The sequence below is a fragment of the Bradyrhizobium canariense genome (assembly GCF_018130465.1).
Lineage (GTDB): Bacteria > Pseudomonadota > Alphaproteobacteria > Rhizobiales > Xanthobacteraceae > Bradyrhizobium > Bradyrhizobium canariense_C.
Genome location: NZ_JAFCKJ010000005.1, coordinates 229217 through 285560, shown reverse-complemented (window position 1 = coordinate 285560; position 56344 = coordinate 229217). Strand labels below are relative to the sequence as shown.

The window sequence follows — 56344 nt, the reverse complement described above, 5'->3', positions numbered from 1 at the left end:
GCGATCCTCTCGGCGGCATCGTGCCTGGCCTGGATCGCGCGGCTGTTGGGAACCACCGAGGTCGACCTGCTGGCGCCGCTCGGGTTGCGCCCGAGGGCGCCGTCGCCGGTCAGCTTCCTGCCGTACCTCTCCGGCGAACGTACCCCGCACGATGACCCGGATGTGCGCGGCATGCTCGACGGGCTCAGTCACGCCACCGATCGTGACGCCATCGCGCAAAGCGTGCTCGAAGGCGTCGCCTTCGCGCTCGCCGATTGCCGGGACGTGCTTGCCGAGACCGGACTGGTGATCGTAGAGGCGGATGTCATCGGCGGTGGCTCGCGGTCGCGGTTCTGGCTTGCGGTGCTGGCCAATGTCCTGAACGTCCCCGTGCATCGCTTTGCCGACGGCGAGACGGGCGCCGCGTTTGGTGCGGCGCGGCTCGGCCGCCTCGCCGTCACCGGTGAGGCGATCGAGGCCGTCTGCACCGCGCCACAGCGCGTCGAGATGTTCGAGCCCGACCGCGCGCTTGCGGAGGCCTATGCCGAGCGGCTTCCGGAATGGCGCCGCCTGTATCGGCCGCGGCGCTGATCGCGAAGCATCGCATCGCGCACAGGAATGGTGCGCGATGATGTGGCAAAGAAAAGGCATCACGTCCGAGATCGGTTCCGTCCGGAAAAGATAAAAGCGGCGCCGGACCGTTCGCGAGTGCGCGGGAGCTATTGCCCTGCGCCGCAGCCTTTTGTTTAATGCGCGCATTCGCGCCAGGGACCAACGAGACGCGGGTGAGATTGCGATGCCGCCGTCGGCGCGTCGGGGAGGTGTGATGAGCGAGCCCATCCTCGAGATGCGCCGGGTCTCCAAATCTTTCTTCAGCATCAAGGCGCTGCGCGACGTCGACCTCACCGTCTACGCGGGCGAGATCCATGCCTTGATGGGCGAGAACGGCGCCGGCAAATCCACCCTGATGAAGATCTTGTCGGGCGCCTACCGGCCGGACCCGGGCAGCGAAATCCGTATCGACGGCCAGCCGGTGCAGATCAGCGGTCCGCTCGGCGGCCGCGCGGCCGGCATCGCGATCATCTATCAGGAACTCTCGCTCGCCCCCAATCTGAGCGTTGCGGAGAACATCTATCTCGGCCGCGAGGTTTCCCGCGGCGGCTTGCTGGCGCGGGAGGTGATGCAGGCCGCCGTCGGTCCGATCCTGGCGCGGCTCGGCGCGGATTTCACGCCGCAGACGCAGGTCGCCAATCTCTCGATGGGCCAGCGCCAACTGGTCGAGATCGCGCGCGCGCTGCACGCCCGCTCCAGGATCCTGATCATGGACGAGCCGACCACGGCGCTGTCGGCCGGCGAGAGCGAAAGGCTGTTCGCGCTGATCCGACAGCTGCGTGCCGAAGGGCTTGCCATCATCTACATCTCGCATCGCATGGACGAGGTCTATGCGCTCGGCGATCGCGTCACGGTGCTGCGCGACGGCACGCTGGTCGGTTCGCTCGACAAGGACGAGATCCGCGCCGACACCATCGTCCGGATGATGGTGGGACGCGACGTCTCGTCGTTCTACAAGAAGGAGCATGATCCCAAAAACGATCCCGAGGCGCGGTCGGGCGCGCCCGTGCTCGCGGCCGTCGACATCGCCGACAACAGGCGCGTCAAGGGATGTTCGCTGACGGTGCATGCGGGCGAGGTCGTCGGCCTTGCCGGCCTGGTCGGCGCCGGCCGCACCGAACTTGCGCATCTCATCATCGGTGCCGCGCCCATGATCTCCGGCCATGTCGAGATCGAGGGACGCCCGGTCGCCATCCGCACCCCCGGCGAGGCGCTGGACGCGGGCATTGCCTACCTCACCGAGGACAGGAAGGCGCTCGGCCTGTTCCTCGACATGTCCTGCCTCGACAACATCAATCTCGCGGTGCTCGGCCGGGATGCGAAATTCGGCGGCATCCTCGATCGCGACAAGGCCCGCGACCGCGCCAAGCGCGCGTTCGTGGGGCTCGGCATCCGCGCCGCCAATGTCGGCGTTCCCGCCGGTGGGCTCTCCGGCGGCAACCAGCAGAAAGTGCTGCTGTCGCGGCTGCTCGCGATCGGCCCGAAAATCCTGATCCTGGACGAGCCGACGCGCGGCGTCGACGTCGGCGCCAAGTCCGAGATTTATTCGATCATCGACAATCTCGCGAAGGCGGGCACCGCGGTTCTCGTCATCTCGTCCGACCTGCCCGAGATCATCGGCATCTGCGACCGCGTCGTCGTGATGCGCGCAGGACATATAGCCGGCCAGATGCGGCGGGGCGCGACGTCGCCGCTCAGTCAGGAGGAGATCATGGCACTCGCCACCGGAACGGAGCAGATCGATGCCTGAGAACGGCGCTTCCGCAAAGGCCGCCCCCGCCGCGTCCGGTCTTGCCGCCGCGCAGGAGACGAAGCGGCAGCGTACGCGGATGATCATTCGCGCGGTCGGCATGCTGCCGGTGCTGCTGTTGCTGTCCATCGGCTTTCACGTGCTGTCGGACGGCCGCTTCTTCACCGGCCAGAACATCGGCATCGTGGTGCAGCAGTCCGCGGTCAATACCGTGCTGGCCGCAGGCATGACCTTCGTCATCCTCACCGGCGGCATCGACCTTTCGGTCGGCTCCATTCTGGCGGCGGCGGCGATGGCCGGGCTGATCATCTCCAAATTCCCCGATCTCGGGGCGCTGTGGCTGCCGGCCGCGGTGCTCACCGGTGCCGTCTTCGGCATTCTCAACGGCGCCTTGATCGCGCTGTTGCGGCTGCCGCCCTTCATCGTCACGCTGGGGTCGTTGACCGCCGTGCGCGGAGCGGCGCGCCTGCTCGGCGCCGACACCACGGTGTTCAATCCGTCAATCCCCTATGCCTTCATCGGCAACGGCGCTTTGACCCTCATTCCCGGCGTATTGTCGATTCCCTGGCTCTGGGTGATCGCGCTATTGGTCATCCTGGTGTCGTGGCTGGTGCTCAAGCGCACCGTGCTCGGGGTGCACATCTACGCGGTCGGCGGCAATGAGAGCGCGGCGCGGCTCGCCGGCATCAAGGTCTGGGCCGTACTGATCTTCGTCTATGGCGTGTCCGGCCTGCTCGCGGGCCTCGGCGGGGCGATGCAGGCGGCGCGCCTGTACGCAGCCAACGGCCTGCAACTCGGCCAGTCCTACGAGCTCGACGCCATCACCGCCGTGATCCTGGGCGGCACCTCGTTTGTCGGCGGCATCGGCTCGATCTGGGGAACGCTGGTCGGCGCGCTGATCATTGCGGTGTTGTCGAACGGCCTGATCCTGATCGGCGTATCCGACGTCTGGCAATATGTGATCAAGGGCCTGGTGATCATCGGCGCGGTGGCGCTGGACCGCTATCGGCTGCAGGGCTCGGCGCGCACGTAAAACCATGGATCCGTTACGACAACTGGTCGTCGTGGCGGAAATTCAAACAGACCAGGGAGGAAGCCAATGTTGAAGACGATGTCGTTTGCCGGCGCCGCGATGGCGCTCGTCCTGAGCTCCGCGCCGTCCTTCGCCAAGGAGCTCAAGTCGATCGGCATTTCGCTGGGCTCGCTCGGCAATCCGTTCTTCGTCGCGTTGTCGAAGGGCGCCGAGTTCGAGGCCAAGAAGACCAACCCCAATGTGAAGATCACCACCGTCGGCTTCGAATATGATCTCGGCAAGCAGGTGACCCAGATCGACAATTTCATCGCAGCCGGCGTCGACCTGATCCTGCTCAATCCCGGCGATCCCAAGGCGGTCGGCCCTGCGATCAAGAAGGCGCAGGCCGCCGGCATCGTCGTCGTTGCCGTCGACACCGCGGCCGACGGCGCCGACGCCACGGTGACCACCAACAACGTCCAGGCCGGCGAGATCTCCTGCCAGTACATCGTCGACAAGCTGGGGGGCAAAGGCGACGTCATCATCGAGAACGGCCCGCAGGTTTCCGCGGTGATCGACCGGGTCGTCGGCTGCAAGAACGTGCTCGGCAAGAATCCCGGCATCAAGGTCCTGTCCAACGACCAGGACGGCAAGGGCTCGCGCGAAGGCGGCCTCACGGTGGCGCAGGGCTATCTGACCCGCTTCGCCAAGATCGACGCCATCTTCGCCATCAACGATCCGCAGGCGATCGGCACCGACCTCGCCGCGCGCCAGCAGCAGCGCACCGGTATCGTCATCACCGCGGTCGACGGCGCGCCCGACATCGAAGCCGCCCTCAAGGACCCGCAGGCGGCGCAGATCCAGGCCTCCGCCTCGCAGGACCCGTTCTTCATGGCCCGCCGCGCCGTGCAGGTCGGCGTCGGCATCCTCAACGGCCAGAAGCCGGCTTCCCCAGTCGAACTGCTGCCATCGAAACTCGTGACGCGCGACAATGTCGGCGAGTACAAGGGCTGGACCTCGGATAGGGCGCAGTAGCGGGCGGCAGACGGCCGGCGCCGGATATGGCGCCGGCCGTCTTGCGCAGTGCCGCCCCGGCACCGTACTTACGGAGGTTCCATTCCGTTCGGGAATGGCTTCGCAGCCAATCGTTAGCTGGCGCCCAAAAGCGCACCGGTGCTAAGTTTGGCTGACCGTCGGAAAAGTTCCGCCGTTCGGGAGAAGCCATGAGCGCGATCGAACGAAACAACGTGCACCTTGGCGGATCGGGCGGGCGTAGCATGATCTTTGCCCATGGCTTCGGCTGTGACCAGAACATGTGGCGGTTCGTGGAGCCTGCCTTCGCAAGCGAGTTCAAGACGGTCCTCTTCGACCACGTCGGGGCGGGCGGTTCAGACCTGAAAGCTTACGACAAGGAGAAATACTCGTCATTGACGGGCTATGCCGACGATGTCGTCGAGATCGGGCGCGAGCTTGGTCTGGCTGATGCTGTATTTGTGGGCCATTCGGTCAGCAGCATGATCGGCGTGCTGGCGGCGCAGAAGGCGCCGGGCATGTTCGGCAAGCTCGTGCTGGTCGGTCCTTCGCCGCGGTACATCGACGACGGCGACTATTTTGGCGGCTTCACCGAGAAACAAATCGACGAACTTCTTCAGTTCCTCGACTCCAATCACATGGGCTGGTCGGTACAGATGGCACCCGCGATCATGGGCAATCCCGATCGGCCCGAGCTTGGCCAGGAATTGACCAACAGTTTCTGCCGAACTGATCCGGACATCGCCAAGGCATTCGCCCGGGTCACGTTCAAGTCCGACAACCGCGCGGACCTCGGTAAAGTCGATGTCCCGACGCTGATCCTTCAGTGCAGCGACGACATTATCGCGTCGAGACCGGTTGGCGAATTCGTCAATCGCGCAATCCCGAACAGCGAGATCGTCTTCCTTGAGGCGACCGGCCATTGCCCCAATCTCAGCGCGCCCGATGAAGTCGTCGCGGCGATGCGAAGTTTTGTCTGAGGCTTCCGGTGGATGAAGCGCGGATCGACGATTTCGAGGACATGTTCGAGAACGCTCCGTGCGCGTACATCACTCTGCTGCCCAATGGGCGCATCCAACGCGTGAACAAGACGCTTCTCGGCTGGATCGGCCACACCGCGGAACATATGGGAGGCAAACGGTTCAGCGACTTCCTGAACATGGCAGGTCGCATCTATTTTGAAACCCACATAGCGCCGCTGCTGCGGATGCAGGGCTCCTACGACGAGTTTGCGATCGATATGGTCACGGCCGCGGGCGAGCCGCTCCAGATGATTGCGAACGCTCGCGAGGGGCGGGATGCCGCCGGCAAGGCGCTGTTCACCCGCCTGGCGTTGATCAAGGCCACCGATCGGCGACGCTACGAGCGTGAGCTTCTGCAGGCGCGCGACGTCGCAAAGACCAATCTGGAAAGCGAACGCGAGACTTCGGAATTGCGCGAGCAGTTCATCGCGGTGCTCGGCCATGACCTCCGAAATCCTCTGGCTTCGATAAGTGCCGGGGCCCGCATCCTCGGTCGCGAGGCAAAGAGCGACAAGGAGCATCAGGTCATCGCGATGTTGGAGACGACCGTTCTGCGGATGGCGGGACTGATCGACAACGTGCTCGACTTCGCGCGGGGGCGTCTCGGTGGTGGCATCGCGCTCGATCGCAATGCAAGCAAACTGCTTGAGCCCGTGCTGCACCAGGTGATCGACGAGCTGCGGTTGGCTTCGCCCGGTCGCCTGATCGAAGCCGAATATGCGATCGACGTTCCCGTCGATTGCGACAGGAGCCGAATAGGTCAGCTGGTGTCCAACCTCGTCGGCAACGCGCTCAGCCATGGCTCGTCCAACGAGCCGGTTCGCGTGCGCGCCGTGACGGAAGACGGGTTGTTCAGGCTGTCAGTCGCGAACGACGGCGAACCCATACCTGAGGCAGCCATGGCCAAGCTGTTCGAGCCGTTCTTCCGGGGGGAGGTGCGCGCCAGTCGGCAAGGTCTTGGCCTGGGTCTTCACATTGCGGCGCAGATAGCTAAAGCCCATGAGGGTAGGCTGACCGTCAGCTCAACACGCGAGGAAACTTGCTTCACCTTCGTGATGCCCCTTCGACAACGCTCGCAGGACCACGTCCGGCATGAGCACCAAAGCTAGGAAGTGCGCTGAGGCAGTTGCAGAAGAGGCATCAGAATTGCAGGCGACTTCAGAACGGCGAACTTTTCCCGCTGAGTCAAATAGCCGACCGCGTCTTCGAATGACTCCGCATCCTCGATCTTGGCACGTGCAATCGCAAGATGGGCATCGACCTCGCCGCGGCCGCGCGGCCGCTGACCGCTCTGATTGATCAAATGCGCCTCGCGCAAGATTTCGTTGCGCCGAAGTTCGAGAAAGGGACAGGAGATGGTGGCTTCTGCGCCACTGGCGAGCTCGTTGGCCCGAATGATGACCGCTGGTGGCGCTATGTCTTCAGGCGTCCGGAACAGAGAAGAAGCGAGAGGGATACCGGACGAAGAGGAAAATGCGCCCATCGGAATCGCCAGCAGCAGACCCAGGATAACCGGCGTCATCCAGAGCAGAAGCGGTAGTGACACCGCGTACGCGCTCAGGGCCATGGCTATTCCGAAAAATGTCGGCGCCGAATATCTGCGCAGCAAATACCGGGCCGGCACGGCTCCATCATCTCGGCGTTGGACCTGCCATCCGGCATCGCGGCCCATCAAGTTCGCTCCGACGGCTGACGATTGAAAGATCATCATGACCGGCGCGGAAAGTGCCGAAAGAAAGGTTTCGGCGATGATACCGGCCAGCACCCGGAGAGAGCTGCCGAATTTCCTTCGTGCGCCGCCATGCGTTAACAAGACGATGTAGGCAAGCAGCTTGGGCGCGATCAGCATTGCCATCGTGCCGACGAACACCCATGCCGCCAGAATTGGATCTTGCGCGGGCCAGGTCGGAAACAGCGAAAACCCCTTCGGAAAATACTCCGGCCTGACGAACTGAGCCTGAAGCGAGACCAGAATTCCGACCACCAGAAACATCAGCCAGAGCGGGGCAGTGAGGTACGATCCTATTCCGGTCAAAAGGTGGAGCCGCGAAATCCAATGGAGGCCATGTGACGGAAGCACCGCCAGATGCTGCAGATTGCCTTGGCACCAGCGCCGGTCGCGCGCGGCAAACTCCAGCAGTGTGGGCGGACATTCCTCGAAACTGCCGCCAAGCGTGGCCGCCATATGGACGGCCCAGCCGCCGCGCCGCATCAGCGCGGCCTCGATGAAGTCGTGGCTTAGAATGTGTCCGCCGAACGGTTTGCGTCCCTTCAATTCGGGAAGTCCGGCATATTGGGCAAAGGCGCGGACCCGGATGATCGCGTTGTGCCCCCAGTAATTGCCTTCCGAACCGTGCCACCAGGCAATACCGGCTGCGATCAATGGCCCGTAAAGCCGCCCGGCAAATTGCTGAGATCGCGCAAACAAGGTCTTGGCGTTGACGACGATCGGGAGAGTCTGGATCAGCGCGACTTTTGGATGCTGATCCATGGCGGCGGCAAGCCGCACGATGGTGTCACCCGTCATCAAGCTGTCGGCGTCCAGAATCAGCATGCACTCGTAGTCGGCGCCGAAGCGCTTGACCCAATCCTCGATGTTGCCCGACTTGCGCGCGGTGTTCTCAGGGCGGTGACGGTAGAAGACGGTGGCGCAGGTCACTTCTTGCCGAAGTCGCAGGAAGCACATTTCTTCGGCGACCCAGATCGCCGGATCCGTGGTGTCGCTCAGGACGAACCAGTCAAACTTTTCGGCTTGGCCGGTTTCATCGACTGATTCGCAGATGGCCCGCAGCCTCGCGAAGATGTGATAGGGGTCTTCGTTATAGGTGGGCAGCAACATGGCGGTCCGGCCGCGGATCTCCGGCAAGGGCGCCTCGGGATCGATGCCGAGTGCGTCCCGAGTTCGAAGCATGAGCTGAAAGAATCCAGCGACGTTGGAAACAAACGAGAAGGCGATCCAGGCGAACAGCAGGACGAACAGAGCAAGGATGATGGACTCCAGGACGGTGACGCCGCCGACCCTAAGGACGTCGTACATTTCGTAGCAGCCGGCCATTGTCATCGCTCCGGTACCGGCGAAGATGAAGGCCCGTCGTAGTCCTGCTTTGGTGGAATTGCCCGCGAAGGCCCGCGGGGGCGACTGCCGCAACGGCTGGACCGGCATATCCAGCGGCGATTCCTGTGGAAGGAATCCGTGCAGGGCAACGCTCGCACCCGGTTCTTGGACCGTGTTCAGGGTGCCCATCTATAGACCCAGACCTCCGATACCGGTTCATTCTCCTGCATGAGCGATGCACGAATCTCGACCGGGTTCTTTTCCTTCGCAATCTCGAAACTCAAGCGCCATCCGCCCATCGCCGGGTTCGGCTGCGTGACGATGTTTTGGATTTTGGCCTTTTCCGCCGTCACCACGCCGCGAAGGGCCTTCGGATCGACTGTTTTCAGCCTGTCACCAGCCACATCGAGCACGAATATTGCGGCGCTATCACCTCTGGCGCCGATGCCGGTGCGGACGAATCTTGCCAAGGCTATTGGCTTCGGGGCGTCGGGTCCCCAGTGCAAGCGATAAGTGTAGGTATGCTCACCCTTGGCCTGCAGGCCTGCCTTGGGCTGCCAAAAGGCCGCGATGTTGTCGTGAACTTCTTCCTTGGTCGGGATCTCGAGCAACTGCACCGAACCTTCGCCCCAATCGCCGATCGGCTCCGCCCACAGGCTTGGACGTCGCTCGAACCTGGACTCCAGATCCTGATAAGCGGAAAAATCCCTTTGGCGCTGCATCAAGCCGAAGCCGCGGGGGTTGAGATCAGCGAATGAACTGATCTGCAGATCCTTGGGATTGTGCAGCGGCCGCCAGAGCTCCTCGGTCCTGCCGTTGAGCATTGCCAAACCGTCGGAATCATGAACCGACGGGCGAAAGTCGTCGACGTCCTTTCGATCGTTCGGCCCGAAGAAGAACATGCTCGTCATCGGTGCGAGGCCTGCATGGACCAGATCGACTCGTGGGTAGATGGCCATTTCGACGTCGAACACGGTCGTGTCACCCGGACGAATTGTAAACCGATAGGCTGCGGCGGCGCTTTCGCTGTCAAGCAGCGCGTGAACGACGATGGAGCCGGCGTTGGGCGCTGGCTTCTCGATCCAGAACGTCTTGAACTGCGGAAACTCCTCGCCCTTGGGCTCTCCGGTGTTGATGGACAGGCCACGCGCGGACAGGCCGTACAATTCGCCTTTGGCGACAGCCCGGAAGTAGCTCGCTCCCAGAAAGACGCATACCTCGTCGTAATAGTCTGGTTTGTTGAGGGGAGCATGGAGACGGAATCCCGCAAAGCCGAGGTCGGCCCCCGGGGCCGGTGGCTGAATCTCCCCGAATGAGAATTGGTCCGGCTGGTAGGCGATCCGTGTCGCCTGGCCGTCCTTGACTTCGTAAATGTCGACCCTGTTGGTGTAGAAAAATCCGCGATGGAAGAATTGCGCCTCGAACGGCAATTTCTCGCCATGCCAGAGCGCACGCTCCGGCGAAAAGCGGATCGATCGGTAGCGGTCGTAGTCAAGGTCCTTGAGATTGTCCGGAAGCTTGTTCTCGGGCGCCTTGTACGCTTTGCCGGCGAGGTCACGCGCCATCTGCCGAACGACTGACCTGTCGAACGGCGCCTGCTCCGCCCGACTAGAGTTGAAAAATCCGGGCGCCGCCATGGTGGCGAGCGGCACCGCGGAAGCAGCCAGAAAATGTCTACGATTCAAGTTGACGCCCCCGCAGTTACTGCCGGCGACGGTGCAACGCACTGCCCACAGGAGGGTTCCAAAGATTGGAACTGTTTTGCAGCTTTTTCCCTGTGGCCTTTTGCGATTCGGCACAGGTGCGGCTTGGCTACGATGTCAGATCACAAGACTTGGCCAGAACTCACCGGTGGCCTAGCGACGATCAGGTACATCGTCGCTCCTGCTGCCATTTCCCTCGCCGCGTCAACGAGATGATCCATAAATGGATCATTTTGCCTAACATGGTCCGTTAATAGTCATGGACGTCTGAAACTTGGCTTCGGCCGACCGATCCCTCAGTCAGCCACTGACTTCATCTCGACCAGCAGCTTCTCCGTCTCGCCCAGCAACGCCCGGATCGCCCGTCGTTCCGCAATCCCGTCCTGCGTGAATCCGCCGTGCGTCCGCGCATTCTGATTTCCCCTCGGCGCGCCTGATCTCCGTGCGCCGCCGTGCATGCGGCAGCGGGACTTGCCGTGCACCGCAGGTGCGCTGCAGGTGGTGCCGCTGCGCGTCCTGGCGCCACAGCGCGGGCTCGTCATCATCGCGCCCGTGTTGCGGATGTGATCGCCGCTCATGCGTGGGCGCCTTGCCAGGATTCGCCCTGTTCGCATTCACATGCCTCGCGCGGCGGGACCATTCCTGCAGCTGTCGCGGCGTTCGGCTCCGCGACGATCATGCTCGCGTGCTGGGTCACGTTGCCCACGATCGCCCTGCCGCCGTCCTGCACCGACAAATTCCGGACCGTGATCGCGCGCTCGCCGTTGTTGCGGTGGCGGCTGAGTGCCTCGACCTGGCTTGCGAAGGTGCGGGCCAGCCGGGTCAGTGCGCGTGTGAGGCTCTCCTGCTGCGGAATGTCGTCGGTGAGGGCGAGGCGGCAGGCGGAGCGCATCGCCGCCGCGTGAACGGACACCATCTGCACCGCCAGCATGGCTTCGATCGAATCCTTCGGCGCGATGCTCTTCACCATCGAGATCATGAAGGCGAGATTGGCTTCATCGGGCTTCCGTCCGGCCACGCTGGCCTTCACCAACTGCCTGAGGAGCCCATGCAGCGCGTCGCGGTCGGCGACGCCGAGCGCCTCGGCCAGCAGCCGTTCGCCGGCTTGCGGGTCGGCATGGCGGATCGCAATCCGCCGCTTGTAGAGCTTGATCCGCGGGCTCGCGGCGGGGCCGCTTCGATCGTTTGCCGCAACCGGCGGCGTGCTGTGGCGCTTCGCAGATGTCGTCATGTGCTGTGTCCTTTGCCCGCGCGGGCTCGTCGCGCGCGAAATCGATCGCTCGCTGCGCGCCTGTGCGATTTTCGAGATGTCGATGAAGGGCTTACGCGCAATCGCCGCGCGGCGCCCCGTGGTCGGGCGGCGTGGATGCTGGCGATCGTTGCGATGATGGCATTCTGCCGGTGTTTTGCCCGACGAGTCAAACGGCATTGCGAAGCGCGCAATTCCCGGTCGTGTAGATTCTTGTCCGTGTAAGCCCTTGTTCTGACAGCGGCCGGCTACTGTGCATGGGGTTGTTTTCGCGTTTTTCGTTTCGGACGTGCCCTGACCTGCCGCGCGACGGAATGCCAGCGTGCAAACGCGATTGCGAAATCCTGCGCGGCCGCTCATCATGATTCCGGAATGCGCCGCGTGATGCAAAGGCGCCGCGATTCGTCTGGGGAGAGAACGAATGCAACGAACGCTTCGCCTGCTGGCGATCGTCGCCGGATTGTGCGCGACGACAGAGGCCCTCGCGCAAAAATATCCGGTGCGGCCGGTCAAGATCATGGTCGGCTTCAGCGCGGGCGGCCCGGTCGACGTCGTCGCGCGCATCGTCGCCGATCGACTGGGCAACAAGCTCGGACAACCTTTCGTGGTCGAGAACCGCGCCGGCGCCAACGGCATGATCGCAGCCGAAGGCGTCGCGCATGCGGAAGGTGACGGCTACACGATGCTGGCCTGCAACTCGTCCACCATCACGCTCAACAGGACGCTGTTCAGGGATATCCGCTACGACCCGGAAAAAGACTTCGCTCCGCTGACCACCGTCGTGTCGGCGCCGCTCGTGCTCGTGGTCAATCCGGAGAATCCCAAGACGGCCCACATCAACACCGTCGCCGATCTCGTCGCCGCGGCAAAGGCTGCGCCCGGCGCGCTTGCCTACGGCTCGGGCGGCAACGGCAACCTCGCCCATCTTGCCATGGAGCTGCTCAGCCAGAAGGCCGGCATCAAGATGATCCACGTGCCCTATCGCGGAGGTGCGGCGTCCGAGGTCGGCATCCTCGCACAGGAGGTCCTGGCGGTGTTCGATCCCTTGTCCGCCGTGCCGCTGGTGAAGGCCGGCAAGCTGCGCGCGCTCGCGGTGTCGTCAGCCGAGCGGCTGCCGGCGCTGCCGGACGTGCCGACCGTCGCGGAAGCCGGCTATCCCGGCTTCGACATCTCGTTCTGGGTCGGCTTCTTCATGCCGAAGGCTGTGCCTGCGCCGATCCTGGAGACGCTGCACCGGGAGATCGTCGCCGCCGCCAAGGATCCGGTGTTGCAGGAGCGGCTGGAGACGCAGGGCGTCGTGAGCGTGCTGAGTCCGGCTGAGTATGCGGCCAAGATCGCGAAGGAGACGAAGGAGCTCGCCGAAGTGGTGGCGGCGGCGAACATCAAGGCGGAGTAGGGGCGCTAGAGCCACAGGATCTGCTTGCGATAGCCGAGATCGTTCAGCAGCGGCGCCGCCGGTCCCTGGTGGAACACGGCGCCACGCTCCAGCGCGAAGACGCGGTCGGCGAGCGCGAGCACGAGGTCGAGATTGTGCTCGACGATCACGTGCCGCCCTCAGCAGGTCATGGCCAAAGATGTAGTCGGCCGTGAGCGTGAAGAACTTCTTGCCCTTCACGATGCCCTTTTGGGACAGCGCGGTGCCGACTGCGTTGACCATCACGGTGTTGGGGATGTCGCAGTGGAAGGAATATTTGTTGCAGTTCTTGCCGCGCAGCGCGTCCGAGCGCGCGCCGGTCGAGAAGAACACCTTCTTGTTGCGCTCGGCGACCTGCATGATGGTGAGCGAGGAGGCCGACGAGATCTCGCCAAGCAGCACCACCGCGCCGTCCTGCTCCAGCATGCGCTGCGCCTTGGTCGCCGCGGTCGCGGGGTTGATCGAGTCTTCCGAGAGCAGGTCGATCGGCCTGCCCAGAATGCCGCCGGACTGGTTGATCTCTTCGGCGGCGAGCTTCACGCCGAACTGCGCGTAGCTGCCGATCACGCCGAGAAAGCCCGTGAGCGGCGTCAGGTGCCCGATCCGGATCTTCTCGGCCTGGGCCTTCACGATTGCCGGAAACCCAAGTGCGGTCGCGCCAACGAAGGCAGCGCCCGCCCGTAACAACGTCCGTCGCGGGTAGCGGATCATGTCTGTCTCCTCCCGGGTGCATCGCCTGCCTCCCTTCAAAACCGGATATCCGATAATGTGAGAGACCTTGTTCTAATGCTGGAGGATAACCCCGAACGCCATCACCGGTGTCAACCGGCAAAATCGCCGCCCTGCGTGCGGCTCAGGCTTTTTGCGTGAGCGCCTTGTGCGCCCGGTCCTTGGCGCCGAACTCGGCCGACAGGCGGTCCGCGGCCGCCTGCACGACCTGTGCGCCGGCGTGCAGCGCCTGGTTGGAGAGCCGCCAGATCGGCCCGGAAATACCGAGCGCACCGACCACCTGCCCGGTGAAATCGGTCACGGGCACGGCGACGCAGCGGACTTCCGGATTGAACTCGCCGTCGTCGAAGGCAACGCCGGTGCGCTGCACCTCGGCGATCTCGCGCATCAGCGCGGCGGGGTTGCTGATGGATTTTGGCGTCGAGGGTTTCAGCTCCACGCGATCGATGAACCGCTTGAGCTGCTCGGGGCGGAGCGACGCCAGGATGATCTTGCCGAGCGCGGTGCAATGGGCGGGCCGCACCACACCGACACGGTCGGTCAGCTGAAACGCACCGGGACCGCTGGTGCGGGCGATGACGATCACCGCGTCGCCCATTCGCACGGCAAAATGGCCGCTTTCGCCGGTCTGGCGCGACAGCTCCTCCAGCACCGGCGTTGCGACATTGACCATTTCGATCTCGTCCAGCGCGCTTGCCGCGAGCGCAAACAAGGGGCGCCCGATGCGGTAGCGCTTGCTGTCCTTCTCCTGGCGGAGGTAGCCGAGCGAGACCAGCGTCTTTGCGAGGTGAAAGGTCGTCGAGTTGTGCAGGCCGACCAGCTTGCTCAGCTCCGCAAGCCCGATTCCCTCGCGATGGCGCGCGACCTCTTCGAGGATCGAGAAGGCGCGGCCGAGCGACTGGACGCCGCCGCTCCGCTGCTTGTCGTCGATGTCTTCGCCGCCATCGGCTTGCGGCGCGGGGATCAGTTTGGTGATCGCGGATTTGCGTGCGCTTGCAGGCTTCTCGCCGGTCGTGGGCTTGGTACGCGATCTCAAGGAAGAGGTCCCCTCTGGTGAATCGGTCGTGACTCCATTCGTGCGACAGTAGCACGCAACCACGCAACCTTGGGGATCGAGCCCGCAACTCCTCAGGTCAACAGCCTATCACAATACAAATTGACGTACAGCATTATGAGAAATAGGCTGGTCGCGCCCCAACGTCGACCGCCATGTCCTCTGCATCGGTCCATAAGAAGTCGTGGGCCGCAGGGAGACGGGTTGATGTCGCGAAACATGCTCAATGGCGCTCAGGTCATCGTCGATTATCTGATCCAGGAGAAGGTGCCGCAGGTGTTCGGGCTCTGCGGCCACGGCAACATCCAGTTCATCGACGCGCTGTACGAGCGGTCCTCCGAGATCAAGACGATCTCCGTGCATCACGAGAGCGTCGCCGGCTTCATGGCCGACGTCTATTACCGCGTTTCGGGCCGGCCGACGGCGACCTTCACGTCCTGCGGGCCGGGTTCGGCCAATCTGCCGATCGCGCTTGCCAACGCCTTCCTGGACTCCGTGCCGTTCTTGGCGATCACCGGCAACGTGCCGACCAGCCAATTCAACCGCGGCGCGTTCCAGGAGATGTACCGGCACTATCAGGCCGACTTCCCCTCCACCGTGCGCACGATGTGCAAGAAGGTGTTTCAGCCGACGCGCGGCGAGATGGTGCCACTCGCAGTGCGGCAGGCCTGGAAGACGATGGTCACGGGGCGGCCGGGGCCTGTCGTGATCGACGTGCCCTTCGACGTCTTCATGGAAGCGGCAGCCGAGGAAGCGCCGAAGGCGAGCGAGTGGAGTGCCAATATCTCCAGCCGCTGCGGGGCCGACCCCGACGGCGTCGAGACGGCGGTCGACATGCTGCTCTCGGCCGAACGGCCGGTGATGCTGGTCGGGCAGGGCGTGCGCTATGGCGGTGCCGCGGACGAGCTGCGCAAGCTGGCCGAACGGCTGCAGATTCCCGTGGCGGCATCCGCGAGCGGTCTCGGCGCGCTCGACGTCAACCATCCGCTGGCGCTCGGCCTTGTCGCGCGCGCCGGGCATTACCAGGCCAATCACGCGACGCGGCAGGCCGATGTGCTGCTCGCGCTCGGTGTTCGCTTCGACGACCGTACCTCGAGCTCGTGGATCCCAGGCTATTCCTTCACGATCCCCCCGACCAAACTGATCCATGTCGATATCGACCCTGAAGAGATCGGCCGCAATTATCCCGTCGCGCTCGGCCTGATGGCCGACGTTCGCACCTTCCTGCGGCAAATACATGCCGAGCTCGATCGCCGCGACAACCTCTTCAAGAAGTCGGATGCCCGCAAGAAATGGCTGGCGCAGATCGACGGCTATCGCAAGGAATGGGACAAGTTCGTCGCGCCCGGCTTCTCCGACGACACCACGCCGATCAACCCGCAGCGTGCGGCGGTCGAGATCGACAAGGCGCTGCCCGAGGATGCGATCCTCGTCTCCGACATCGGCGTGCATCACAATTGGCTGCTCGGCTTCTGCAAGCCGAAGCGGCCGGACTCGCTGATCGGCTCGATGGGCTTTGGCCCGATGGGCTTTGGCGTCGCCGGTGTGATGGGCGCGAAATTCGCGGCGCCCGATCGGCCCTGCGTGTCCGTGTGCGGGGACGGCGCCTTCTTCATGCATGCCAACGTGCTGGGCACGGCAGTCGAGTACAATCTGCCCGTGGTCTGGGTGGTCTGGAACAACTACGCCTATGCTTCGATCCGCGGACTTCAGCGCGGCTATCTCGGCGGCCGCGAGCTCGCGACCGACTTCAAACACCCGGAGACCGGCGCACGTTACAATCCGGATTTCGCGGCGATGGCGCGCTCTTGTGGCGTCGAGGGCGTGCGGGTCGACCGCGCGGGCGATCTTGGCGAGGCGATCCGCAAGGGTATCGCCGCGAACAGGCCGTATCTGATCGACGTCGACATCGCTGCCGACGTCAATCCGGTCGGCGCCGGCGTCTGGGAATTGCCGGGCCTCGGCCAGAGCAAGGCCGGCATCGGTACACGCTTCCAGCCGGGCTGATCGCGCAGCGCGCAGACCGCCAATCAAAATATGAAATCGGGGAGATAGCAATGACGCTCGCAGGCAAGAAGGTCGTGGTGGTCGGCGGCTCCTCAGGCATCGGGCTTGCCACGGCAGAGCTCGCCAAGGGCCGGGGCGCGGACGTCGTGATCGCCTCGCGCAGCGCCGCGAAGCTCGATCCCGTAGCGGAGCGGCTGAAGGTGACGGCGATCCCCGCCGACGTTACCAGCGACCAGAGTGTCGCCGAACTGTTTCGCCGCACCGGTCCCGTCGACCACGTGGTGCTGACGGCCGCGCAGCTCCGCACCGGCCCGTTCAAGACGGTGGCGATGGACGACGTCCGCGCCACCATGGAAGGCAAGTTCTGGGGCGCCTGGCGCGTCGCGCGCGAGGCCGAGATCCGGCCGGGCGGTTCGCTGACGCTGGTCACCGGTTTCCTCAGTGTCCGGCCGCGGCCGAATTCGGCGATCATCAGCGCCGCGAACGGCGCGCTGGAATCGCTGGCCCGTGCGCTCGCGCTGGAGCTTGCACCGGTGCGCGTGAATGCGGTCTCGCCCGGTGTGATCGACACGCCGATCCGGGCCGCGATGCCGGAGGCGGCGCGCAAGGAGATGCTGGCCAGGACCGCGGCCGCGCTCCCGGTCGGCCGCGTCGGCATGGCCGAGGACATCGCCCAACAGATTCTGAGCTTGATGGCGAATGGGTTCGCCACCGGCTCGATCGTCTATGTCGACGGCGGCGCGCTGGTGAACTAGGGAGCACGATCATGGCCGAGGACAGCAACGGCGCCTTCATTCGCAACATTGCGGAGGTGCCCTGGCGCGAATTCCCCAATCACTTCGGCGGCGCGCTGTCAAAGCCGCTGGTGATGCCGGAAACGGCAGGCTCGCGCCGCATCGACTACCGCATCTCGATGTACCAGCCGATGGCCTATGTCGCGCGGCATCACCACAAGGTGCAGGAGCAGGTCTATCACGTCCTCGACGGCGAGGGCCTGATGGAAATCGCCGGCAAGAACCATGTCGTGCGCAAGCACGACGTGATTTTCCTGCCGCCCGGCGTCGAGCACGCGATCTCGAACTCCGGCCTGACCGATCTCGTGTTTCTTGTGGTGACGTCGCCGGTGACCGACGACGACAAGCCGGTGTGACCGGTTAGCGCTCGCTGGATGCGAGGCGGATGGCGCGGGCCTTCGCGCTCTTTCCCGCCGCGCGCGCCGCGATCATGCTGCGTGCCTTGCCGTGGGTGCTCTTTCGGATCAGGGACGCAAGCCGCTTGCGTGCGCGGTTGGCCGTCAATCGCGCCGCCAGTTGCTCCGCCTTGCGAATGATGGTCGTGACCGAGGACGTCAGGTTCACCGGAACCCAGGCAACGTCCTTCGTCTTGGAAAGGCTGCCGATGCCCTCGCAGGGCGCCTCGCGTGGCAGGTCGATCCGGATCGCGAGGGCTACCGCGCGTTCGGTCCAGTCCTCGGCCCTGGTGCCGGTGATGATGCGGACATAGTCGCGTGTCTCGCGCGGCAGTTCGCTCTCTTTGGCGAGCCATTTCTGGATCCGGCCGGGACCTGCGTTATAGGCGGCTGCGGCAAGGCCGAGGTTGCCGAAATCGTCGCGCAGCTTGCGCAGGAATTTGGCTGATGCCGGCAGCGCCTTCATCGGATCGAAGGGATCATCCAACCCCACCTCCGCTGCCGTTTCCGGCATGAACTGTGCGACGCCCTGGGCGCCGGCCTGGCTGACCTCGTTGGACTTGAAGCGGCTCTCCTGCCAGATCAGGCGCGCGAAGAACGGCACCGGAATGCCGCTGGCCTCGGCGGCTTCACGAAGCGCGTGGCAGAATCGTTCCGTCGGCGAAGCCGGCGCCTGCGCGACAGGTTCGACCGCATGCGGCGGCTCGGGTGTCTCCTCATAGGCCGCGCGTGCATTGGCGAGCTCGAGGGCCTGCACACTTGCGAGGAACAGCTCGACCACCGGAACAAGTGGCGAGGCTTGAGTGTTTTGAAGAACGGCGTGGTCGAAAGCCGATGTTTGGCGGGACGCCGACGGATCGAGGTCGCACATCAGAATCATGAACGCGGCGCAAGCCGCGATGACAAATCGCATTGCTGGAGCAACCTCGAACTGTGGGATGAACAGCCAGCGCTGCGCCGGCGATAACGAGTTCTTAACCGTGCGATTGCGGCAAAGCTGCGGTCTCGTCGGTTCCGCCGGTGTTACTACGGTGTTCCCGCCGCAAAACTCTCCGCGGTTTTGCGGGGCATTGGTGAATTGGGACGAGCGACATGATGCGGTGGATGCTTGGCGCGATGATTTCGTTGGTGGTGATCTGCCCGGCGCTCGCGAACAATCTCGACGCCGGCGCAGTGAACGACGCTGCGCGTCCCGCAAAACAGCCGGCGACCGACAAGATCAGCGCGTCCGTTGTGAAGCTGCAAATCATGCTGGACCGTGCCCAGTTCTCGCCCGGCGAAATCGACGGCAAGTTCGGCGAGAACGCGCAGAAGGCGTTGAAGGCATTTGCCGAGCAGAACGGTATCGCGTCCGACAAGACGATCGCGCCGGAACTTTGGGACAGGCTGAGTGCGGCGAGCGAAGGTCCCATGATCGTCGATTACAAGATCACCGACGTCGACGTGAAGGGACCGTTCCTGAAGGAGCTGCCGGGCAAGCTCGAGGACATGAAGTCGCTGAAGGCGCTGAGCTACACCAGCCCGCTCGAGGGGCTCGCCGAAAAATTCCACATGAGCGGGGAGCTGGTCCGGACGCTCAATCCCGGCAAGTCCTTCGACAAGGCCGGAGAGACGATTACGGTTGCGAACGTCTCTGCACGAAGGGAGCTGCCGCCCGTTGCACGCCTCGAGATCGACAAGAAGAACGAGACCCTGAAGGCGTTCGACGGAGCCGGCCGCTTGCTTGCATTCTATCCCGCGTCAATCGGCAGTCCGGATCGTCCGACGCCGAGCGGTACGCTCAAGGTCACCAGCACCAACGAGAAGCCAACCTATCACTACAATCCCGACTACAAGTTCAGCAGCGTCAAATCGAAACAGCCGTTCGACGTCCAGCCGGGCCCGAACAATCCGGTCGGCGCATTCTGGATCGGCTTGTCGGCGCAGGGTTACGGCATCCACGGCACGGCGGAGCCCGACAAGGTCAGCAAGTCCGCGTCGCACGGCTGCGTCAGGCTGACCAATTGGGACGTGCGCGCGTTGGGCGATCACGTCAAGCGCGGCACACCGGTGGTCTTCCTGGATGCGCCGACGGAATCCTCGTCCAAGCAGCAGGGGAAGTCCGGGGGCAGGCGCGTCTCGAACTAGTCTTTGGGAAAGTCCTTCCGCATCGCGATCTCGGCGGCATCGCCGGGCGACAGCACGGTCTGGTCGAACGCTGCTTGCGGCCTCGTCATGATGTCGTAGAGCGAGATGCCCTTGATGGGCTTGCCCATGAGCTCGCGGACGCAATCGGCGAGCGTACCGTTGTAGACGAGATAGGGCGGACCTCGGTCCTTCTGCCTCTCGCCCTTCAACGACGGCCATTTCTTCAGTTCGGCCGGCGCGTCATAGGCGATCGGCGATTTCTCTTTGAACATGCGCTTGGCCCTGAAGGCGTGGGAGCCCAGAAGCCTAAGGCCGCCCGGTAAACGCTTGTTAAAGAATTAGTTCAAATCAGCCCGCAACGAAGGCGAGCAGGGTGCCGTTGGCCTTGGCCGGCGGCACGCAGATCGCAGGCCCGCTGCGCACAGCTACCGAACCAAGCGCCTTTTCAGTGGCCGCAAGATCGCCGCTCACGAGCACGAGGGCCGCACCGCCACGTTCGGAAAGACCCGCGAGCGGCACGCCGGGATAGCGTTTGCCGAGCTGCTCCAGTGTCAAATAGACGAAGTCGGCACGATCGCCACCGGAGGGCACGGTCACCGCGCCGTCGGCCTCAGTCTTCGGCTCGCGGTCGATCAGCCGTCCCAGATGCGCGGCGTCCTTCGCGGGCTCGGGCGTCGCGATCAATGTCTGCTTGATCCGCTTGGCCGCATTGGCGTGCTTCATCAGCTCGGGAATCCACACCGTCTCGCGCGTCTTGTGCTGGCAGGCGAAGATGCGCACGCCGCCTGGCGCCTCCGCGGTCGGCCACATGAAGGTGCGGAATTTCGCCGCCGAGATCGTGCCGTTCGGCAGCGTCACGGGCCGTTCGAAATCGGTCGGGCCGATCGGCTCCAGGCCACGTGCGCGGATTTCCTCCGCGCCGGCGGTGGAATCGACCGCGGTGAAGGCGATGCGCTCGATGCCTTCGCCGCGCTTGTCGAGGAAGGCACGCGCCGGCGCGTTATGCTCGGTCGCGGCGAGCACGCCGAGCAGCTCCATATAGTCCGGGTCGAACATGATGGTGTAGTTGCCGGTGCCCATATGTGCGCTGTGGGTGCCGCGCGGCGAGATGGTGAAGCCGAGCTGCCGGTAGTTTTCGGCGGCTTTGTCGAGGTCCTGCACCATGACCACGGCGTGGTCGATACCGATGACGTTCTTGAGGGCCACTGTTCTTTCCCCGAATGCAAACTGACTTGAGGCCGCGCTGGCGGCCATTGGTCCTGTCTACGCCGGATAGGCGGGCAAGTCATTTTCAAATCGGTGGGAGATACGAAATTTCATTCCGCGAAATGCTCTATCGACGCGTGACGGCGTCAGCGAGCCTGCTCGATATAGGCGGCGAGGATGGCGCGCTCATCGCTGGTCATTTCGGTGATGTTGCCCGGCGGCATCGCATTGGACCAGGCGGCGACGCGGCCGATCAGGCGGATGTTGCGATGGATGTGCTCGGGCGCGTCGAGCAATATGCCCTTCGGCGCCGTCACGATTCCGGCCCAGGCCGGCTCGGCGGCGTGGCACATGCTGCAGCGGGACATCACGATCTCCTCGACATTGGCAAGCGTCGGCTGCGCCGACAGCGTGCTTGTCTTGACCTCGCGCGGGCCGGCGGCCGAGAGGAAGAGGATCGCTATCACGCCGACCGCTGCGACGCCCCACACCCACCATGGCGATCTGCGCCCGGCGTGCCGCTCGTTGAAGAAATGGCGGATCACGGGGCCGAGCGCCAGGATGATCGCGACGATGATCCAGTTGAAGCGCGTGGCGTAGAGCAGGGGATAATGGTTGCTGATCATCAGCACGACGACGGGCAGCGTCAGATAGTTGTTGTGGACCGAGCGCTCCTTGCTGGACTTGCCGAGCTTCGGATCGGGCGCCTGTCCCGCGATCAGGCTGGCTACGATCTTCTTCTGGTTCGGGATGATCAGCGCGAAGACGTTGGCGACCATGATGGTGCCGATGATCGCCCCGATCTGGTTGAAGGCGCCGCGCCCGCTCAGCACGTGGGTGAAGGCGTAGGTCAACGCGACCAGGAACAGGTAGCCGCCGATGGCGAAGGGCAGCTCGCGCTGCGCGAGCCCGGTACGGCAGGCGCCTTCATAAAGCAGCCAAGCCAGCGCGAGGCTCGAGAGGCTGAACAGGCCGGACTGGAATGGCGTGAGGTCGAGGATCGACTTGTCGACCAGGAACAAATCGGCCTCGAGATAATACACCACCACCATCAGGGCGAAGCCCGACAGCCAGGTGGTGTAGGCCTCCCATTTGAACCAGGTCAGCTCGTCCGGCATCTGGGCGGGCGCGACTAGATATTTCATGATCCGGTAGAAGCCGCCGCCATGGACCTGCCAGGCCTCTCCCTGCACGCCGTCCGGCAGATCGCGCTCAGGAGAGTCGGTTTTGGGCTTGAGGCTGAGGTCGAGGGCGATGAAATAGAAGGAACTGCCGATCCAGGCGATCGCCGCCACCACGTGCAGCCAGCGGAGCAGCAGGCTTGCCCATTCCGATATGATGGATCCCCACATGATCACCCCAACAGATGCGACCCCAATGCCGCAGCCTTGATGACCGCAACCGGCGGCCCCGCCCTTATAATGTGTCGCACCGATCAGCCGCATTTTCCAGTACGATGGGCTGCGGCTGATGCACATCGTGCGGGCATGAGCTGACGTGGGATTCGGCAGGCATTTGACCTGTCGCAGAACGTTTGCGCGTCGATCGGCGTTGATGCGCGAGACGTGAAGGCCGGGAGGAAACGACGTGAAGAACAGGATTTCGTTCGTGGCGATGTCCGCGGGGTGGCTGGTCGCGGTCGCGACCTGTGTGCAGGCCCAGCCGGTGCTGCAGGGCCAGGATGCCTACGGCGATTGGCAGGCCGACAAGCCCGGCACGGTCAGATTGATCCGGCCGCAGGATCTGGTGAGGCCCGGCGCCACGCGGTCGGTTGCGAGTTCGTCGCGTGTGGTGCCGCGTCCGCCGGAGGCTGTGCTTCAGGTGCCGGCCGGCTTCAAGATCGAGCTGTTCGCCGAGGGTCTGCGTGCCCCGCGCATCGTGCGCGTGGCGCCGAACGGCGATGTCTTCGTCGCGGAGACGCGGGGAGGGACCATCCGCGTGCTTCGCGCCGGCGAGGGCGGCAAGGTCGCCACCAACGAATTGTTCGCCAGCGGCCTGAGGCAGCCGTTCGGCATTGCCTTCTTCCCGAACGGCGACAATCCGCAATGGGTCTATGTCGCCAACACCGACAGCGTCGTCCGCTTTCCCTATCAGGCCGGCGATCTCAAGGCGCGTGGCAAGGCGGAGACGGTCGTGGCGAGCCTGCCGCATGACGGCGGCCATTCCACCCGCGACATCGTCTTCACGCCTGATAACAAGCGCATGCTGGTGTCCGTCGGCTCGCTCAGCAACGTCGCCGAGGGCATGGGCACGCCGCCGGGCGGGATGCAGGCGTGGTCGAAAGCGCAACCACTTGGCGCGGCCTGGGCCAGCGAGACCGAGCGCGCCACCGTGCTCGCCTTCAATCCCGACGGCAAGGAGCGGAAGATCTACGCCACCGGTATCCGCAACTGCGTCGGGCTCGCGGTCCAGCCGCAGACCGGACTGCCCTGGTGCTCGACCAACGAACGCGACGGCCTAGGCGACGATCTCGTGCCTGATTACGTCACCAGCGTGACGGAAGGCGCCTTCTATGGCTGGCCGTGGTTCTATATCGGCGGCAACGAAGACCCGCGCCACGCCGGCGCGCGGCCGGACCTCAAGGACAAGGTGACGGTGCCTGACGTGCTGGTGCAGCCGCACTCGGCCTCGCTCGGCATGACCTTCTATCAGGGCACGCAGTTTCCGTCCGAGTATCAGGGCGATGCTTTCGCGGCCGAGCACGGCTCCTGGAACAGGTCGAAGCGCACCGGCTACAAGGTGATCCGCATCCGGGTGAAGGACGGCAAGCCGACCGGCGAGTACGAGGATTTCGTCACGGGGTTCGTGGTGAGCGAGACCGAGGTGTGGGGGAGGCCGGTCGGAGTCGCGGTGGCGAAGGATGGGTCGCTGCTGGTCTCGGAGGATGGCAACGGGACGATCTGGCGGGTGACAGGCACGCCGCGATGAAGGTGTACCCTCGCCCCATGTGGGAGAGGGTGGCTCGCCGCGCAGCGGCGAGACGGGTGAGGGGTTCTATCGGCGAATTCCTCTATGCGTGCGCGGAGAGAAACCCCTCATCCGGCGCTTCGCGCCACCTTCTCCCACAAGGGGAGAAGGGAAGAAGCACTGGGCTGGCGTCGCTCACCCCCGTCTCACGCTCGCCCCGCCATCCACCGGCAGCGTCACGCCGGTGATGAAATTCGCCTCGTCCGATGCCAGGAACAGCGCGGCATTCGCGACGTCCCATCCGGTGCCCATCTTCCTGCGCAGCGGCACCTTGCTGTCCCGTTCAGCTTCGACTTCGGCGCGGGTCTTGTGCCATTCGCGGGCGCGGGTGTCGACGGCCATCGGCGTGTTCATCAGGCCGGGCAGGATGACGTTGGCGCGGATGCCGTATTCCGCGTTCTGGTAGGCGAGTTGTTCGGTGAAGGCGATCATCGCCGATTTCGTCGCCTTGTAGGCGACGTAAGGGTAGGTGGTGATCGCCGCCATCGAGGAGATGTTGATGATCGCCCCGCCTCCTTGCGCGCGCATGATCGGGATCACCTCTTTCGCCGCAAGGATGCAGCTCTTCAGATTGATGGCGACAATGCGGTCGAAGGCCTCCTCGGTGATTTGCAGCAGCTCGGCGTCGCCGCCGGACAGGCTGACGCCGACATTGTTGTGCAGCACGTCGATCCGGCCCCAGCGCGCTTGCGCGTCCGCGACCATCGCCTTGATGTCGGCGGACTTCGTGACGTCGGCCTTGAATGCCGCTGCCGTGCCATGCTTCGCGGCGATCATGGCGGCGGTTTCCTGCGCCGATTCCAGATGATGATCGACGCACAGCACCTTGGCACCCTCGCGCGCGAAGGTCAGCGCGGTGGCGCGGCCGTTGCCCATGCCTTCGCCGGGACTTTGCCCGGCCCCGACCACGATCGCAATCTTGTCCTTCAAGCGCATGTCAGTTCACTCCCGGGATCGGGTACTGCTGGAGTACCTCTTTGTAATATGGCTCGTTGTCGATCTTCATGGTAGCGAGCACGCGCACCACGCCGCAATAGAAAGCGATAGTCAGGACGAGATCGACCATGTGCTCGTCGGAGAGGTGCTGCTTGATCTCGGCAAAGGTCGCGTCCGACATCGCGAGCTCGCGTACCATCTCGCGGGCGCCTTTCAGGATCGCCTTCGCCTGCGGCTCGAGCTTCGAGGGCTTGCCGTCGGTCTCGGCCATCAGGCCAGCGATGTCCTCGGCGGTGACGCCGAACTCCTTGCCGATCTTCACGTGATGGGTGAATTCGTATTCCGACTTCTCCATCCAGCCGACCTGGAGGATCGCAAGCTCCCGCAGCCGCGGGTCGAGCTTGCTCTTGAAGCGGATGTAGCCGCCGATGCCGTTGAAGGCGCGCGCCATCTCCGGCGAGTTGACCAGAAGCTTGTGCAGATTGGTGTTGCGCTTGAGCATGTCGCGATATTCAGGCGCGACCTGGTCGGCCTCGAGATAGGGCAGGCGGGCCATCGTGTGTTTCCTTAGTGTTCTTGGGACTCGCGTTCGGGGGCTTGCAGCGTCACGCCGCCGTCGACCACCAGCACTTGGCCGGTGATGTAGCGTGCAAAATTGCTGAGCAGGAACTTGACGGCATGGCCGACATCCCAGCCGGTGCCTTCGGTCTTGAGTATGGAGGCCCTGGCCCGCTGCGCGCGTGCCTGTTCGCTCATGCCGCGGGCGTAGACCATCGGCGTGTACATCGGCCCGGGGCAGATGCAGTTGACGCGGATGTTGTCGCGGCCGTGATCGACCGCCATTGCGCGCGTGAGACCGATGATCGCGGCCTTCGAGGTCGTGTAGGTCGTGAGCCCGCGTGGCCGCAGCGCCGAGATCGAGGAGATGTTGACGATCGCGCCGCCCTTGGCAGTCTTGATCATGGCGGGGATGGCATGCTCCGAGAGCAGGAACATGGTCTCGACATTGACCTGCATGACGCGGCGATATTGCTCGGGCGTCTCGTCGACCACGCTGCCCCGGCTGCCGATGCCGACATTGTTGTCGAGAAAATCGAGCCGGCCCCAGCGATCGAGCGCGGCTTCGACCAGCTGCTTGCAATCGCCCTCACTGGTGACGTCGCCGCCATGCGCAGAAGCGGTACCGCCCTCGGCCGTGATCGTCTCGACGGTGCGTTCGGCAAGCTCGAGGTCGCGGTCGCCGACCAGCACCTTGGCGCCGGCGCGGGCCAGCACGATTGCTGCAGCGCGGCCGTTGCCGATGCCGTCGCCCGCGGCGCCGCCGCCACTGATCAGCGCAACCTTGCCGGCGAGGCCGGCATCGTCCTCAGGGCCCTGCATGTCGTTTCATCCCGATATTTTCGTGCAAACTAGCAATGGCGCACGGAGGTGAGAAGGCCGACCGTCCCGCGTAGATGTCATTGACATCGCATGGAATTGCATGCCGCCCCACGAGATGAAGCGGCGATTGTCCGGAACCCTCTTCACGCAACTGCGTTTGTTGCGGGGGCTTTTCCGCGCTAGGCTCCTCTCGGGGTTTCCCAATCGCCAGTGGCTTGCCGATGAATCTGCTCGATCCACAAGGGCCGGTAGCTGCCGCCAACAGCACCATCCTGGTCGATTCCGTCTTCATCATGCTTGCGATCGTGGTGCCGACCATTTTCGCGATCCTGGCCTTTGCATTCTGGTTTCGCGCCTCGAATCCGAAAGCAAAATTCCAGCCGGACTTCGTCTATTCGGGGCGGGTGGAAATGGTGGTGTGGGCGATCCCCGCGCTCACCGTGATCCTGCTCGGCGGCGTCGCCTGGATCGGCTCGCACCAGCTCGATCCCGCCGCGCCGGTGCCCGGCACCGGCAGCCCGGTCCGCATCCAGGCCGTCTCGCTCGACTGGAAATGGCTCTTCATCTATCCGGATCAGCGCATCGCCACCGTCAACACGCTGACGGTGCCGGCCGGCGCCGAGCTGAATTTCCAGCTGACGTCGTCGAGCGTGATGAACACGTTCTTCATCCCGCAGCTCGGCAGCATGATCTACACCATGAACGGCATGGTGACGAAGCTGAACCTGCGCGCCGACAACGAAGGCAAGCTGCAAGGCCTGTCGGCGCATTTCTCCGGCGACGGCTTTCCGGACATGATGTTCGACGTCAACGTGATCTCGCCGCTCGCCTTTCCGGACTGGGTGGCAAGCACGGCGAAGTCCGATGCCGTGTTGAACGAGGAGAGCTACAAGAAGTTGATGCAGCAGGGCGTCGAAAAGGGCAGGCCGATCTACCGGCTCGACGATCCCCGGCTGTTCGACCTGATCGCGACCCAGCACATTCCGCCGGGACCGGGGCCGGAGCTGGTCTCCGATGCCGGCCGTCCGCACAGTGGAGGCCATGATGCTCGGTAAGCTCGATTGGTCGGCCATTCCGTTCGATCAGCCGATCCCGCTGATCGCGGGCGCGGTGGTGCTGGTCGGGATTCTCGGGGTGCTGATCTGGGTCGTGGTGAAGGGCCATCTGCCCTATCTCTGGCACGAATGGATCACCAGCGTCGATCACAAGCGGATCGGCGTCATGTACATCCTGCTGGCCTCGGTGATGCTGCTGCGCGGCGGCAGCGACGCCATCATGATGCGGATCCAGCAGGCGGTCGCCTTTCAGTCGCAGGGCTATCTGCCGCCGGAGCACTACAACCAGATATTCTCCGCGCACGGCACCATCATGATCTTCTTCGTGGCGATGCCGTTCGTGATCGGGCTGATGAATCTGATCGTGCCGCTCCAGCTTGGCGTGCGCGACGTCGCTTTCCCGACGCTCAATTCGGTCGGCTTCTGGCTGACCGCGACCGGCGCGCTGCTGGTCAATCTCTCGCTGGTGATCGGCGAGTTCGCCCGCACCGGCTGGCTCGCGTTTCCGCCGCTGTCGGAACTGTCCTACTCACCGGGCGTCGGCGTCGACTATTATGCGTGGTCGCTGCAGATCTCCGGCATCGGCACGCTGGTGGCCGGCATCAATCTCGTGACGACGGTGCTGAAGCTGCGCACCAAGGGGATGAACTATCTGCGCATGCCGATGTTCTGCTGGACCACGCTGGCCTCGAACCTCTTGATCGTCGCGGCCTTCCCGATTCTGACCGCCACCCTCGCGATGCTGCTGCTCGACCGCTATCTCGGCTTCCACTTCTTCACCAATGAGGCCGGCGGCAATGTCATGATGTTCATGAACCTGATCTGGGCCTGGGGGCATCCCGAGGTCTACATCCTGGTGCTGCCCGCCTTCGGCATCTTCTCCGAGGTGGTCTCGACCTTCTCCGGCAAAGCGCTGTTCGGCTATCGCTCGATGGTGCTGGCGACCATGGCAATCTGCGTCATTTCCTTCATGGTCTGGCTGCATCACTTCTTCACGATGGGCGCGGGCCCCGACGTCAACGCCATCTTCGGCATCGCCAGCATGATCATCGCGATACCGACCGGGGTGAAAATCTACAACTGGCTGTTCACGATGTATGGCGGACGCATCCGCTTTGAGACGCCGATGCTGTGGTCGATAGGCTTCATGGTCACCTTCATCATCGGTGGATTGACGGGCGTGCTGGTCGCGGTGCCGCCGGCCGATTTCATGCTCCACAACAGCATGTTTCTGGTCGCGCACTTCCACAACGTCATCATCGGCGGCGTGCTGTTCGGCGCCTTCGCCGGCTTCGAGTACTGGTTTCCAAAGGCGTTCGGCTTTCGCCTCGACGACCGCTGGGGCAAGCTCGCGTTCTGGTTCACCTTCCTCGGCTTCTACGTCACCTTCGTTCCGCTCTATGTCGTCGGCATGCTCGGTATGACCAGGCGCATGCAGCACTATGACGTTGCGGCGTGGCGGCCATGGATGCTGGTTGCAGCCGCCGGCATGGCCGTGCTGACGATTGGCGTGATCTGCCAGATCATGCAGCTCGTCGTCAGCATTCGCAACCGCGAGGCCCTGCGCGACCGCACTGGCGATCCCTGGGACGGCCGCTCGCTGGAATGGGCGACGTCGTCGCCGCCACCGGTGTTCAACTTCGCTTTTAATCCCGACGTGCGCGGCGAGGATGCCTATTGGGACATGAAGGCACGTGCCCAGCAGCAATCGCTCGAGCACGGCGGACCGGAATATCAGGACATCGAGATGCCCAGGAACTCGCCGACCGGCTTCGTCTGCGCGTTCTTCGCCACCATCATGGGCTTTGCGCTGATCTGGCACATCTGGTGGATGGTGATTTTGGGCGGCATCGGGGCGTTCGCGACCTTCGTCGTGTTCGCCTGGCGCGACCATGACGAATACGTCATTCCGGCCGAGGAGGTCGCGGCGATAGACCGCGTCAATCTCGAGGAGCGGCGCAGCCTCGTCAGCATGGCGGGAGCGGTCTGATGGCGATGACCACGACCGCCGGCCGTGCGCACGCCGATCCCCATCACATCGGGCTCGTCATCGAGCATCCCGGCCCCGCGTCGAAGCGCATCGTGACCGCCTATGGCTTCTGGGTCTTCCTGCTCTCCGACATCGTGATGTTCTCCTGCTTCTTTGCCGCCTATGCGGTGCTGGCCGGCCAGACCGCCGGCGGCCCGAAGGGCTCCGAGATCTTCGAGCCGCGGAACGTCGCGATCGAGACGGTCTGCCTGCTGCTGTCGAGCTTCACGTGCGGCATGGCGAGCATCGCCGCCGATGTGCGCAACCGGTTCTGGTTCTATCTCGGCATGGCCGTGACTTGCGGGCTGGGGGTGGTGTTCCTCATCATTGAGTTCCGCGAGTTCGCAGACCTCGTCTCCCGCGGCTATGGGCCGTCGCGCAGCGCCTTCCTCACAGCGTTCTTCTCGCTGGTGGGATGCCACGGTCTGCACGTTTCGGCTGGCGTGCTGTGGCTTTTGACCATGGTGGCCCAGGTTTTTGCAAAAGGCTTTCGCGCCGACATATTGCGCCGGATGATGTGCTTTGCGCTGTTCTGGCACGCGCTCGACATCATCTGGGTCGCGGTGTTCTCCGTGGTCTACCTGCTTGGGAGTGGCGCATGAGCGATCAGACGCATATGCCGGCCGGCCATGACCTTGCGCCGGGCGATGAGGAGCAACACAGTGTCGGGGCGCGCATCCTCGGTTACGTGGTCGGTCTTGCGCTTGCGCTGCTGCTGACGGCGACCTCGTTCTTCATCGCCGGCACCGATCTGGTCTGGCAGCCTTCCATTCCCGTCGCGCTGATCGTGCTGGCGATCGCGCAGATGGGCGTGCACCTCGTGTTCTTCCTGCACATCACCACCGGCCCTGACAACACCAACAACGTGCTGGCGCTGGCGTTCGGGCTGCTGGTGGTCTTCCTGGTGGTCGGCGGCACCGTCTGGATCATGGCGCATCTGAATGCGAACATGCCGCCCATGGATCAGATCATGCCAATGCGCCGGTAGCGCATTGTGCAAAAAAGAAGAGCCGCTTGTTGTGACAAGCGGCCCAAGTCTAGGGAGGAAACGCCCGAGCAAAGCAATCGGGCCGGAGCCGGATTGCCGCCAAGGAAACGCTCGCGCAAAGCGCTTGCGTACGCTTAAAAATGCGGCAACTCCCGATAGAGTTCAATTCCGGATGAATACTGTCTCCGGCTACCGCTCACGGGCGCGTGATGGGCTTCGTCATTTCGGCCGGCGGCAATTATAGGCCTTGCGGAAGCCCGCGGCCTGGGCGTCGTCCTCCGAGCAGAACCAGCGGTCCGGCTTGGTGGTCGCGGGGTAACTCGGGCACCCCCGCAAATGATAGATGCCGATATTGCCGGTGACACGCGCGCGCACCGCGAGCTTGCCCTTGATGCCACAGCTCGGCGGCATCGTCAGATCCTCGGGAAACAACACCGCGCGAATCTCCTTGTCGCGGTCGGCGCGGCAGGCGACGCCCAGGAGCGCGCCGTCCTTTTTGCCGGTGCGGAATTCTTGCGGTGCAACAAAGCAGCCCTTCCAGATCCCGACGGAGGCCGATTTGGCGTCGGTCGCCGCCGGCTTGACGTTCGCCTTGATCGGCTCGCGCGCGATGGCATAGCCGAGCTTGACCAACTGCTCGTTCAAGCTGGTCTTGTCGCCCTCGGCCGTGCAGATCGCGCGGTGCCGCTTGCCAAAACTCTTTTCCGGCCCGACATCGTCGCAACGCACGGATCGCTTGCCGATCAGCTTGGCGAGCTGGTCGCGGGCCTCGATGCCGCAGGTCCAGGGATCGGCGTGATCGTCGATGCAGACCTGGTCCAGCTCGGGTGCGTCGACGCCGTCGAGGCGGTAGGTGACGTCGCCGAGCTGGATGGCGTTGCCGTCGCGGACCGTCGCGGCGGCGGTCAGCGCGGAGGCGGGGCCGGTGGTGCCCAGAAATCCGGACAGAGCGAGAAAGAAAACGAGCGCAAAAGCGCGGGCGCCGGCAAAGGATTTTCGGAAGGACATAAGGTCTCGCTATCGATGGCTCGTACGCCTTGTTCCTAGCATCCGGATGTGGCGATACCAATGGTCTGCGCCCTGCGAAGTGCGACATTCCGGCCTCGTGGCTTTACTCAGCCGTAGCTCTGATCCTATCGTTCGTCGGCCTTGCGGTCCGAAGGCCGAATCGCCCGGAAAGCGGCGAAGGGAGGAAAAATTTGCGATGAAAGACCCCGTGGACGTCCTGATCATCGGCGCCGGCGCTTCAGGCGCGGCGGTGGCGTGGTCGCTGGCCGAGACCAAGATGCATATTCTCTGCCTGGAGCAGGGTGGCTGGATGAACCCGGCGGAATATCCCAGCACGGGCCGGGACTGGGAGGCCAAGTTCTACGGCGAGTGGTCGTCCAGCCCCAACGTCCGCGGCCGGCCCGAGGACTATCCGATCAACGACGACAACTCGCCGATCAAGGTCGTCAACTACAACGCGGTCGGTGGCTCGACGGTGATGTACACCGCGCACTGGCCGCGGCTGCATCCCTCCGATTTCAAGGTGAGGACGCTCGACGGCGTCGCAGACGACTGGCCGATCGACTACGACGCGCTGACCCCATTCTTCGAAGAGAACGACCGGATGATGGGCACGTCCGGCCTCTCGGGCGATCCGCTCTCACCGCTGACGCATCCGCCGATGCCGCAACAGCCGCTCGGATTGTCCGGCGCCATCATCGGCAAGGCCATGAACAGGCTCGGCTGGCACTGGTGGCCGTCGGATACGACGGTCGCGACCATGGACTATGAGGGCCGCGCGCGCTGCATCAATCTCGGCCATTGCACCCCGGCCTGCGCGCAAGGCGCCAAATCCTCGACCGATATCACCTATTGGCCGCACGCGGTCCGCGCCGGCGTCGAGCTGCGTACGCATTGCCGGGTACGCGAGATCACCACCGACGAGAACGGGATGGCCACCGGCGTAGTCTATTACGACAAGGACGGCGTCGAGCAGTTCCAGCCGGCGCATGTCGTCATCATCGCCTGCAACGGCGTCGGCACGCCGCGGCTGCTGTTGAATTCGGCATCGAACCGCTTTCCGAACGGGCTTGCCAATTCGTCCGGCCTCGTCGGCAAAAACCTGATGTTCCATCCTTATGCGCAGATCTACGGCTATGTGAAGGAGCCGACCGATAGCAACCGCGCGCCGCCGACCTGCCTGTGGAGCAAGGAGTGGTATGACACGGATCTCTCGCGCGGCTTCGTGCGCGGCTACGGCGTCCAGTTCGTGCGCGGCGCCGGGCCGGTGTTCGAGGCTGTCGTCAGCGAGCAGAAGGGCATTCTGCCGTGGGGCGCCGACCATCACCGCGTCTTCCGCAAGCTCAATGGACACCGGCTCGGGTTTTCCGCGATTTGCGAGGATCTGCCGGAGGAGCATAATCAGGTCACGCTCGATCCGGTCCTGAAGGACAGTCACGGCATTCCCGCGCCGAGGATCGACTACACGATCAGCGAGAACAGCCGGAAGATGATGGAGCATGCGCTGGCGCGCGGCCGGGAGATTCTCGAAACCGCGGGGGCGACCGACATCTGCGTCAACTCGCCGATCCCGTGGGGCGGCTGGCACCTGCTCGGCACGGCACGAATGGGCACCGACCCCGAACGCTCCGTCGTCAACGAATGGGGCCGCTCGCACGACGTGAAGAACCTCTTCATCGTCGACGGCAGCGTCTTCGTCACCTCGGGCGGCGTCAACCCGACCTCTACCATCCAGGCCATCGCGCTCTACGTCGCCGACCAGATGAAGCAGCGCCTCGCCAATTTGTTCGATTGAGACCGTCATGTCCGCAGACAATCAACTGACACGCGCTCAATGCAACGATCTCCGCACCATCGCCGCGATGATCGTTCCCGCCAGCGACGAGTACAAGGTGCCCGGCGCCGACGACCCCGCGATCCAGGCCGACATCCTGGCGACGCTCGGCCGTGACACCGCCCTGGTCCGCCAGGCGCTCGACCATCTGGCGCGGCTGGCGGACCAACCACTTGCCGAGCTCGATCCCGCCAAGCGCGATGCGGTGGCGCAGGAGTTTCGCAGTTCCGGCGGCGCCGCGGCCGCAACGCTCGTTCGCGTGGTGCTGCAATGCTACTACCGCGACGATCGCGTGCTGCGTTCGCTCGGGCTGGAACTGCGTGCGCCGTTCCCCAAAGGCTACGTGCTGGAGGATGGCGACTGGTCGTTGCTTGATCCGGTCAGGGCACGGCCGGCAAGCCTGAGAAGGGCACCCTAGCAGCCCAGCCTTGCGCCCCAAGCGGGCCACTTGCGCGAGGGGAAACAGGCCACCATCTGTGTGAGCCTCAAGGACTCTTGCCATGTTGGATTTTACTTCAGATATCGCCGATGACGCATCGTCATCGCGAACGACGGCGGCTGCCCCGGACAACGACCGGGCCCTGCTGGATGCCTATTCCAATGCCGTGATCGACGTGACCGATCGCGTCGGCGCTGCCGTCGTGCGCGTCGAGACCGGACCGAAGGTGCCGAACGGCCGCGAGCGCGGCGGGCTCGGCTCGGGCATCGTGATCTCGCCGGACGGGCTCGTTCTCACCAATAGCCACGTGGTCGGCTCGTCGAAGGAGATCCGGCTGCGCGACGTCGAGGGCCATGTCGGCGACGCTCGGGTGCTCGGCGTCGATCCCGACACTGATCTTGCGCTGCTTCGCGCCAACGGCGTGCGGGACTTGCCCTATGCGGCGCTCGGCAACTCCAAGACCTTGCGGCGCGGCCAGCTCGTGATCGCGATCGGCAATCCGCTCGGCTTTGAATCGACCGTCACCGCCGGCGTGGTCTCGGCGCTCGGGCGCTCGATCCGCTCGGTCAGTGGCCGCACCATCGAGGACGTGATCCAGACCGATGCAGCACTCAACCCCGGCAATTCCGGCGGGCCGCTGGTGTCGTCGAATGCCGAGGTGATCGGCATCAACACCGCCATCATCAGCGGCGCGCAGGGCATCTGCTTTGCGGTCGCCAGCAACACCGCGCAATTCGTGCTGTCGGAGATCATCCGCCACGGTTATGTCCGTCGCGCCTATATCGGCGTGGCCGGCCAGACCGCGCCGATCCCGCGGCGGCACGCGGTGCTGGCCGGCGTCGAGAACAAGATGGGCGCGCTGCTGGCGCAGATCGAGCCGGATGGGCCGGCGGCGAAGGCGGGCCTGTTGTCCGGCGATGTCGTGATCGGCCTCGACGGCGTCGAGATCAACGGCGTCGACGATCTGATCCGCGTGCTCGACCGCGATCGGATCGGCCGCCGCCTGGCCATGGACGTGCTGCGGCTCGGCCGTCTGCGGGCGATCGATATCGACCCGGTCGAACGCAAGCCGGCCCGCTAGCGTGAGGGCGCCCCGGCGGGGTATGACGGTGTCATGCCTCGCTTCGGGAACCCCGCCGCATGATGCCGGCGCATGAGACTTACGATGTCATCGTCGTCGGCGCCGGTGCCGGCGGCATGACGGCCGCAGCTGTCGCCGCCGCCGAAGGCCTGCGCGTGCTGGTCATCGAGAAGACCGCTTTCGTCGGCGGCACCACCGCATGGTCCGGCGGCATGGTCTGGATACCCGCCAATCCCAAGATGAAAGAGTCGGGACTCTCCGATAGTGTCACGGACGCCGTGCAATACCTGTCAAGCACGGTGCCCGAGCCCGCCAATGCGGGCCTCCGCGCCGCTTTCCTCGCGCGCGGACCCGAGGCGGTCGCCTATCTCGAAGCCAACACGCAAGTGCGCCTCCAGCCGGTGAAGGCCTATCCGGACTATTATCCGGAGCGATTGGGCGCGGCGCCGGGCGGGCGCGTGCTCGAGCCGGTCGTCTTCGACGGCACGCGGCTGGGCGCGCATTTCGCGCGGCTGCGGCCGCCGCTGCCGGAGTTCACGCTGTTCGGCGGGATGATGGTCAACCGCCTCGACATCCCGCATCTGCGCCAGGTCGGAAAATCGCTGCGCTCGACTCTTCGCGCGACGCGGCTGGTTTCGGAGTATGCGTGGCAGCGGCTGCGGAGCCCGCGCGGCACGACGCTGCATCTCGGCAATGCGCTCGCCGCACGGCTGTATGCCTCGCTGCTGGCGCGGCAGGTTGAGATCCTCTTCAGCGCGGACGTCGAGGATTTGTCGATGCAGGGCGAGCGCGTCGGCGGCGTGGTGATTCGCCACGGCGCCCGCGATCGCCTGATTGCCGCGCGACGCGGTGTGGTGCTCGCGACCGGCGGCTTTTCGCACGACGCGACCTTGCGCAAACGCTTGTTCCCACCCGCGGCCGGATTCGTCTCGGCGACCAACACGTCCGGTACGGGCGACGGGCTTCGCCTCGCGGCCGCAACCGGCGCAGCGCTCAATACGGAGGCGACGAGCCCGGCCTATTGGGTGCCGGCCTCGCTGTTCCGGCGCGCCGATGGCAGCCGTGGCGTTTTCCCGCACACGGTGACCGACCGCGCCAAGCCCGGCGTGATCGCGGTCAATGCGGCGGGCCGGCGCTTCGTCAACGAGGCGCTGTCGTACCACGAGTTCGTGCTTGCCATGCTGCGCGACGGCAATGGCGAGCCGGACCGGCCGTTCTATCTCGTCTGCGACCGTCCGTTCCTGTGGAGCTACGGCCTTGGCCGCATCAAGCCGTTCACGCGCAATATCAGGCGCTATGCGGCGAGCGGCGAGTTGGTCGAGGCTGCTGATATCGCGCAGCTCGCGGTGAAGATAGGTATCAAGCCGTCCACACTCGCAGCGACGATTGCAAGCTACAATTCCGGTGCGAAGGAGGGGCGTGACCCTGAATTCGGTCGCGGCAGCACCATCTATCAGCGCCATCTCGGTGATATCAGCCACAAGCCCAACCCCTGCGTCGCGCCCATTCTCCGTGGCCCTTTCTTTGCGATGCGGATCTATCCGGCCGATCTCGGCACGGCGATCGGCATGAAGGTCGATGCCCAGGCGCGTGTGTTGCGCGAGGACGGCACGCCGGTCGCGGGCCTCTACGCCTGCGGCAACGACATGGGCTCGATCATGAACGGCAATTATCCGGGGCCGGGGATCACGCTCGGGCCGGCGCTGACGTTCGGGTACATCGCGGGGCGGCATCTGGCGGAGGGGGCGATCACAGCGTCGAGTGCCGCGAAGGTATCTGTCGAGTTGTAGCCTCCGCCGTATCCACAATCTCCGTCATTGCGAGCGCAGCGAGGCAATCCAGACTGCCTCCGCGGAAGGACTCTGGATTGCTTCGTCGCTTCGCTCCTCGCAATGACGCGGAGAGAGCTTGAGCTCTAACCGCTACTCCGCAGCAGCCGCAAAGCGGCTGTTCTCCAGCTCTGCCTCAAGCCGCGCCTTCTCGGCTGCGGCTTGCTTGATGTTGGCTTCCTTGACATGCCCGAAGCCGCGGATCGTCTCCGGCACCCGCGCGAGCCTCGCCAGCAACGGGATCTGCTCCGCCTTCAGCCCGGCGATCCGCTGATCGATCATGCCGAGATAATCCTCGATCAGCTTCCGCTCGGTCTTGCGCTCCTCGGTCCGGCCGAACGGATCGAACGCGCCGCCGCGCAAAAACTTCAGCCTTGCGAGCACGCGGAAGGCGTGGATCATCCAGCCGCCGAACTCCTTCTTCTGGAGATGCCCTGTCGTCTTGTCGCGCTGCGCGAAGATTGGTGGCGCCAGATAAAACTTCAGCGTGAAGTCGCCGTCGAACTTCTCCGACACTTTCCCGGCAAAGCTGCCATCCGTGTAGAGCCGCGCGACCTCGTACTCGTCCTTGTAGGACATCAGCTTGAACAGGTTTTTCGCGACAGCCTCGGTCAGCTCCGCGGACGCGGGTGAGGCAGCTGCTTCCGCCTTGCGCACCTTGGCGACGGCGGCGAGGTAGCGGTCGGCGTAGGCCTTGTCCTGATAGCCGGTCAAAAACTCGGCTCGCGTCGCGATGATGTCGTCGAGCGACTTCGTCGGCGCGGATGCCCGGCTCTTGAACTGCAGCACGCTGCGCACCCGCGACATGTCGTGGGCGGCCAGGCGCCCCCAGGTGAAGGCGAGCTTGTTCATCTCGATCGCGGCGCCGTTGATCTCGATCGCGCGCAAGAGCGCCTCCAGCGACAGCGGGATCGCGCCCTTCTGGAAGGCGAAGCCGAGCATGAAGGGATTGGTGGCGATCGAATCGCCCATCAGCGCGGCGGCAATGCCGGTGGCGTCGATGATGTCGAGGTTCTTGTCGCCGATGGCGTCGCGCAGCACGGTCTGCATCGTGCCCATCTCGAAATCGAGATCGGGATTTTGCACGAAGCTCGCGGTCGGCTGCAGGTCGGCGTTGATGTAGGCCTTGGTCACGCCGCGCTCGGCGCGGCTGAGCGCGCTGGGGCCCGCCGAGACGATCATGTCGCAGCCGAGGATGACGTCGGCGCCGCCGGTGGTGATGCGGACGGCGGAAATGTCTTCCGGTTTCGGAGCGATGCGGACATGGCTCATCACCGCGCCGTTTTTCTGCGACAAGCCGGTGAAGTCGAGTGCCGAGCAGCCGCGGCCGTCGACATGGGCGGCCATGCCGAGCAGTGCGCCGATGGTGATCACGCCGGTGCCGCCGATGCCGGTGACGAGGATGTTGTAGGGGGCGTCGAGCTCACGCGTTGGCGGCAGCGGCAGGTCCGCGAACAGCTGTCCGGAATCGACCCCCGAGGTCTTGACGCGCTTGAGCGTGCCGCCGTGCACGGTGACGAAACTCGGGCAAAAACCCTCGACGCAGGAGAAGTCCTTGTTGCAGTTCGACTGGTCGATCTGGCGCTTGCGGCCGAACTCGGTCTCCAGCGGCTGCACCGAGACGCAGTTGGACGCCTGCGAGCAGTCGCCGCAGCCTTCGCAGACCAGCTCGTTGATGAAGGCGCGCTTGGCGGGATCCGGGTACAGCCCGCGCTTGCGGCGGCGGCGCTTTTCCGCGGCGCAGGTCTGGTCGTAGATCACCACCGTAAGACCCTTGATGTCGCGCAGCTCGCGTTGAACGGCGTCAAGGTCGCGGCGGTGATGGATGGTCGCGCCTTGCGGGAAGTAATTGCCATCCGGATACTTGCCCGGATCGTCCGAGACGATCGCGAGGCGCTTGACGCCCTCGGCCCAGACCTGATGCGCGATCTGCGCGACGTTGAAGCCGCCCTCGGCCGGCTGGCCGCCGGTCATCGCGACGGCGTCGTTGTAGAGGATCTTGTAGGTGATGCTGATGCCGGCGGCCGATGCCGCGCGAAGGGCGAGCAGCCCGGAATGGGTGTAGGTGCCGTCGCCGAGGTTCTGGAAGATGTGCTTCTCGGTGGTGAAGGGCGCTTGTCCGATCCAGTTCACGCCCTCGGCGCCCATATGCGAGATCAAATCGGTACGGCGGGTCGGCATGCTCAGGGCCATGCCGTGGCAGCCGATGCCGGCCATGGCGCGGCTTCCCTCCGGCACGCGCGTCGAGGTGTTGTGCGGGCAACCCGAGCAGAAGAACGGCGTGCGCGCGAGCTTGATCTGGGTGCTGGTGGTGACAGGATTGTCAAAGGCCTCGAGCCGGGCGAGCCGCTGTTCCAGCACCGGGCTGTGATGGCCGAGCTTGCGCAGCCGCGCCACCAGCGCGGACGCAACGATGGTCGGCGTCAGTTCGCCCTCGCTCGGCAATAGCGGCGCGCCGCGCTCATCGCGTTTGCCCGTAACCGTCGGACGCCGCGACGCATCGATATTGTAGAGGATACGCATCAGCTGGTCTTCGATGAAGCCGCGCTTCTCCTCGACGACCAGCACGTCCTGAAGTCCTTCGGCGAAGCGCTTGGCCCCGCTTTCCTCCAGCGGCCAGGTCATCGCGACCTTGTAGATGCGCAGGCCTAGGTCCTGCGCGTCCTTGTCGGTAATGCCCAGATCGGCCAGCGCCTGCCGCAGATCGAGATAAGCCTTGCCGGTCGCGACGATGCCGAGCCGTGCCGGCTTGGAATCGAGCACGATGCGGTCGAGCTGGTTGGCGCGGGCAAAGGCCTGCACCGCGGCCATCTTCGGGCCGAACAGGCGCTTCTCGGCGTCCAGCGGCGGGTCGGGCCAGCGGATGTTGAGGCCGCCGGGCGGCATCTCGAAATCGTCGGGGAGCTTGATCTGGATGCGTTCGGGATCGCTGTAGATCGAGGCCGAACTCTCCACCGTCTCGCTGATCGCCTTGAAGCCGACCCAGCAGCCGGAGAAGCGCGACAGCGCAAAGCCGTAGAGGCCGAGGTCGAGATAATCCTGCAGCGTCGCCGGGTTGATGACGGGGATCAGCGCTGCCGCGAATACCTGCTCGCTCTGGTGCGCCAGCGTCGACGACTGACAGCCGTGGTCGTCACCGGCGAGCGCAAGCACGCCGCCATTGAGCGAGGTGCCGGCGGCATTCGCATGCTTGAGCGCGTCGACCGAGCGGTCGACACCGGGGCCCTTGCCGTACCAGATGCCGAACACGCCATCGACCTTGGCACCGGGAAACAGGCCGACCTGCTGGCTGCCCCAGACGGCGGTCGCCGCGAGGTCCTCGTTCAGGCCAGGGACGAAGGCGATGTCGTGCTGCTGGAGGTGTGACTTCGCGCGCCACAGTGCGTGATCGTACATGCCGAGCGGGGAACCGCGATAGCCCGAGATGAAGCCGCCAGTGTTGAGGCCCTGAAGCCGGTCGCGTTCGCGCTGCAACATGGGCAACCGAACCAGTGCCTGCGTGCCGGAGAGGAAGATCCGCTTCGATTCGAGCCGGTATTTGTCGTCCAGCTCGACCTGCATCAGCGTCATTTCAGAAGTCCTCGTCTCTTGTTCGGCATGTCTTGTTCGGCATGAGGTTGCGCTGCGGGAGGGAGTAGCGGCTGCGCGACGCGAATTGTGACAGTCAAAGGCTTGCACAGACGAAGTCAATATCGCTGGCCGCATCCGTGGCGCTCCTGCTAGTCATGGCTTGACTGCGGAGGACTGCATGACGGCACAAGCGTTCGATACCGAGATCACGGAGACCGACGGCGCCCTGGTCGGGCCGTGGCGTCGGCCGCGTCAGATGCTGCAAGCCCAAACTTACGACGCGCACGCCTCGATCCACGACGACGCCACCGCGCAGAAGCTCGGCTTCAAGGGCGGCACCATCGAGGGCCCGACGCATTTCAGCCAGTTTGCTCCGCTCGGCGCGCGTTTGTGGGGACAGGCCTGGTTCGAGAGCGGATGCCTCTCCGCGCACTACCGCAGCGTCTGTTACGAAGGCGAGGAGGTGCAGGCGATCCTGTCGAAGCCGTTGCCCGGCACCAGCCAGTGCCAGATCCAGATGGTGAAGCGCGATGGCACGGAGGTGCTGCGCGGCACGGCTGGCGTTGGCGATGCGCAGGTCGCGACCGCGCTGGAGGCGCGTCTTGGCGAACTCAAGCCGCTGACCGATCCTGTGATCCTGCGCGACGTGAAGGTGGCGCAAACAAGCCGGCGGCGGACGGTGCGGATGGCGTTCGACCAGACCATGGGCGAGCTCTATCCGTTTTCGCTGCGCCAGAAGCTCGCGGTCATCGCCGAGAGCTCGCCGTATTATTCAGGCGCCGACAATCTTTCCTCGAATCCCTGGGGCAGGGCGATCATCCCGATGGAGATGTTGAGCGTGCTGTTCCAGTACCGCTCCAAGGACGATCCTCTTCCGGCCAAGGGACCGGCCGTCGGCCTGTTCGCCGACCAGGAGATCACGCTGCTGAGGGGCCCGCTGTTTGTTGACGAAGAGTACGAAGTCGAGCGCGAGGTCGTCGCGCTCTCCGGCAGCCGACGCACCGAGAGTGCCTGGGTCAAGACGCGCGTGTTCGACAGAGCGGGCGCGGTTGTCGCGACGATGCTGCTGAACATGGCGACGCTGAAGGATTCCTACGCGCCGTATGAGGAAGAGTATCGACGGCTGTACGGGGCGGGGCGGTAGGCGCCACCCTTGTCATTCCGGGATACGCGACCGCTCATCCTCTAGGCAATTGCACCGCGCAAAGCCGTCGCACAGGGAATAAGCAGCCGTCAGTTCTTTTCCTAACTTCCTGACTCAGCATCGAATTTTCTTGCAGCTCGCGCTCCAGCGCAATTGTACACAATGGCACGGCGCTTGCAGAACTCCTGGTGACGAGAGTTCTCGCGGGGGCCTGCGTTATGTTGAACTCAACCAAGCCGACATTGGGCGTCATCAGCGCCGAACCCGGGGCGATCGAGCTCGACTGGTCGGCCACCGCGCTTCTCATCATCGACATGCAGCGCGACTTCATGGAGCCCGGCGGCTTCGGCGAGACGCTCGGCAACGACGTCAGCCAGCTCGCGCGCGCGGTGAAGCCGATCGGTGCGGTGCTGACGGCCGCGCGGGATACCGGCATGCTGGTGATCCACACCCGCGAGGGCCATCTGCCCGATCTCTCCGACGCGCCGCCGGCGAAAGTCGAGCGCGGCGCGCCGTCGTTGCGCATCGGCGATCCCGGCCCGATGGGACGCATTCTCATTCGAGGCGAGGCCGGCCACGATATCATCCCGGAGCTCTATCCGCTCGACAGCGAGATCGTGATCGACAAGCCCGGCAAGGGCGCGTTCTACGCCACCGAACTCACTGACGTGCTGGAGAAATACGGCATCGAGAATCTGCTGGTGTGCGGCGTCACCACCGAAGTGTGCGTCAACACCACCGTACGCGAGGCCAACGACCGCGGCTATCGCTGCGTCGTCATCTCGGACGGCTGCGCATCCTACTTCCCCGAATTTCACGAGATGGGCCTGAAGATGATCAAGGCCCAGGGCGGCATCTTCGGCTGGGTCGCAAGCTCAGCCGCGGTACTGGAGGCGATGAAGATTTCCACATCAGCTTAGGGGCATCACCATGAGCACAAGTATGACGGGGACAGCCGGCAAATCTGATCTGAACAAGTCCGAGTTCAAGCCGGCACTATGGACACCGGGCGACTGGAACGCGTTTTTCGGCTTCGGCACCAACATCCTCGTCAACATGCTGGTGCTCACGGGCCTGCTTCGTTTCGTGCTGAAGATGCCGGACAGTCTCGTGTTCGGCCGCATCCTGCCCGCGCTCGGGCTGATGATGTGCCTGTCGACCTTCTACTACGCATTTCTCGCTTATCGCCTTGCGCAGAAGACCGGCCGCACCGACGTCTGCGCGTTGCCCTCGGGCGTCAGCGTGCCGCACATGTTCATCGTCACCTTCGTGATCATGCTGCCGATCACGATCAAGACCGGTGATCCGCTCAAGGGCTGGTCGGCAGGCCTGGTCTGGGTGTTCTTCCAGAGTTTTATCCTGATGATCGGCGGCTTCATCGCGCCCTTCATTCGAAAAATCACACCGCGCGCGGCGCTGCTCGGCACACTCGCCGGCGTCTCCGTCACCTTCATCTCGATGCGCCCTGCGCTCGAAATGTACATGACGCCGCAGATCGGTCTGGTCTGCTTCGCCATCATCCTGGTGAGCTGGTTCGGCGGCGTGAAATATTGGCGCGGCATTCCCGCCGGCCTCGTTGCGATCGCGGTGGGCATGGTCATCGCCTGGGGCTCGAACCTGTTCGGCCTCGGTCTCGGTGGACTGAGCGTCAAGGGCGTCGGTGATGCCTTTGCCAATTTCGGCTTCTCGGTGCCGATCCCGGCGGTAGGCTACGTCTTCTCCGGCTTCGAATTCCTCGGAATCATCCTGGTCACCGCCATTCCGTTCGGCATCTACGATCTCGTCGAGGCCATGGACAATGTCGAGAGTGCGGAGGCCGCTGGCGACGAATATCCGACCACGCGCGTGCTCACCGCCGACGGCGTCGTCAGCCTGATCGGCTGCCTGATGGGAAATCCCTTCATCAACGCCGTCTATATCGGCCATCCCGGCTGGAAGGCGATGGGCGGCCGGATCGGCTATTCGGCTGCGACCGGCATCATGGTAGTCGTGCTGGCCTGGTTCGGCATCATCTCGGTGCTGCTGGCGCTGGTGCCGGTCGTCGCGATCTCCCCGATCCTGCTCTATATCGGCATGCTGATCGGCGCGCAGGCATTCCAGACCACGCCGGTCAAGCACGCGCCCGCGATCGTGCTGGCACTGACGCCGCATCTCGCCGCCTGGGCCAAGCTCCAGATCGACACGATGCTGGGCTCGACCATGATGGCAGCGACCACCGTCGGCGGGCTCGCCGCCGACAAGGCCGACGCGGTCAAGGCTGCGGCGATCGCCGCACTGCCGCAGCAGGGCGTGTTCTATCACGGGTTAGAAGTGATGGGCGGCGGCTCCATCCTCGGCGGCCTCATCCTGGGCGCGATCGGCGTCTTCATCATCGAGCGCGACTTCGAGAAAGCCTCGGCGTTTGCGCTGGTTGGTGCGGTCCTGACCTACTTCGGCTTCATGCACGGCGAAGCCGTCGGCATCGGCGGCGGATTCGGCGTCACGCCCGCGGTGGCGTTCGCCTATGCCGTGATGGCCGCCGGTCTGTTCGCGGCCAGCAGGCTCGGCGCGAGCGAGCCCTACATGCCGCATGCGGACATGCACGCCGCGCCGGCGGAGTAGCTACCCGCCCTTGACGGCACCAGCGGTTAGCCCGGCGACGATCTGTCGCTGGGCGAACACCGTGAGCAGCAGCACCGGGAGGGTGACGATCAGCGCGGCGGCCGCGAGCGGCCCCCAGCTCAATTGGTCGAACGAGATCATGTTGTAGACAGCGACCGGCAGGGTGCGTGTCTCGCGTCCGGCCAGCACGATGCCGAACACAAAATTGTTCCAGGAGAAGATCACGGCCAGGATGAAGGCGACGGCGATGCCGGGCTTGGCGATCGGCAGCGCGACATGGCGGAAGACCTGCCAGCGCGAGGCGCCGTCGATGAGCGCGGCTTCTTCCAGCTCCATCGGCGTCGTCTCGAAATAGCCGATCATGATCCAGATCACGATCGGCACCGTGACCACGAGGTGGATGATGATCTGCGGCACCAGCGTGCCGAGCAGTCCCAGCCACTGGAACATGAGAAACAGCGGGATCAGATAGGACAATCCCGGCGTGATACGGGCGATCAGGATCACGATCGCGGATTTGTGCGCGGCCATCCGCGCAATCCCATAGCCGGCGGGAACGCCGACGAGCAGCGCAAGCAACGTCGCGCTGCCGGTCACGATCAGGCTGTTGATGAAATAGGTCAGGAAGCGGTTGGAGGCGAGCACGTCGGCATAGTTCTTCCAGGCGACATGCTCGGGAATGAACACCGGCGGATAGGCGGCGTTGTCGATCTCGAATTTGAGCGACAGCGACAGCATCCAGAGGAAGAACAGGATCGCCGGCGACACGATGACGAACACCGAAAGCCACAGGCCGATCTGTCCAAGGATCTGACGTGGGCTCATGCGCCGCTCTCGATCTCGGTCCACACCATACGCTGGCGGGCGTACAGCATCACCGCGGCAAGCAGGATGATCAGCAGGAAGAACACGACCGCGATCGCCGAGCCGTAGCCGAGGTCGTAATAGGAGAAGGCGACGCTGTAGAGATAGATGTTGATCGTCTCCGACGCCGATCCCGGTCCGCCCTGCGTGATCGCGAAAATGATGTCGAAGCTCTTCACGGCGTCGATCATGCGGATCATGCCGGCGATGAACAGGAACGGCATGATCAGCGGCAGGGTGATGAAGCGGAACACCTGCCAGACGCTGGCGCCATCGATCTGTGCACTTTCATAAGGCTCGGTCGGGATCGCAGCCAGGCCGCCCAGCACGATCAGCATGACCAGCGGCGTCCATTGCCAGGTCTCGACCAGCACCAGCGAAGGAATGACGGTAGCGGGATGAAACACCCAGAGCTGCGCAGGGATTCCGACCAGTGACAGCAGATAGTTCAGCACGCCGAGCTGCGGGTGGAACATCATGGTCCAGACCAGCGCGATCGCCACCGGCGTCGCCATCATCGGCATGATGAAGACGCCGCGCAGGAAGCCGCGGCCGGGGAATTTCTGGTGAAACACCACGGCCGCAAACGTGCCGAGCACGAGCGGCAGCAGCACGGACAGTGCGGTGTAGACCAGTGTATGTCCGATGGCCTCGATGAAGCGGGGATCGCTCGTCAGCCGCAGATAATTGGAAACTCCTACGAAGGTGGTCGACGAGCCGACCTTCCACTCGTTCAGGCTCATCCAGATCGTGAAGACCCACGGGAAGATAATGATCGCGAGCACGACGACCAGCGCCGGCACCACGAACGGCCAGTACGACGGCGGCCGCAACTCTTTCTCCGGCGCGGCATCAGACTGTGCCGCGCCCGGAGTCGATTGTGTCAACGCACTCACGCCTTCTCGCTACGCTCCAGGATCGGCCGGTACTGATCGTTGGCCTTCTTCAGCTCGGCGGCAGGATCGGCGCCGGACAAGGTCGCAGTGACCGCGGCGCCGACGATGTCGCGGAATTCGGCGACCGGAATCACGACGGGCAGGCCCAGCTTGCTGATCTTGCCGGAATCGATCACCGATTGCAGCCACTCCTTGGTCTTTACGCCCTTCTGAACCTCGGGATCGCCAAGGATCGAGTTGCGGAACGGCACGCCGCCGCCGGCCTGCAGCAGCCGCGCGCCCTGGGTTTTCGAGACCACCCATTGGCAGAGCAGATAGGCGGCTTCCTTGTTCTTGCTCGCAGCAGCAATGCCGATGCCGTCGCCATAGGTCGAGGAATATTGGCCCTTGGGGCCGGCGGGTACGACGGTGTAGCCGACCTTGCCGACGACGCGCGAGGCGGCCGGATCTTCCAGCGGTGGTGCCCAGCCGACGCCGTCGATCCACATCGCGGATCGGCCTTGGGTGAACGAGGCCATTGACTCCATCCAGTTGAAGCCGGCGACGCCGGGCGGTGCCGATTTCGTCAGGAGCGTCTGATACAGCTTGGTCGCGGCAATGGCTTCCGGACCGTCGGTCAGGATGTTGCCCTTGGCGTCGAGGAATTCCCCGCCATAGTTGAGGAAGAAGTTGCTCCACATCGCCATGTTGGCGTTGCGCAGGCCGCGCCCGACAAAGCCGTAGGTGCCTTCCTTGGCATCGGTGAGCTTCTCGGCCGCCGCAGCCATCTCGTCGAGGGTCTTGGGAACGGCGACGCCCTTCTTCTCGAACAGTTCCTTGTTGTAGTAGAGGATGAAATAATCGACCGACCACGGCAGCGACAGCATCTGGCCCTTGCCGTTCTTGGCGTATTGCAGGCCGGCGGCGGAAAAATCGCTCTCGACGAGATCGGGCGCGGTCAGCGCCGGGTCCTTCATGAAGGGCGTCAAGTCGGCGAGCCAGCCGGCCTTCTCGAACTGCCGCTTCTGCACGTGGTAGCTGAGATGGACGACGTCGAAGCTGGGCCGTCCCGAAGTCAGCTCGATCACCACCTTCTGGCGTTGCTGCTGCTCGGGAATCTGCTCGGATTCGACCTGAATACCGGTGAGCTCGGTGAACTCCTTGACGTATTTTTGCAGGTTGTCGCCGCGAGGTCCCTTGGCGAGGATCACCTCAAGCTTGGTCCCGGCGTATTTCTTCCAGTTGACCTCGGCGCGTGCCGGCAATCCCGTCAGGCTGAGCGCGCCAGCTGCGGCAGTGCCCGTCAAGAGCGTACGACGCGAGATTTTGTGGTTGACCACTTTAGGTCCCTCCCTGTGACTCAATTTGGGCGGATACTAGCGGCCGTTCCGCGTCTGCCTAGTCCTAATCTGTGGAATTCAGGGCCGCACGGCCGGCGTCTCCATCGGCAAGCCATGCGCCCGCGACATCAGATAGAGTTCGAGCGCAACCAGCTCGGGCGCGCCGTAATCATAGGCCTGGGCGCGGACGCCCGTCATGCAACTGCGTAGCCGCCGCTCCAGCGAGCCCAGGGTCTGCCATTCCAGGCGATAAAGCGGATAGCCGGTCGGTTGTCCTTGCGTGATCGGCGCGCCGGCAAGTCGTTTGTTGAAGTTGTCGTCGTGGCAATTGGTGCAGGCAAGGTTGAGCTGGCCTTCGCGCTGCATGAAGAGGTCGCGGCCCTGTTCGACGAATGGCTTCAGTTGGGGATCGTCGCCAGCCGTGATCGCTGTGCCGCGCGATTGGTGCGCGACGAAGGCGGACAGCGCCAGCAGGTCGCGGCTCTCGTAGGGCAGCGCCGGCGCCTGCTGATGATTGCTGCGGCACAGATTGATGCGCTGGTCGAGCGTGACGGGGCGCGCCAGCGCCTTGTCGAAGGCCGGATAGCGCGCCGCGACGCCTTTCATGCTGCCGCGGGCATCGCCATGGCAATCCGCACAGGCTTTGTCGGCGCTGCCGGTCTTCTTGGTCCACAACGCCTCACCGTCGAGCACGAACAGCATGCCGGGATTTGAAGTGTCGTCATCTTGCATCGCGCGTGTGTCAGGCGCCATGAACGAATAGCCGGAGCGGCGCGCGTCCGGCGGAATCTCGCCGGCGAGCAGGGCAGGGGTCGTGGCGAGGAGCGCCGCGGCCGATATCGCGCGCCAAAAACTCATTCGACCGTGATCGACGCCGATGCGCTGGACGAATAGCCGTTGTCGCCGATCCATTCGAACTCGAACTTGCCGCTCTCCTTCGCGACCGTGAAGAACGACAGATAAGGATTGGCCGCGATCGCCGGAAAGAGATCGGCGCGAAAGATCTCGGCGCCGTTGTAGCGGCACGTAAAATTCGTGATGATGTCGCGCGGCACCAGCGCGCCGTCCGCGGTGTGGCGGAAGCCGGTTTCCATGATGTGCGAGGTCAACGTGCGGATCTCGATGATTTCGCCGCGTCGGGCCTTCGCCGGAACGTTGATGAGCGCGGCCATCAGTTCATCTCCTCGGTGCAGGCGGCCAGTGTCACGACGATTTCGGTCGCGACCTGCCAGAACGTGTCGTCGGAAAGACGCGCGATCGCCACCACCTTCTGGGTGTCGGCGAGCCGGATCCGGGTCGAGACCTGGGCGCGACCGGAGGAGGGGCTGAGGTAGAAGTTGCCGATGTTCGGCTGCGGGTTCTTCTCGTTGAAGACGTGGATGCTCTTGACGTGGTCGTCCGCCGTCATCGGGCTCGCGACGCTCACGGTCATCGGCACCGTGTTGCCGTTCTCGACCAGCGGCGGAATGTCGAGCTTCACCTTGCCGGTGCGCACAGGTGCTTCGCCGACCACGTTGCGGATCGCGGCGCTGAGCATCGCCGGTGTCGCCTCGAGCGGCCGCAGCGTGACGATCGGGATCGTCCCGGCGACCGACACGCTTCCGGCAAGGTTCAGGAATTGTCGTCGCGTGGTTGGCATGAACAGTCCTAGTCCCGAAGCGTTGCAAGAAAAGCCACGATGTCCTCGATCTCGGCGGCGGACAATATCGGTTTGCCGGCGAAATTCCGTCCGACCTGTACGAGGTGGTCGTTGCGATAATAGGATGGCATGATGGTCTCAGGGTTGAAGCGCGCTGCATCGACCAGTCGAAGCCGCAACTGGCTCGCCGTCCAGCGGTTCCCCGCACCCGTGAGATCAGGCGCGAGGTCGCCCTGGAACCGGGTCTCGGGGAAGGGGCCGGAATGGCAGAGGATGCAGGTGGTGGTGCGCGCGAGCACAAGCGCGCGCCCGCGCGCGGCATCGCCGGGCGCGCCGGTGAGCGATTCCACAATGCCGTCGCCGGCGATGTTGTAGGGCAGGAGTTCCTCGGCGCCTGCATGGCAGGCGAAGGCGCAACTGGCGGCGATCAGAGCTGCGATATGGACCGATGCTCTAGCCAAAGGTGTCCGCCGTGACGGTTTGAAACCAGCGCTCGGCTTCAGTCGCCTCGCGGGCGCGCAATTCGCGCGGCGCGTCGACCGGGCTGGTCGCGCCGCCCTCGACCTCGGCGAAGATGTCGCCCTTGGGCTGGTAATTGCCCGCGAGTGAAAAGCCGTAGCCGGGTGCGACGGTGTTGTAGCAGACGCCTGTCAATCGCGGCGTTTCTGGCGCGCGGCCGGCAAGGAGGTTCACGATCGCGGCAGCGCAGGCCTTGCCCTGCGCGCTTGCCGCGGAGGCCGACTTGGGAATGCCCCCGCCGAGGCAGGCATCGCCGATGACGTGGATGTTCTGGACCAGCTTCGACTCGAAGGTAACAGGATCGATCGGGCACCAGCCGGTCGCATCCGCAGCGCCTGCGATCTCGGCAATGCGCCCGGCGCGTTGCGGCGGAATGACGTTGGCGACGTCAGGCGTGTAGTTGCCGAATTCGGTGACGATGGTCCTTGTCGCGGGATCGACCGAGGTCACGCGGCCGCCTTGCGACAGCCCGATGCGTTCGATCATGTCGCCGTAAAGCTCCTTCCACGCCTTCTCGAACAGTCGCTGCTGGGAGAAATTGTCCTTGGCATCGAGGATCAAGACCTTTGAGCGCGGCTTCTTCGTTTTCAGGTAATGCGCGATCAGGCTGGCGCGCTCGTAAGGCGCCGGCGGGCAGCGCGAGGGATTGGCGGGGACCGTGATGGCGACAGTGCCGCCGTCCGGCATGGCCTCCAACTGCCGACGCAGCAGCAGCGTCTGCGCGCCGGCCTTCCAGGCGTGCGGCATTTTTTCTGATGCCGCGTCGTCGTAGCCAGGCAGGGCCTCGAAATGGAAGTCGATGCCGGGCGAGAGCACGAGACGGTCATAGGGCAGCGCAACGCCATCGGCCGTTATCACGCTGCGCCGCTGTGGTTCGATCGCAGTCACGGCCTGGCCGATCACGGTGACGCCTTCGGCGGCAAGCTTGTCATAGCCAAACTGCTGCGCTTCGATGTCGCGCAGGCCCGCAATCACCTCGTTGCTGAAGGGGCAGGAGGTGAAGACCGCATTGGGTTCGATCAGGATGACCTGCAAGTTTCCCTGCGCGCGCTTGAGCGCGCGCGCACAGGCCGCACCGCCAAAGCCGCCACCGACCACAACGACGCGGCCCGCCGATTGCGCGCGCAGGATCGAAGGGACGGCGAATAATGTGGCCGCGGCGGTGATACCGAAGACGGCATCCCGCCGTGTCACCGGCGCATTCATGAGTCTTGTCCGGAAAGTGTGGCGCGGCGGCCGTTACGGCCGCCGCGGCGTGTATCAGGCGAAGGTGATGTTCTGGTCGCGCAGCGGCACCGAGCGGATGCGTTTGCCCGTCGCCGCGAAGTACGCATTGAGCACCGCCGGCGCCGCGACACCGATGGTCGGCTCGCCGACACCGCCCCAGAACCCGCCGCTCGGCACCATCACCGACTCCACCTTCGGCATCTCGTTGATGCGCATCGAATTGTAGGTGTCGAAGTTGGACTGCTCGATGCGGCCGTCCTTGACGGTGCAGCCGCCGTAGAACAGCGCGGAGAGGCCATAGACGAAGGAGCCGGCGATCTGCCGCTCCACCTGCGCCGGATTGACGACGTAGCCGGGATCGGTGGAGGCGACGATGCGATGCACCTTGATCTTGTTGCCGTCGGTCACCGAGATTTCGGCGGCGCCGGCGACATAGCTGCCATAGCCCATCACCTGCGCGATGCCGCGATAGATGCCCTGCGGCGCCGGGGTGCTCCAGCCGATCTTCTCGGCCACGGCATTGAGCACCGCCAGATGCTTGGGGTGATTGCCCATCAGCTTGCGGCGGAATTCGAGCGGGTCCTGGCCTGCAGCCTGGGCCAGCTCGTCCATGAAGCATTCCATGTAGATCGCGTTGTGATTGACGTTGACGCCGCGCCAGAAGCCCGGTGGAACGTGCGGGTTGCGCATCGCATGCTCGACCAGGAGGTTTGGCACGGAGTAACCGAACGCGGCTTCGCCGGACTGGGCGACGCCCTGGAACGCGGCCGGATCCATGCCGTTTTGCAGCGCTTCGGGACGCAGCGAAAACAGGATCGATTGCCCGGACAGTCGGTAGTGCAGCGCGACCAGGTTGTTGTCGGCATCGAACGCGCCGGTCATCTTGCACTGGGTGATCGGGTGATACCTGCCGTGCGCCATGTCCTCTTCGCGCGACCACAACAGCTTGATCGGCGTGCCTGGCATCTCTTTGGCGATCAGGACGGCCTGGCGGACATAGTCGGTCTGGCCGCGCCGGCCGAAGCCGCCGCCGGGCATCACCTTGTGCACGTCGCACTTCTCCGCCGGCAGGCCCGACGCTTCCAGCGTGGCGGCGAAGGCCGCCTCGCCATTCTGCGTGCCGCACCAGACCTCGCACTTGTCCGCCGTATAGACCGCCGTGGCGTTCATCGGCTCCATGGTGGCGTGGTTCTGGTATGGATAGCTGTAGACGGCCTCGATCTTCTTGGCGGCACTGGCAATCGCCGCCTTGGCGTCGCCGTTCTTGTTGCCGACATAGGCCGGCTGCTCGTTGGCGAGGCCCTCAGTCAGCCATTTCGCGATCGACTCGCTGGAGACCTTGGCGTTGTCGCCCTCGTCCCAGACGATCGGCAGCGCCTCCAGCGCGGTCTTGGCGTGCCACCAGGTGTCGGCAACGACCGCGACCGCTGTATCGCCGACCTTGACGACCTTCTTGACGCCCTTCATGCCGGTGATCTTGGCTTCGTCAAAGCTCTTCACCTTGCCGCCGAACACCGGGCAGTCCTTGATCGCGGCGTTCAGCATGCCCGGCAGCTTGACGTCGATGCCGTAGATCATGGTGCCGGTGGTCTTCTCGGCGGTGTCCAGCCGCTTCACGCCCTTGCCGATCAGCTTCCAGTCCTTGGGGTCCTTCAGCTTGACGTCGGTCGGCGGCGTCAGCTTGGCCGCGGCCTCGGCGACCTTGCCGTAGGTCGTGGTCTTGCCGGACGGCGTGTGAGTGATGACGCTGTTGGCGGCCGTGCATTCGGACGCCGGCACTTTCCACGCCTCGGCGGCGGCCTGGATCAGCATCACCCTTGCGGTGGCGCCGCCCTTGCGGACGTAGTCTTGCGAAGAGCGGATGCCGCGGCTGCCGCCGGTCGAGAAATCGCCCCAGACGCGCTTGCGGGCGACGCTCTGGCCCGGTGTCGGATATTCGGTCGAGACTTTCGACCAGTCGCATTCGAGTTCCTCGGCGACGAGCTGGGCGAGGCCGGTGAGCGAGCCCTGGCCCATTTCGGAGCGGGCGATGCGGATGACGACGGTGTCGTCGGGCCTGACCACGACCCAGGCGCCGATCTCGGGCGAGCCGTCGGCCGCGCGGACCACGGCGGGGCCGCCGAAGGGGATATCGAGGCCGATTGCGAGACCTGCGCCGACCGCGGCGGTGCCGATGACGAAGGCACGGCGGTTCATCCTGGGAGAGACATGCTTGTTCATGTGGCGGCTCCTTACGCGCTTGCGATCGTATGGATCGCTTCGCGCACCTGTTGGAAGGTGCCGCAGCGGCAGATATTGGTGATGGCCTCGTCGATGTCGGCGTCGGTCGGCTTCGGCTTCTCGGTGAGGAGTGCGGCCACCGCCATGATCATGCCGCTCTGGCAATAGCCGCATTGCGGAACGTCCTGGGCAATCCAGGCTTCCTGCACCTTGTGCAGCGTGTTGCCGGAGGCGAGCCCTTCGATGGTCGTGATCTTCTTGCCTGCGGCCTCGCTGACCGAAACCCCGCAGGAGCGGGTGGCGACGCCGTCGATGTGAACGGTGCAGGCGCCGCATTGTGCAATGCCGCAGCCATATTTCGTGCCGGTCAGGCCGGCATTCTCGCGGATTGCCCACAGCAGCGGCGTATCCGGCTCGACGTCGAGTGTGAAGGTTTTTCCGTTGATTGTTAGATTTGCCATCGCAAGTCCCCTGATTGGTCCAATCCACCGATTGGACTCAGCGGCGCAATGTGTCCGGCAAACTGGAAACGTTCAAATCAACAGTCCGAGGGGTGGCCGTCAAAGAGACTTGAATGCGCAGGGAAGAATGCCGGGAGCGCGGTGTAGTGGCGTTGTGAACGGCCGTACAAAGCCACAGCCTTTGGTCGCAACGAATTAATTTGACTATCTCAGGGTATTGTACAACCTTGGGTTTGATGGATCATTAGTCCATCCTAAGGGAGAAGTGCCATGGGTCGCATCGTCACGATTGATCTCGAAAAAGTTCTTGCGTCAGGTAACGATCTCAAAGCGAAGTCGCCTTCCGGACTCACCACCCACGCGGACCTGCTCGGCCTTGCCAGTGACGTCAGCAAGGACCCGGTCTCGTATCTGAGCAGCGTCGGCGTTGAGCTCGACGACCAGACCGCGTCCATGCTGCGAAACAAGCTGGCCACGCGGAGCGGCGGCGTACAGGCCGGCTCGATCCATATCGACATCCTCTGATCCGGCTTCGGCAGTATCTCGACGGCAGATCATGATGGCCGGCTGACCGGTTCGCCGGGCAGCCGGGATATGGGGTCGTCGGCCATGGCGCTCGGCGCACAATATTTATCCGATTTCCGCGCGGCCAGGGTGACGCCTAAGAATCTCGTTTTGAACGTCACGCTGAAATGCCCGCTCAAATGCTCGCACTGCTGCTTTTCATCTGACATGTTCCAAGGCGGCCATCTGTCCGCCGCGGACGTGCATAGCTGCATTCGCCAGGTCGCGCAGATCCCGTCGATGGAGATCGTCCATTTCGTCGGGGGCGATCCGATGCTGCATGCGGACATCGTTGCGGACGCGGTGGCGCTGGCGACATCGCTGGGCTTGCGCGCCGGCATCACCACGAGTGCGTTCTGGGCCAAGTCGCCCGCGCGCGCGATGGTGGCTGTCCGCCAATTGCGCACCGCCGGCCTTACAGAAATGACGTTGTCTTACGATGATCCACACGCGGAGTTCGTGCCGCTGAACTTCATTGCCAATGCGGTCGCGGCCGCGCGGGAGTGCGGCCTGCTGCTCAGGATCGCGGTGGTGATCGAGGCCGGCTCGAAGATCACCGCCGCCAGCCTGCGCGTCGACCTTGGGCTTCAGGATGAGCCCGGGATCAACATCTACGAAACTGTCGCCAATTCGACCGGTCGTGGCGAGGATACGGATGAGGAAACGCGAGCGGGGCGCGTTCGTCACGCGTCGGCTTACCGCGGACCGTGCGAATCCGTTCTCCACACCCTCACGGTCGATCACGAGGGCGGCATCCAGCCCTGCTGCGGCGTGCTTCCTCACTACGAATCCCTGAAGGTCGGCCACATCGCGGAAGAGGGAATCGAAGCCGCCATGCGGGCGGCCGCCGACGATCCGCTCTACAGATGGATCAGGCTGGAAGGACCTGTTGCCATTCTCGCGACTGTGACGGCCGACGATCCCGCGCCAATGCGCGTTGAGGATTTCGACGGCATTTGCACCGCCTGCGATCGCATCTTCCGCTCGCCGGAACTGCTGGCGCGCGTGCGCGCCGCCGCCGAAATGCGGCGGCCTCAAATCGAGACCTGCGAGATCCTGCTGGACGGCCAGGCCGCGCCCGCAAACATCGTGGCGATCCCATGAGCGTCGATGTCCTCTTCTGCTCGGCGCCGGTGATGTCCGTGGTGCGGCCGTCGGCGGCGCTTGGCCTGTTGCAGGCGCTGCTGCGGGAGAAGGGCATTTTGGCCGAGACGCTCTACCTGAACCTGCTCTTCGCCGACCGCATCGGGCTCGATCTGAACGAGCAGCTTGCGGAGAAGCTGCCGAGCCATCTCCTTGCGGGCGATTGGCTGTTCGGCGATTGCCTGGGCAGGCGGCCCGGCCGGCCGCAGGCGCTGCGCCATATCAGCGAGCTCGGCGTTGCGATCGAGCGCAAGGGGCTCGCGCAGCTCTACGAGATCCGTCGCGACCTGATCCCGTCCTTTGTCGCGGACGCGGCCGACCGGCTGCTCGAACGCAATCCCAAAATCATCGGCTTCACCTCGATGTTCGAGCAGACGGTCGCCTCGCTGGCGATCGCGGCTGCCGTCAAGGCGCGAGACCCCTCGGTCGTGATCTGCTTCGGCGGCGCCAATTGCCACGGGCCGATGGGCGCAGTGCTGCTGAAGAACTTCACGCAGATCGACCATGTCTTCAACGGCGAAGCCGATACCGTGTTCGGCCCGGCCGTCGAGGCGATCCTGCGCGGCGAGCAGCCTCGCGGCGTGCCCGGATGCCTGTCCCGCGATCAGCCTTCCGCCGGGGCAGCCGCCGGACCGACCGCCATGGATGCGCTGCCGATCCCCGACTACGCCGACTATTTCGCGCAACTGGCCGATCTGTCCGAAGCCGCGCGCGTGCGCCCCTCCATACCATTCGAGTCCTCGCGCGGCTGCTGGTGGGGACAGAAGCACCACTGCACCTTCTGCGGCCTGAACGGGGAGGGCATGGCGTTCAGGGCCAAGTCGCCGCCACGCGTGCTGCACGAGATCGAGACGCTGCATGCGCAATTCGGGATCGGACGTTTCGCCGCGACCGACAACATCCTGGGCATGAGCCACATCGACGGCGTGCTCGGAAAGCTCGCCGAACGCCCGGCGCACGGCTTTCGCTTCTTCTACGAGATCAAGGCCAACATGGACGAGGCGCAGCTCGAGAAGCTGGCGCTCGCGGGGACGGTCTGGTTGCAGCCCGGCATCGAGAGCCTGTCCGATCCGGTGCTGCATCTCATGAGCAAGGGCGTGAGCGCCCTGCTCAATCTCCGCTTGCTGCGCAATTGTCGCGAGCTGGGTGTCGGGCTGGTCTGGTCGATCCTGTACGGATTTCCCGGCGAGCCCTGCGACGCCTACGACGCCGTCGCCAAAATGGCCCCGCTGCTCGAGCATCTTCAGCCGCCGGTCGGCTGCGGTCGCATCCGCCTCGATCGCTTCAGCCCCAATTTCGAACGCGCCGCGGAGATCGGGTTTCGCAACGTCACGCCGATGCCGGCCTATGGCGCGATCTACGACCTCCCCGACGAGGACCTCGCCAACCTTGCTTATTTCTTCGAGGGCGACGCGCCCGACGCCGCGCGCGAACAGGACCTGGTGTCGCTGAAGGCCGCAAGCGCCGCATGGCGCGCGCGATGGTTCGACC

Annotated in this window: 51 protein-coding genes and 1 pseudogene (2 of these 52 cut by a window edge); 26 read left to right on the top strand and 26 right to left on the bottom strand. The window is 64.4% G+C overall.

All coding sequences use genetic code 11. From position 1 onward, the window contains the following. The 6 genes from xylB to JQ591_RS16895 all read left to right on the top strand — a co-directional run. Positions 1-570: the end of a xylulokinase gene (xylB, locus tag JQ591_RS16920; protein ID WP_211397263.1), read on the top strand. It extends 876 nt beyond the left edge of the window; the window shows 570 of its 1446 coding nt (coding positions 877-1446); the start codon falls outside the window, past its left edge; it ends in the stop codon at positions 568-570. Positions 571-805: 235 nt separating this feature from the next. After that, positions 806-2341 (top strand): sugar ABC transporter ATP-binding protein, encoded by a 1536-nt coding sequence (locus tag JQ591_RS16915; protein WP_211397144.1) that lies wholly within the window; start codon positions 806-808, stop codon positions 2339-2341. Continuing rightward, a complete protein-coding gene (locus tag JQ591_RS16910) occupies positions 2334-3374 on the top strand; it encodes an ABC transporter permease subunit (protein ID WP_211397143.1) in 1041 nt (346 codons plus the stop codon). Before JQ591_RS16915 ends, JQ591_RS16910 begins: the two co-directional genes overlap by 8 nt. A 66-nt stretch (positions 3375-3440) precedes the next feature. Further along, positions 3441-4388, top strand: coding sequence for an ABC transporter substrate-binding protein (locus JQ591_RS16905; RefSeq protein ID WP_211397142.1), 948 nt, complete (start codon positions 3441-3443; stop codon positions 4386-4388). 188 nt (positions 4389-4576) lie between these two features. Further along, a complete protein-coding gene (locus JQ591_RS16900) occupies positions 4577-5365 on the top strand; it encodes an alpha/beta fold hydrolase (RefSeq protein WP_211397141.1) in 789 nt (262 codons plus the stop codon). A gap of 41 nt (positions 5366-5406) precedes the next feature. Continuing rightward, positions 5407-6516: a PAS domain-containing sensor histidine kinase gene (locus tag JQ591_RS16895; RefSeq protein ID WP_211397262.1), complete on the top strand. Its 1110-nt coding sequence runs from the start codon at positions 5407-5409 to the stop codon at positions 6514-6516. On the opposite strand, the gene mdoH is transcribed toward JQ591_RS16895, so the two are convergent. The 4 genes from mdoH to JQ591_RS16875 all read right to left on the bottom strand — a co-directional run bounded on the left by mdoH (position 6513) and on the right by JQ591_RS16875 (position 11396). Continuing rightward, positions 6513-8651, bottom strand: coding sequence for a glucans biosynthesis glucosyltransferase MdoH (gene mdoH / locus JQ591_RS16890; protein WP_211397140.1), 2139 nt, complete (start codon positions 8649-8651; stop codon positions 6513-6515). The genes JQ591_RS16895 and mdoH overlap by 4 nt on opposite strands. Next, positions 8639-10147: a glucan biosynthesis protein G gene (locus tag JQ591_RS16885; RefSeq protein ID WP_249137088.1), complete on the bottom strand. Its 1509-nt coding sequence runs from the start codon at positions 10145-10147 to the stop codon at positions 8639-8641. Before JQ591_RS16885 ends, mdoH begins: the two co-directional genes overlap by 13 nt. Before the next feature lie 314 nt (positions 10148-10461). Next, complete coding sequence (locus tag JQ591_RS16880; protein ID WP_211397139.1) at positions 10462-10743, bottom strand: HGGxSTG domain-containing protein; 282 nt, start codon at positions 10741-10743, stop codon at positions 10462-10464. After that, on the bottom strand, positions 10740-11396 hold the full coding sequence (locus tag JQ591_RS16875) for a hypothetical protein (RefSeq protein WP_211397260.1): 657 nt from the start codon (positions 11394-11396) through the stop codon (positions 10740-10742). Before JQ591_RS16875 ends, JQ591_RS16880 begins: the two co-directional genes overlap by 4 nt. A 439-nt stretch (positions 11397-11835) precedes the next feature. Between JQ591_RS16875 and JQ591_RS16870 the strand changes: the two genes are divergently transcribed. Then, positions 11836-12810: a Bug family tripartite tricarboxylate transporter substrate binding protein gene (locus JQ591_RS16870; RefSeq protein WP_211397138.1), complete on the top strand. Its 975-nt coding sequence runs from the start codon at positions 11836-11838 to the stop codon at positions 12808-12810. A gap of 5 nt (positions 12811-12815) precedes the next feature. On the opposite strand, the gene JQ591_RS16865 is transcribed toward JQ591_RS16870, so the two are convergent. From JQ591_RS16865 to JQ591_RS16855, 3 genes and pseudogenes are all read right to left on the bottom strand, one after another. Beyond that, positions 12816-12959, bottom strand: coding sequence for a hypothetical protein (locus JQ591_RS16865; protein ID WP_249137172.1), 144 nt, complete (start codon positions 12957-12959; stop codon positions 12816-12818). A gap of 55 nt (positions 12960-13014) precedes the next feature. Next, positions 13015-13539, bottom strand: a pseudogene (locus JQ591_RS16860) (ABC transporter substrate-binding protein); the annotation flags it as partial. 142 nt (positions 13540-13681) lie between these two features. Beyond that, positions 13682-14593, bottom strand: coding sequence for an IclR family transcriptional regulator (locus JQ591_RS16855; RefSeq protein ID WP_211397137.1), 912 nt, complete (start codon positions 14591-14593; stop codon positions 13682-13684). Between the two features lie 225 nt (positions 14594-14818). On the opposite strand from JQ591_RS16855, the gene JQ591_RS16850 reads away from it, so the two are divergent. Genes JQ591_RS16850 through JQ591_RS16840 form a run of 3 tightly spaced genes read left to right on the top strand, consistent with a single transcriptional unit; the run spans position 14819 to position 17768 of the window. Beyond that, complete coding sequence (locus JQ591_RS16850) at positions 14819-16618, top strand: thiamine pyrophosphate-binding protein (RefSeq protein ID WP_211397136.1); 1800 nt, start codon at positions 14819-14821, stop codon at positions 16616-16618. Between the two features lie 50 nt (positions 16619-16668). Then, on the top strand, positions 16669-17373 hold the full coding sequence (locus JQ591_RS16845; RefSeq protein WP_211397135.1) for an SDR family oxidoreductase: 705 nt from the start codon (positions 16669-16671) through the stop codon (positions 17371-17373). 11 nt (positions 17374-17384) lie between these two features. Next, positions 17385-17768, top strand: coding sequence for a cupin domain-containing protein (locus tag JQ591_RS16840; RefSeq protein WP_211397134.1), 384 nt, complete (start codon positions 17385-17387; stop codon positions 17766-17768). A 4-nt stretch (positions 17769-17772) separates the two neighbouring features. Here the strand turns inward: JQ591_RS16840 and JQ591_RS16835 are convergent, their stop codons facing one another. Further along, positions 17773-18720: a lytic transglycosylase domain-containing protein gene (locus tag JQ591_RS16835; RefSeq protein ID WP_211397133.1), complete on the bottom strand. Its 948-nt coding sequence runs from the start codon at positions 18718-18720 to the stop codon at positions 17773-17775. Positions 18721-18899: 179 nt separating this feature from the next. On the opposite strand from JQ591_RS16835, the gene JQ591_RS16830 reads away from it, so the two are divergent. After that, a complete protein-coding gene (locus JQ591_RS16830; protein WP_211397132.1) occupies positions 18900-19934 on the top strand; it encodes a L,D-transpeptidase family protein in 1035 nt (344 codons plus the stop codon). Here JQ591_RS16830 and JQ591_RS16825 read toward each other — a convergent pair. From JQ591_RS16825 to JQ591_RS16815, 3 genes are all read right to left on the bottom strand, one after another. Beyond that, positions 19931-20206: a hypothetical protein gene (locus tag JQ591_RS16825; protein ID WP_027516602.1), complete on the bottom strand. Its 276-nt coding sequence runs from the start codon at positions 20204-20206 to the stop codon at positions 19931-19933. The two genes, JQ591_RS16830 and JQ591_RS16825, sit on opposite strands and share 4 nt — an antisense overlap. Positions 20207-20282: 76 nt before the next feature. Then, a complete protein-coding gene (locus JQ591_RS16820) occupies positions 20283-21140 on the bottom strand; it encodes a VOC family protein (protein ID WP_211397131.1) in 858 nt (285 codons plus the stop codon). A gap of 146 nt (positions 21141-21286) precedes the next feature. Further along, the gene (locus JQ591_RS16815; RefSeq protein ID WP_211397130.1) at positions 21287-22492 is read right to left on the bottom strand and encodes a urate hydroxylase PuuD; all 1206 of its coding nucleotides are present in this window, start codon (positions 22490-22492) and stop codon (positions 21287-21289) included. Positions 22493-22727: 235 nt separating this feature from the next. Between JQ591_RS16815 and JQ591_RS16810 the strand changes: the two genes are divergently transcribed. Then, the gene (locus JQ591_RS16810) at positions 22728-24068 is read left to right on the top strand and encodes a PQQ-dependent sugar dehydrogenase (RefSeq protein ID WP_211397129.1); all 1341 of its coding nucleotides are present in this window, start codon (positions 22728-22730) and stop codon (positions 24066-24068) included. A 174-nt stretch (positions 24069-24242) separates the two neighbouring features. Here JQ591_RS16810 and JQ591_RS16805 read toward each other — a convergent pair whose 3' ends face one another. Genes JQ591_RS16805 through JQ591_RS16795 form a run of 3 tightly spaced genes read right to left on the bottom strand, consistent with a single transcriptional unit; the run spans position 24243 to position 26423 of the window. Continuing rightward, positions 24243-25043, bottom strand: coding sequence for an SDR family NAD(P)-dependent oxidoreductase (locus tag JQ591_RS16805; protein ID WP_211397128.1), 801 nt, complete (start codon positions 25041-25043; stop codon positions 24243-24245). Position 25044: 1 nt separating this feature from the next. After that, complete coding sequence (locus tag JQ591_RS16800; RefSeq protein WP_211397127.1) at positions 25045-25599, bottom strand: carboxymuconolactone decarboxylase family protein; 555 nt, start codon at positions 25597-25599, stop codon at positions 25045-25047. An 11-nt stretch (positions 25600-25610) separates the two neighbouring features. Continuing rightward, positions 25611-26423 carry an SDR family NAD(P)-dependent oxidoreductase gene (locus JQ591_RS16795; RefSeq protein WP_211397126.1) on the bottom strand — a complete coding sequence of 271 codons (813 nt, stop codon included), beginning with the start codon at positions 26421-26423 and terminating at the stop codon, positions 25611-25613. 221 nt (positions 26424-26644) lie between these two features. Between JQ591_RS16795 and JQ591_RS16790 the strand changes: the two genes are divergently transcribed. From JQ591_RS16790 to cyoD, 4 genes are read left to right on the top strand one after another with little or no spacing between them, the layout of a single operon-like run. After that, a complete protein-coding gene (locus JQ591_RS16790; RefSeq protein ID WP_211397125.1) occupies positions 26645-27478 on the top strand; it encodes a cytochrome ubiquinol oxidase subunit II in 834 nt (277 codons plus the stop codon). Beyond that, positions 27468-29468 (top strand): cytochrome o ubiquinol oxidase subunit I, encoded by a 2001-nt coding sequence (gene cyoB, locus JQ591_RS16785; protein ID WP_211397259.1) that lies wholly within the window; start codon positions 27468-27470, stop codon positions 29466-29468. Before JQ591_RS16790 ends, cyoB begins: the two co-directional genes overlap by 11 nt. Next, positions 29468-30109, top strand: a complete 642-nt coding sequence (locus JQ591_RS16780) for a cytochrome (ubi)quinol oxidase subunit III (protein WP_211397124.1) — start codon at positions 29468-29470, stop codon at positions 30107-30109. Before cyoB ends, JQ591_RS16780 begins: the two co-directional genes overlap by 1 nt. Continuing rightward, positions 30106-30495, top strand: a complete 390-nt coding sequence (cyoD, locus tag JQ591_RS16775; protein WP_211397123.1) for a cytochrome o ubiquinol oxidase subunit IV — start codon at positions 30106-30108, stop codon at positions 30493-30495. Before JQ591_RS16780 ends, cyoD begins: the two co-directional genes overlap by 4 nt. 219 nt (positions 30496-30714) lie before the next feature. Here cyoD and JQ591_RS16770 read toward each other — a convergent pair whose 3' ends face one another. Continuing rightward, positions 30715-31503, bottom strand: coding sequence for a thermonuclease family protein (locus tag JQ591_RS16770; RefSeq protein ID WP_211397122.1), 789 nt, complete (start codon positions 31501-31503; stop codon positions 30715-30717). A 196-nt stretch (positions 31504-31699) separates the two neighbouring features. On the opposite strand from JQ591_RS16770, the gene JQ591_RS16765 reads away from it, so the two are divergent. The 4 genes from JQ591_RS16765 (at position 31700) to JQ591_RS16750 (ending at position 36647) form a co-directional block, all read left to right on the top strand. After that, positions 31700-33298: a GMC family oxidoreductase gene (locus JQ591_RS16765; RefSeq protein ID WP_211397121.1), complete on the top strand. Its 1599-nt coding sequence runs from the start codon at positions 31700-31702 to the stop codon at positions 33296-33298. Between the two features lie 7 nt (positions 33299-33305). Next, positions 33306-33755 (top strand): hypothetical protein, encoded by a 450-nt coding sequence (locus JQ591_RS16760; protein WP_211397120.1) that lies wholly within the window; start codon positions 33306-33308, stop codon positions 33753-33755. Positions 33756-33837: 82 nt separating this feature from the next. Continuing rightward, the gene (locus tag JQ591_RS16755; protein ID WP_211397119.1) at positions 33838-34857 is read left to right on the top strand and encodes a S1C family serine protease; all 1020 of its coding nucleotides are present in this window, start codon (positions 33838-33840) and stop codon (positions 34855-34857) included. Positions 34858-34916: 59 nt separating this feature from the next. Next, a complete protein-coding gene (locus JQ591_RS16750) occupies positions 34917-36647 on the top strand; it encodes an FAD-dependent oxidoreductase (protein WP_211397118.1) in 1731 nt (576 codons plus the stop codon). Positions 36648-36779: 132 nt separating this feature from the next. Here the strand turns inward: JQ591_RS16750 and JQ591_RS16745 are convergent, their stop codons facing one another. After that, positions 36780-40256, bottom strand: a complete 3477-nt coding sequence (locus JQ591_RS16745; protein ID WP_211397117.1) for an indolepyruvate ferredoxin oxidoreductase family protein — start codon at positions 40254-40256, stop codon at positions 36780-36782. A gap of 178 nt (positions 40257-40434) precedes the next feature. On the opposite strand from JQ591_RS16745, the gene JQ591_RS16740 reads away from it, so the two are divergent. The 3 genes from JQ591_RS16740 (at position 40435) to JQ591_RS16730 (ending at position 44001) form a co-directional block, all read left to right on the top strand. Next, positions 40435-41400: a hypothetical protein gene (locus tag JQ591_RS16740; protein WP_211397116.1), complete on the top strand. Its 966-nt coding sequence runs from the start codon at positions 40435-40437 to the stop codon at positions 41398-41400. Positions 41401-41618: 218 nt separating this feature from the next. Then, on the top strand, positions 41619-42320 hold the full coding sequence (locus JQ591_RS16735) for a cysteine hydrolase family protein (RefSeq protein ID WP_211397115.1): 702 nt from the start codon (positions 41619-41621) through the stop codon (positions 42318-42320). Between the two features lie 10 nt (positions 42321-42330). Then, a complete protein-coding gene (locus tag JQ591_RS16730) occupies positions 42331-44001 on the top strand; it encodes a regulator (protein WP_211397114.1) in 1671 nt (556 codons plus the stop codon). On the opposite strand, the gene JQ591_RS16725 is transcribed toward JQ591_RS16730, so the two are convergent. The 10 genes from JQ591_RS16725 to JQ591_RS16680 form a co-directional block, all read right to left on the bottom strand. Next, a complete protein-coding gene (locus JQ591_RS16725) occupies positions 44002-44826 on the bottom strand; it encodes a carbohydrate ABC transporter permease (protein WP_211397113.1) in 825 nt (274 codons plus the stop codon). It lies immediately after the preceding gene. Beyond that, positions 44823-45761, bottom strand: coding sequence for a carbohydrate ABC transporter permease (locus JQ591_RS16720; protein WP_211397112.1), 939 nt, complete (start codon positions 45759-45761; stop codon positions 44823-44825). The genes JQ591_RS16725 and JQ591_RS16720 overlap by 4 nt, the downstream gene beginning before the upstream one ends. Continuing rightward, positions 45758-47080, bottom strand: a complete 1323-nt coding sequence (locus tag JQ591_RS16715; protein WP_211397111.1) for an ABC transporter substrate-binding protein — start codon at positions 47078-47080, stop codon at positions 45758-45760. The genes JQ591_RS16720 and JQ591_RS16715 overlap by 4 nt, the downstream gene beginning before the upstream one ends. Positions 47081-47158: 78 nt before the next feature. After that, complete coding sequence (gene soxA, locus JQ591_RS16710; protein WP_211397110.1) at positions 47159-47938, bottom strand: sulfur oxidation c-type cytochrome SoxA; 780 nt, start codon at positions 47936-47938, stop codon at positions 47159-47161. Then, positions 47935-48252: a thiosulfate oxidation carrier complex protein SoxZ gene (soxZ, locus tag JQ591_RS16705; protein ID WP_211397109.1), complete on the bottom strand. Its 318-nt coding sequence runs from the start codon at positions 48250-48252 to the stop codon at positions 47935-47937. The genes soxA and soxZ overlap by 4 nt, the downstream gene beginning before the upstream one ends. Further along, positions 48252-48719, bottom strand: a complete 468-nt coding sequence (locus tag JQ591_RS16700) for a SoxY-related AACIE arm protein (RefSeq protein WP_211397108.1) — start codon at positions 48717-48719, stop codon at positions 48252-48254. The genes soxZ and JQ591_RS16700 overlap by 1 nt, the downstream gene beginning before the upstream one ends. A gap of 8 nt (positions 48720-48727) precedes the next feature. Continuing rightward, positions 48728-49180 carry a sulfur oxidation c-type cytochrome SoxX gene (soxX, locus tag JQ591_RS16695; RefSeq protein WP_211397107.1) on the bottom strand — a complete coding sequence of 151 codons (453 nt, stop codon included), beginning with the start codon at positions 49178-49180 and terminating at the stop codon, positions 48728-48730. Next, a complete protein-coding gene (locus tag JQ591_RS16690; RefSeq protein WP_211397106.1) occupies positions 49173-50444 on the bottom strand; it encodes an NAD(P)/FAD-dependent oxidoreductase in 1272 nt (423 codons plus the stop codon). Before JQ591_RS16690 ends, soxX begins: the two co-directional genes overlap by 8 nt. A gap of 54 nt (positions 50445-50498) precedes the next feature. After that, entirely contained in the window at positions 50499-52685 is a 2187-nt protein-coding gene (locus JQ591_RS16685) for a xanthine dehydrogenase family protein molybdopterin-binding subunit (protein WP_211397105.1), read from the bottom strand. A gap of 11 nt (positions 52686-52696) precedes the next feature. Beyond that, positions 52697-53146, bottom strand: coding sequence for a (2Fe-2S)-binding protein (locus JQ591_RS16680; protein WP_211397104.1), 450 nt, complete (start codon positions 53144-53146; stop codon positions 52697-52699). A gap of 270 nt (positions 53147-53416) precedes the next feature. Here JQ591_RS16680 and JQ591_RS16675 point away from each other — a divergent pair, with 270 nt between their 5' ends. The 3 genes from JQ591_RS16675 to JQ591_RS16665 all read left to right on the top strand — a co-directional run. Continuing rightward, a complete protein-coding gene (locus JQ591_RS16675; protein WP_211397103.1) occupies positions 53417-53671 on the top strand; it encodes a hypothetical protein in 255 nt (84 codons plus the stop codon). Between the two features lie 69 nt (positions 53672-53740). Continuing rightward, positions 53741-54814, top strand: coding sequence for a radical SAM/SPASM domain-containing protein (locus JQ591_RS16670; protein ID WP_349630384.1), 1074 nt, complete (start codon positions 53741-53743; stop codon positions 54812-54814). Beyond that, on the top strand, positions 54811-56344 hold the 5' portion of the coding sequence (locus JQ591_RS16665) for a RiPP maturation radical SAM C-methyltransferase (protein ID WP_211397102.1). The gene runs 425 nt beyond the window's last position; the window shows 1534 of its 1959 coding nt (coding positions 1-1534); its start codon is at positions 54811-54813; the stop codon falls past the right edge of the window. Before JQ591_RS16670 ends, JQ591_RS16665 begins: the two co-directional genes overlap by 4 nt.

What these genes read in the sequence shown, in the direction of transcription:
- JQ591_RS16915 (WP_211397144.1), top strand. Translation starts at nt 806, where the DNA reads ATGAGCGAGCCCATCCTCGAGATGCGCCGGGTCTCCAAATCTTTCTTC.
- JQ591_RS16910 (WP_211397143.1), top strand. Translation starts at nt 2,334, where the DNA reads ATGCCTGAGAACGGCGCTTCCGCAAAGGCCGCCCCCGCCGCGTCCGGT.
- JQ591_RS16905 (WP_211397142.1), top strand. Translation starts at nt 3,441, where the DNA reads ATGTTGAAGACGATGTCGTTTGCCGGCGCCGCGATGGCGCTCGTCCTG.
- JQ591_RS16900 (WP_211397141.1), top strand. Translation starts at nt 4,577, where the DNA reads ATGAGCGCGATCGAACGAAACAACGTGCACCTTGGCGGATCGGGCGGG.
- JQ591_RS16895 (WP_211397262.1), top strand. Translation starts at nt 5,407, where the DNA reads ATGTTCGAGAACGCTCCGTGCGCGTACATCACTCTGCTGCCCAATGGG.
- mdoH (WP_211397140.1), bottom strand. Translation starts at nt 8,651, where the DNA reads ATGGGCACCCTGAACACGGTCCAAGAACCGGGTGCGAGCGTTGCCCTG.
- JQ591_RS16880 (WP_211397139.1), bottom strand. Translation starts at nt 10,743, where the DNA reads ATGAGCGGCGATCACATCCGCAACACGGGCGCGATGATGACGAGCCCG.
- JQ591_RS16875 (WP_211397260.1), bottom strand. Translation starts at nt 11,396, where the DNA reads ATGACGACATCTGCGAAGCGCCACAGCACGCCGCCGGTTGCGGCAAAC.
- JQ591_RS16870 (WP_211397138.1), top strand. Translation starts at nt 11,836, where the DNA reads ATGCAACGAACGCTTCGCCTGCTGGCGATCGTCGCCGGATTGTGCGCG.
- JQ591_RS16850 (WP_211397136.1), top strand. Translation starts at nt 14,819, where the DNA reads ATGTCGCGAAACATGCTCAATGGCGCTCAGGTCATCGTCGATTATCTG.
- JQ591_RS16845 (WP_211397135.1), top strand. Translation starts at nt 16,669, where the DNA reads ATGACGCTCGCAGGCAAGAAGGTCGTGGTGGTCGGCGGCTCCTCAGGC.
- JQ591_RS16840 (WP_211397134.1), top strand. Translation starts at nt 17,385, where the DNA reads ATGGCCGAGGACAGCAACGGCGCCTTCATTCGCAACATTGCGGAGGTG.
- JQ591_RS16835 (WP_211397133.1), bottom strand. Translation starts at nt 18,720, where the DNA reads ATGCGATTTGTCATCGCGGCTTGCGCCGCGTTCATGATTCTGATGTGC.
- JQ591_RS16830 (WP_211397132.1), top strand. Translation starts at nt 18,900, where the DNA reads ATGATGCGGTGGATGCTTGGCGCGATGATTTCGTTGGTGGTGATCTGC.
- JQ591_RS16825 (WP_027516602.1), bottom strand. Translation starts at nt 20,206, where the DNA reads ATGTTCAAAGAGAAATCGCCGATCGCCTATGACGCGCCGGCCGAACTG.
- JQ591_RS16815 (WP_211397130.1), bottom strand. Translation starts at nt 22,492, where the DNA reads ATGTGGGGATCCATCATATCGGAATGGGCAAGCCTGCTGCTCCGCTGG.
- JQ591_RS16805 (WP_211397128.1), bottom strand. Translation starts at nt 25,043, where the DNA reads ATGCGCTTGAAGGACAAGATTGCGATCGTGGTCGGGGCCGGGCAAAGT.
- JQ591_RS16800 (WP_211397127.1), bottom strand. Translation starts at nt 25,599, where the DNA reads ATGGCCCGCCTGCCCTATCTCGAGGCCGACCAGGTCGCGCCTGAATAT.
- JQ591_RS16795 (WP_211397126.1), bottom strand. Translation starts at nt 26,423, where the DNA reads ATGCAGGGCCCTGAGGACGATGCCGGCCTCGCCGGCAAGGTTGCGCTG.
- JQ591_RS16790 (WP_211397125.1), top strand. Translation starts at nt 26,645, where the DNA reads ATGAATCTGCTCGATCCACAAGGGCCGGTAGCTGCCGCCAACAGCACC.
- cyoB (WP_211397259.1), top strand. Translation starts at nt 27,468, where the DNA reads ATGCTCGGTAAGCTCGATTGGTCGGCCATTCCGTTCGATCAGCCGATC.
- JQ591_RS16780 (WP_211397124.1), top strand. Translation starts at nt 29,468, where the DNA reads ATGGCGATGACCACGACCGCCGGCCGTGCGCACGCCGATCCCCATCAC.
- cyoD (WP_211397123.1), top strand. Translation starts at nt 30,106, where the DNA reads ATGAGCGATCAGACGCATATGCCGGCCGGCCATGACCTTGCGCCGGGC.
- JQ591_RS16770 (WP_211397122.1), bottom strand. Translation starts at nt 31,503, where the DNA reads ATGTCCTTCCGAAAATCCTTTGCCGGCGCCCGCGCTTTTGCGCTCGTT.
- JQ591_RS16765 (WP_211397121.1), top strand. Translation starts at nt 31,700, where the DNA reads ATGAAAGACCCCGTGGACGTCCTGATCATCGGCGCCGGCGCTTCAGGC.
- JQ591_RS16760 (WP_211397120.1), top strand. Translation starts at nt 33,306, where the DNA reads ATGTCCGCAGACAATCAACTGACACGCGCTCAATGCAACGATCTCCGC.
- JQ591_RS16755 (WP_211397119.1), top strand. Translation starts at nt 33,838, where the DNA reads ATGTTGGATTTTACTTCAGATATCGCCGATGACGCATCGTCATCGCGA.
- JQ591_RS16750 (WP_211397118.1), top strand. Translation starts at nt 34,917, where the DNA reads ATGATGCCGGCGCATGAGACTTACGATGTCATCGTCGTCGGCGCCGGT.
- JQ591_RS16745 (WP_211397117.1), bottom strand. Translation starts at nt 40,256, where the DNA reads ATGACGCTGATGCAGGTCGAGCTGGACGACAAATACCGGCTCGAATCG.
- JQ591_RS16740 (WP_211397116.1), top strand. Translation starts at nt 40,435, where the DNA reads ATGACGGCACAAGCGTTCGATACCGAGATCACGGAGACCGACGGCGCC.
- JQ591_RS16735 (WP_211397115.1), top strand. Translation starts at nt 41,619, where the DNA reads ATGTTGAACTCAACCAAGCCGACATTGGGCGTCATCAGCGCCGAACCC.
- JQ591_RS16730 (WP_211397114.1), top strand. Translation starts at nt 42,331, where the DNA reads ATGAGCACAAGTATGACGGGGACAGCCGGCAAATCTGATCTGAACAAG.
- JQ591_RS16725 (WP_211397113.1), bottom strand. Translation starts at nt 44,826, where the DNA reads ATGAGCCCACGTCAGATCCTTGGACAGATCGGCCTGTGGCTTTCGGTG.
- soxA (WP_211397110.1), bottom strand. Translation starts at nt 47,938, where the DNA reads ATGAGTTTTTGGCGCGCGATATCGGCCGCGGCGCTCCTCGCCACGACC.
- soxZ (WP_211397109.1), bottom strand. Translation starts at nt 48,252, where the DNA reads ATGGCCGCGCTCATCAACGTTCCGGCGAAGGCCCGACGCGGCGAAATC.
- JQ591_RS16700 (WP_211397108.1), bottom strand. Translation starts at nt 48,719, where the DNA reads ATGCCAACCACGCGACGACAATTCCTGAACCTTGCCGGAAGCGTGTCG.
- JQ591_RS16690 (WP_211397106.1), bottom strand. Translation starts at nt 50,444, where the DNA reads ATGAATGCGCCGGTGACACGGCGGGATGCCGTCTTCGGTATCACCGCC.
- JQ591_RS16685 (WP_211397105.1), bottom strand. Translation starts at nt 52,685, where the DNA reads ATGAACAAGCATGTCTCTCCCAGGATGAACCGCCGTGCCTTCGTCATC.
- JQ591_RS16680 (WP_211397104.1), bottom strand. Translation starts at nt 53,146, where the DNA reads ATGGCAAATCTAACAATCAACGGAAAAACCTTCACACTCGACGTCGAG.
- JQ591_RS16675 (WP_211397103.1), top strand. Translation starts at nt 53,417, where the DNA reads ATGGGTCGCATCGTCACGATTGATCTCGAAAAAGTTCTTGCGTCAGGT.
- JQ591_RS16670 (WP_349630384.1), top strand. Translation starts at nt 53,741, where the DNA reads ATGGGGTCGTCGGCCATGGCGCTCGGCGCACAATATTTATCCGATTTC.